The organism is Curtobacterium sp. MCBA15_009 (assembly GCF_001864895.1).
Classification (GTDB): domain Bacteria; phylum Actinomycetota; class Actinomycetes; order Actinomycetales; family Microbacteriaceae; genus Curtobacterium.
The window spans coordinates 338,802-395,729 of sequence record NZ_MJGO01000037.1 but is presented as its reverse complement, the minus strand read 5'-3'; the positions used below and the strand labels follow the sequence as shown (position 1 = coordinate 395,729).

Below are 56,928 nucleotides of genomic sequence, written 5' to 3'. Positions count from 1 at the left end.
GAGGAAGCGCACGTCCTTGGCGTTCTGCTGGATGAACTGGCGACGCGACTCGACGTCCTCGCCCATCAGCGTCGAGAAGACGCTGTCCACCGCGGCGGCGTCCTCGAGCGTGACCTGCAGGAGCGTCCGGGTGTCCGGGTTCATCGTGGTGTCCCACAGCTCCTTGTAGTCCATCTCGCCGAGGCCCTTGTAGCGCTGGATCCCGTTGTCCTTCGGGATCCGCTTGCCGGCTGCCAGGCCGGCCTGCATGAGGGCATCGCGCTCCCGGTCGCTGAAGACGTACTCGTGCGCCGAGTTCGACCACTTCAGGCGGTACAGCGGCGGCTGCGCGAGGTACACGTAGCCACGCTCGATGAGCGGCCGCATGTAGCGGAACAGCAGCGTGAGGAGCAGCGTCGTGATGTGCTGGCCGTCGACGTCGGCATCGGCCATCAGCACGATCTTGTGGTACCGGGCCTTGTCCGGGTCGAAGTCCTCGCCGATGCCGGCGCCGAACGCCGTGATCATCGACTGGATCTCCTGGTTCGCGAGGGCGCGGTCGAGCCGGGCCTTCTCGACGTTGAGGATCTTGCCGCGCAGGGGCAGGATCGCCTGGGTCATCGGGTTGCGGCCCTGCACGGCGGAACCGCCGGCGGAGTCACCCTCGACCATGAAGATCTCCGACAGGGTCGGGTCCTTCGACTGGCAGTCCTTGAGCTTGCCGGGCATGCCGCCCGACTCGAGCAGGCCCTTGCGACGGGTGGTCTCGCGCGCCTTGCGGGCAGCGAGCCGTGCCTGCGAGGCCTGGATCGCCTTGCGGACGACGTCGCGCGCCTGGGTCGGGTTGCTCTCGAACCAGTGCGTCAGCTCGCTGCCGACGACGCGCTGGACGAAGCCCTTTGCCTCGGTGTTGCCGAGCTTGGTCTTCGTCTGGCCCTCGAACTGCGGCTCGCCGAGCTTCACGGAGATGACGGCCGTCAGGCCCTCGCGGATGTCGTCACCCGTGAGGTTGTCGTCCTTCTCCTTGATGATCTTGGCTTCGCGCGCGTACTTGTTCACCAGGTACGTCAGGGCGGCACGGAAGCCCTCTTCGTGGGTCCCGCCCTCGTGCGTGTTGATCGTGTTCGCGAAGGTGTGGACGCTCTCCTGGTAGGAGGTGTTCCACTGCATCGCGACCTCGAGCGCGATCTTGCGCTCCGGGTCCTCGGCCTCGAACCCGATGACGTCGGGGTGGACGAGGTCGGCCTTCTTCTGCGAGTTGATGTACTCGACGTAGTCGGCCAGTCCGCGCTCGTAGTGGAAGGAGTCCTTGCGGGCCTCTTCCCCTTCTTCCGGGGTGCGCTCGTCCAGCAGGTTGATCCGCAGGCCCTTGTTGAGGAACGCCATCTGCTGGAACCGGGTGCGCAGGGTCTCGTAGTCGAACTCGACGGTCTCGAAGATGTCGGCGTTCGGCCAGAAGGTGATCGTGGTGCCGTGGTCGTCGGACGGTTCGTCCTGCGAGACCGGGGCGACGGGGACGCCGTCGGTGTAGCTCTGGCGCCACACGTGGCCCTGGCGGCGGACCTCGACGTCGAGTTCGCTCGACAGCGCGTTCACGACGGAGGACCCCACGCCGTGCAGACCACCGGAGACCGCGTACCCGCCGCCGCCGAACTTGCCGCCGGCGTGCAGGACGGTGAGCACGACCTGCAGCGTCGAGACGCCCTCGGCCGCGTGGACGTCCACCGGGATGCCGCGGCCGTTGTCGACGACGCGGACGCCGCCGTCCTCGCGGATGGTGACGTCGATCGTGTCGCAGTAGCCGGCGAGGGCCTCGTCGACGGAGTTGTCGACGATCTCCTGGACCAGGTGGTGCAGACCGCGCGGGCCCGTCGAGCCGATGTACATGCCGGGGCGCTTGCGCACGGCCTCGAGCCCCTCGAGCACCTGGATCTGGTCCGCGCCGTAGGATGGTTCGCTCTGCGGGGTCTCCGCGTCGAGCGGGTTCTGCGGTTCGTCTTCAGATCCTGATGCCATGTCGAGCGTGCTCCTGCCTGCGCGCGGAACGCCCGCGCACTGCACCTCCCAGTCTACCGCAGGGACCCCTCTTCCGAGGCGTCATCCGGCCCTCAGACGGGCTTTTTTGGCACCGCAGGATGATTTCGTCTGGTCACCCGTAGGTGTCGCGGGGGCCGCGCCCCTGGACCGTCCTGGGACCGCGTTTCCAGGTGGGGGCGTCCGGCCCCGAAACCCGGATCGACTCGACCCCGGCCTCCGGGTGCCGCTCGGCGATCGTCGTCGTGACCGACGCGCGCATGAGTCGGAGCTGCGTCGCCCACGCGGTCGAGTCGCAGCGGATGACGAGCGCGCCGTCGTCGATCGTCACCGGGGTGGAGTGCTTCGCGAGCTCGTCACCCACGACGCTCGGCCAGTCCACGAAGAGCTCCGAGCGGGCGAGCGGCTCCGTCCAGCCGAGCTCCTGCGCGAGCGAGCCGACGATGTCGCCGAGGCCCCTCGGCTCGCGACCCCGCCCGTACGGCACGGTGTCCGCGTCGAACTCGCGCGCCCGCCGCCGACGGGCGTCGGTGCCGCGCTTCGACGGGTCGCCGAACACGGCACGGAGGTGCCGGTAGACCCGTGCGGGCTCGGTCGGCTTCCAGGGGCGGGGCATCAGGAGCCGGTCCTCGGTGCGGCCGTGTCCGGGGTCGGGGTCGGGGTCGGGCCGGCGGTGCCGGCCGCGTCCGGCGTGCCGGCCGCATCCGCGGTCGGGGTCGGGTTTGCATCCGAGGTCGAGGTCGCGGTCGGGATCGCGTCCGCGGTGCTGGCCGCATCCGCGGTCGGGGTCGTCGCGTCGGTCGCGTCCGCCGTCGGGGTCGCGTCGTGCTCCGGACGGGAGGCTCGACCCGCGTCCGCCTCGTCGGTCACGATCGTGCCCGCCTCGATGCGCACCGTGTGCGCCGCCAACTGGCCGGGCACGTCACCGAAGACGGCGGCCGTGATGAGCACCTGCTCGTAGTCGGCGACCGCGTTCCCCAGCCGTTCCCGCCGCGACTCGTCGAGTTCGGCGAAGACGTCGTCGAGGATGATGATCGGGTCGCCCAGGCTCGACTCGGCCCGCAGGATCGAGGCACTCGCCAGCTGGATGGCGAGCGCGAACGACCACGACTCTCCGTGACTGGCGTACCCGCGGGCTGGTAACCCGTTCAACTGGAAGAGCACGTCGTCCCGGTGGGGTCCGACAAGGGTGAGCCCGCGGTCGAGTTCGTCCCGCCGCCGCCGCTCGAGCGCAGCCGCGAACGCCTCAGCCGCAGCCGGGACGGACACCGGCTCGTCGGGCGTCCCGAGCACCGGGTCGGTGGCGGCCGCCGACTCGGGGTCCCCGCCGCGGATCGACAGCACGCCCGCGATCGACGCGTCGTGGTGCTCGCCCGCGACGGTCGCGTAGGCCTCGGCCACGAAGGGCGCGAGCCGCCGTGTCAGGTGGTCGCGCGCCGCGACGATCTCGGCGCCGAGCCCGACCAAGCGGTCGTCCCACACGTCGAGCGTCGACAGTGCGTTCGCCTTAGCGCCCGTCGCCCGGGCCGACTTGAGCAGCGTGTTCCGCTGCCGCAACGTGCGGTCGTAGTCCGCGAGCACGCCCTGCATCCGCGGGGCGATCTGCCCCAGCAGCTCGTCGAGCATCCGTCGGCGACCGGCCGGTTCCCCACGCACGAGTGCGAGGTCCTCCGGGGCGAAGAGCACGCTCGTGCAGTAGCGCGGCAGCTCACGCGGCTTGATCGCCGACCGGTTCACCTGGGCACGGTTCGCGCCGGTGCGGTTGATCTGCACCTCGGCCAGGATGCTGCGCTCCTCGTGCGCGAGCCGCGCGCGGACGATCGCCGCGTCGCAGCCCTGTCGCACGAGTGCCGCGTCGGTGGGGACGCGGTGCGAACCGAGGGTGGAGAGGTACCCGATCGCCTCGACCAGGTTGGTCTTGCCCTGTCCGTTCCGCCCGACGAACAGGTTCGGCCCGCGTGCGAGGTCGACGTCCGCCTCCCGGTAGTTCCGGAAGTCGGTCAGTTGGAGGTGGTCGACGTGCACGCGGGCCGAGGCCGGGTTTCCCCGGGAAGTCCTAGGACTTCTTGACGGCGTGACCGCCGAACTGGTTGCGGAGCGCCGCGACGGCCTTCATCGTCGGGGACTGGCTGCCCTGACGCGAGACGAAGCGGGCGAACATCGCCGCGGACAGCGCCGGCATCGGGACGGCGAGCTCGATCGCCTCTTCGAGGGTCCAGCGACCCTCGCCCGAGTCGTCGACGTAGCCCTCGAGCTCGTCGAGCTTCGGGTCCTCGTTGATCGCGAGCACGAGCAGGTCGAGCAGCCAGGACCGGACGACCGTGCCGCGCTGCCACCCGGCGAAGACCGCGGGGACGTCGTGGACGATGTCCTTGGCCTCGAGGAGCTCGTAGCCCTCGCCGTACGCCTGCATGATCGCGTACTCGATGCCGTTGTGGACCATCTTCGCGTAGTGACCCGCGCCGACGCCGCCGGCGTGCGAGAAGCCCTCTTCGCGGGGACCCTCGGGACGGAGTGCGTCGAAGACCGGCATCGCGAACTCGACGTCCTCGACGGCGCCACCGACCATGAGGCCGTAGCCGTTGTCCTTGCCCCAGACGCCACCGGAGACGCCGGCGTCCATGTAGCGGATGCCCTTGGCGTCGAGCTGCTTGGCGTGCACCTCGTCGTCGAGCCACTTCGAGTTGCCGCCGTCGATGACGAGGTCGCCCTCGCTGAGGACCTCGGCGAGGTCGGAGATCACGTCGTCGGTGATCTTGCCGTGCGGGACCATGACCCACACGAGCTTCTTGCCCTCGGGCAGCGCCGCGGCGAGTGCGCCGAGGTCGGCGACGTCGGAGACGGCGGGGTTGGCGTCGTAACCGGTGACCTCGATCCCAGCGTTGCGGAGACGGGCACGCATGTTGTTGCCCATGCGACCAAGGCCGACAAGACCGATGTGCATGATTTCCTCTTCTGTTCGTCGTCGCGCTGATGCAGCGGGGAGCGCGTCAGCGCAGTGTTCGGCTGTTGCGCTTACCGCAGCAGGAGATTGGGCTGCAGCAGGTACCGGTAACCGTCGGTCGCTGCGGCCTCTTGCGAAGTCTGGCCGGTGATGAGCACCGGGCCCGGCTTGTTGGGGTTCTCCGTCTTGGTGAAGGAGATGCGGACGAACTCGGAGTGCACCGCGTTCAGTCCGTCCAGGAGGAACGCGGGCTTCAACGAGACCACCGTTTCCTCTCCGGTCAGCAACGCACTGATCGACTCTGACGCCTGCGCTTGTTCGGATCCGATCGCCTCGAGCGTGAGCCCGTCGACCGAGAAGGAGAACCGGAGGGCGGCTTCGCGCTCCAGGACGAGGGAGACCCGTCGGACGGCCTCGACCAGTTCCGCGGTGTTGATCACCGCGTGGTCGTTGACGGTCTCCGGGAAGAGCCGGCGGACCGGCGGGTAGTTGCCCTTGATGAGCAACGACGTCACGGTCTTGTCGTCGGCGTGGAACGCGATGAGCTCGCGGTCGGAGCTGCCCGAGATCGACACCGACACCGTGGACGCCGAGCCGAAGGTGCGGCCGACCTCCTGCAGGGTGCGCGCCGGGACGAGCGCGTGCAGCGGGTCGGAGCCGACGCGGCCGGAGTCCCAGGCGATGGTGCGGACCGCGACGCGGTAGCGGTCGGTGGCGATGAGCGACAGGTCGTTGTCGCCGACCTCGAGCTGCACACCGGTGATGACCGGGGTGACGTCGTCGCGGCTCGCGGCGACGGCCACCTGCGAGACGGCCTCGGAGAACGCGTCGCCCGGGATGACACCGGTCTGCGGACCGATCTCCGGCAGGGTCGGGTACTCCTCGACCGGCATGGACAGGAGCGTGAAGTGCGCGGAGCCGCAGGTGACCGAGATCTTCGAGTCCTCGGTGGTGAACGACACCGGGGCGTTCGGCAGTCGGCTCGCGATGTCGTTCAGCAGGCGACCCGAGACCAGGACCGTCCCCGGGTCGTCGATCTGCGCCGAGATCGAGGTCTGCGCCGAGACCTCGTAGTCGAACGACGAGAGCGTGAGTCGGTCGCCGTCCGCGTGGATGAGGACACCCGAGAGGATCGGGAGGGTCGTGCGCTGTGGGAGGAGCTTCACCGCGAAGGAGACGGCTTCGGAGAAGACGTCCCGGTTGACCTCGAACTTCACAGCTGGAACCCCTGTCGATCGGCTTGGACTGTCCGGCCGCCCCATTGTGGCACAGGCGGACGGAGCCCGGATTTCTTGTCATCCCGCCGTCCACAAGGTTGTCCCGCGGAGATGGATCGTTAACCAGGAGTAATGGTGTTAACGCCTGTGCACACTGTGGATAACCCTGTGCATGCCGCGCTGCCGTTGGGAACTACACGGTTGTGACTTGTTGACGGCCTGTGAGCGCTGTCTGGATGACGAAATCTCGTCTATCCACTTCCATCCCCAGTTTCCACAAGTGCCCCCTCAGCTGTGAACAACCGGGCGGCGTGTCCTCCACAGTTATCCACAGGCTTTCCACACTGTGAAGAGTCCGGCCACTGGAACCGTCTCAGATGGTGGACGGGGCCGCGACGGGGCCGATCTCAGCGGTACCGGCGGTCCTGCTTGATGCGGCTCGTGAGCTCGGTGACCTGGTTGTAGATCGACCGTCGCTCCTTCATGAGCTCGGTGATCTTCTTGTTCGCGTACATCACCGTCGTGTGGTCTCGGTTGCCGAACAGCTGTCCGATCTTCGGCAGCGACAGGCTCGTGAGCTCTCGGCAGAGGTACATTGCGATCTGTCGCGCGGTGGCGATCGCTTGCGACCGCGAGGAGCCGTAGAGGTCGTCGACGGAGAGCTTGAAGTACTCCGCGGTGTGGTTGATGATGTCCGTCGGCGCGACGACGTTGTCCTCGTCGAGGGTGATGAGGTCCTTGAGGACGGTCTGCACGAGGGCCATGTCGACGGCCGTCCGGTTCAGGCTCGCGAACGCCGTGACGCGGATGAGCGTGCCCTCGAGCTCGCGGATGTTGCTCGACACCTTCGAGGCCATGAACTCGAGGATGTCGTCGGGCACCTGCAGGTGGTCGGACTGCGCCTTCTTGCGGAGGATCGCGATGCGGGTCTCGAGCTCGGGTGCCTGCACGTCGGTGATGAGGCCCCACTCGAACCGCGAACGCATGCGGTCCTCGAAGCCGGTCAGGTGCTTCGGCGCGACGTCGGACGTGATGACGACCTGCTTGTTGTGGTCGTGCAGCGTGTTGAACGTGTGGAAGAAGGCCTCCTGCGTGGAGTCCTTCCCCTGCAGGAACTGGATGTCGTCGATGAGCAGGATGTCGATGTCGCGGTACCGCTGCTGGAACTGGTTCGAGCGGTTGTTCGCGATCGAGTTGATGAAGTCGTTCGTGAACTCCTCGCTCGACACGTACCGGACGCGGATCCCCGGGTAGAGGCTCTCGGCGTAGTGACCGATGGCGTGGAGCAGGTGGGTCTTGCCGAGACCGGAGTCGCCGTAGATGAAGAGCGGGTTGTAGGCCTTCGCCGGCGCCTCGGCCACCGCGACCGCTGCGGCGTGGGCGAACCGGTTCGACGAGCCGATGACGAAGTTGTCGAAGTTGTACTTCGGGTTGAGGCGGGACTCCGGTCGTCCGCTCGTCCCCGGGGAGTCGATCTGGCTCGGCACGAACGGCGCTTCGATGTACTGGCGCGGGGCGGCGCTCTGCTCGACGATCTCCTGCACGGGCTCGGCGTACTCCGGCACGTTCGGGTCGACGCGGGGCTCGGAGGCCATGTCCGGGTTCACCGTGATCGCGAAGTTCGCGACCGAGTCGTCGCCGATGCGGGTCACGGCCTCGGTGATCGGGATCCGGATGCGCTGCTCGAGCATGCCGCGGGTGAGGTCGTTCGGCACCTCGAGGTAGAGGGTGCCGGCGAGGACGCCCTTCGGCTCGACGAGGTTGAGGAAGCCGTGCAGCTGCGGCGTGATGCGGGGGTCCTCGGCGAGGAGTCCGAGTACGGATGACCAGAGGTCCTCGACGGGGTCGGCCGGCATCGTCATGCGCGCTCGTCTCCAGGTGTCGTGTCGTGCGGTCGCCGCCGGACGGTGGTGCGGCAGCGGGTCGGACAGGCCGAGGCACCGGGGCGGTCCGCGCCGGATCAGGGTCGACGCGGGCGGGTCGTCTGCGGCTCCGCGGGCTTCGTCGGCGCCTCGTTCCACCGTGGTTCCCAACAGGGTTGTCCACAGCGTTGTCCACGAGCGTCCCGCGTCGCGCGACAGGAGTACTTCCCTGTCGTACCGGGGCACGGAGCCGATCGATCACCCCACTGTAAAGGACCGGACCGACGTGCACCGAACGGAAGTTGTCCCCAATGTGGAGAATCGTGGTCGGCCACCCGTCCGTCGGAGGGGTCGCCGGCGGGGTTTGACCTGGTCGCCGCTGTCACGTACCGTTAACCAGTTGACTGCGGCCTCTTGGTCGCGCCCATCTGCGTCGTTCGACACCCGGACGGCTACACATACGTGACGGCTCGCCGCGAGCAGCCGTGTGGAGAACATCATGAGCAAGCGCACCTTCCAGCCGAACAACCGCCGCCGCGCCAAGAAGCACGGCTTCCGCCTCCGCATGCGGACGCGTGCCGGCCGTGCCATCCTGTCGGCGCGTCGCGCCAAGGGCCGCACCGAGCTCTCGGCCTGATCAGGCTCACCGCCTGATCCGGTCATCGGTCTGACCCCGGCGTCGCAGTGTTGGCCAGCGCCAACCGCGTCGTGCGCGGGGACGACTACCGGAACGTCGTGCGTCGTGGTCGCAAGAGCGCCACGGCGCACGTCGTCGTATCCGTCGTCCGTCAGCCCGGGGATCGATCCGCGCCGACGCGGTTCGGGTTCATCGTCGCGAAGACCGTGGGCAACGCCGTGACCCGGAACCTGGTCAGGCGACGGCTCAAGGCCATCGCGCACGACCTGCTCGTCGAGCACCCCGAGGGGTACGACGTGGTGGTCCGTGCACTGCCAGCCGCATCGCAGGCCGGATGGCCTACCCTGCTCGAAGACGTCACGCGCTCCTTCGCGCGCGGGGTGGAGAAGGCAGCATGAACCGCACTCTGTGGACCCGGCTGGCCTGGGTCGTCGCGTTGCTCCCACGCAACGCGTGCGTCGTCGTGCTCCGGGCGTACCGCGCGGCGATCTCGCCGCTCTACGGGAACGTCTGCCGCTACCACCCGTCGTGCTCGCGGTACGCCCTCGAGGCGATCCAGCAGTACGGCGTCGTCCGCGGATCGGCCATGGGCGCCTGGCGAATCGCCCGCTGCAACCCCTGGGCTGCTGGTGGCATCGACGACGTCACGGAACGTCGTCACCCGTTCGTCGTCAACCGGTTCGGGTTCGTCCTCGCGCCGATCCCGCAGCAGCCGCACCCCGCGGTCGGAACGGCCCGGCCGGTCCTGCTCCCCCAGCGCACTCGAAAGGCGTAGCCGTCCCCATGGACATCATCGGAACGATCCTCTGGCCGCTCAAATGGGTGGTCTCCGCCATCCTCGTCGGCTTCCACTGGATCTTCGAGAACCTCGGCATGGATCCCGGAGCGGGCATCACCTGGGTGCTCTCCATCATCTTCCTGACGTTCGTGGTCCGCGCCGCGCTCATCCCGATCTTCGTGAAGCAGATCAAGTCGCAGCGTCGCATGCTCGAGGTCGCGCCGCAGCTCAAGAAGATCCAGGACAAGTACAAGGGCAAGAAGGACCAGTTCTCGCGTGAGGCCATGAGCCGCGAGACCATGGCGCTGTACAAGGAGACCGGGACGAACCCGCTGAGCTCCTGCCTGCCGTTGCTGCTGCAGATGCCGATCTTCTTCTCGCTGTACTCGGTGTTGCACGAGGCGCAGATCAACAAGACCGGCATCGGCCTGCTGACGAACGACCTCGCGGCCTCCTTCGGCAACGCGGCGCTGTTCGGGGCTCCCCTGCACGAGACGTTCACGAACGCCTCCGGCTGGGAGGTCCGCGCGATCGCCGGCTTCATGATCGTCGTGATGACGGCCTCGCAGTTCGTCACCCAGCTGCAGCTCGTCGCCAAGAACATGTCCCCGGAGACCAAGGAGTCTCCGATGTACCGCCAGCAGAAGATGATGCTGTACATCCTCCCGCTGGTCTTCGTCATCTCGGGCCTGAGCTTCCCCCTCGGCGTCATGTTCTACTGGCTCGCCTCGAACATCTGGACGATGGCGCAGCAGTACTTCGTCATCCGCAGCATGCCGACGCCGGGCTCCGAGGCCGCCCTCGCCCGCGAGGCACGTCTGGCCAAGAAGGCCCAGCGTCGCGGTGTCGCCACCCCGGTGCTCGCCGAGGCCGGCGCCGGCGCCGGTGCGGCCGAGGTCGAGGCCGTGCGCGTCACCACCCAGCGTCAGCAGCCGGTCGGCAAGCAGCGCTCGAAGAAGAACGGGAAGAAGTAAGTGACCGAGCAGGACACCGCCGCAGCCGTCGACACCCCCGAGTCCGAGGACGCGCGTGACGAGGCTGACATCGCCGCGGACTACATCGAGGAACTGCTCGACATCTGCGACCTCGACGGCGACATCGAGATCGAGGAACGTGCCGGTCGGGTCTACCTGTCCGTGACGGACGACGGCGAGGCCCTGCGGGTGCTCTCGAAGCCGGACACCGTGACCGCCCTGCAGGAGCTCACGCGCATCGCGGTGCAGGCCGAGACCGGCGAGTTCAGTCGGCTCATCCTGGACGTCGGTGGCTCGCGGGACGCCCGCGCCGGCGAACTCCAGCGGCTCGTCGACACCGCGGTCGAGCGGATCGAGGCCGGCTCGTCGTCGGCGGCACTGCCCCCGATGTCCTCGTACGAGCGCAAGCTCGTGCACGACTTGGTCGCCGAGAAGGGCTTCCACTCGGAGTCCGAGGGTGAGGGTCGGGACCGCCACACGGTCGTCACCCGATGACCGATCCGGACACCACGACCGAGGACGCACTCGCGGTCGAGGCCGAGCCGGCGGCGGCGGTCACCCTCTTCGGTGCACGGATCGACCTCGCGCGGTCGTTCACTGCGGAACTCGCTCGTCGTGGCGAGGAGCTCGGGCTGATCGGCCCTCGTGAGTTGCCGCAACTGTGGACACGACACATCCTCAACTCTGCGCTCTTGGCACCCCTTCTGGAGGCCCGTGGCCGGGTCGCCGACGTCGGCTCCGGCGCTGGGCTCCCCGGCCTCGTGCTCGCCATCGCCCGGCCGGATGTCTCCTTCACGCTCATCGAGCCGATGGAGCGCCGTGTCGATTGGCTGACGAGCGAAGCTGCTCGTCTGGGCCTGGAGAACGTGACGGTGCTGCGCGCACGCGCTGAAGACGTCGCTGACGACGTGGTGGTCGACCAGGTCACCGCACGTGCCGTGAGCGCCCTGTCGAAGCTCATTCCCCTGACGGTGCCGCTCGTCCGCTCGGGTGGACAGCTCATCCTGATGAAGGGTGCGCGGGTCGACGACGAGATCGAGAAGGCCCGCAAGGTGATCCTCCGCAAGCGACTCTCCGACGTTGAGGTCCTCGAGCTCGGGGAGGGCGTGGTCGACGAGACCACCCGCGTCTTCCGGGCTACAGTTGACTGACGCTGCGGATCGGGTCGGGACCACCGACCGCCGGCGGCTCCGCGTTTCACGTGAAACACCGAACCGGGGAAGAGGCACTCGTTGAGTTCATCGACCGACTACGACGCGTCGACACCGCTCGCACGCGAGATCGCCGACCTGAACCGTCGTCGACGGGCCATCGCCACCCAGCAGTTCCCGCTGCCGGCCGAGACGCGGATCATCACCGTCTCGAACCAGAAGGGTGGCGTCGGCAAGACGACCACCACGGTCAACCTGGCGGCAGCGCTGGCACACGGTGGCGCCCGCGTCTTGGTCATCGACCTCGACCCGCAGGGCAATGCGTCGACGGCGCTCGGGGTGGACCACCAAGCCGAGGTCGCGAGCATCTACGACGTCATCGTCGATGAGGCGTCGATGGCTGACACAGTGCAGGCCTCCCCCGAGTCGGACACGTTGTGGTGCGTCCCGGCGACCATCCACCTCGCAGGCGCCGAGATCGAGCTGGTGTCCCTCGTCGCACGCGAGCAGCGGCTGCGCACTGCGCTCGACCTGTACCTGCAGTCGCTCGACGAGCCGTACCACTACGTCTTCATCGACTGCCCGCCGTCGCTCGGGTTGCTGACGATCAACGCGTTCGTCGCCGCGCAAGAGGTCCTCATCCCCATCCAGTGCGAGTACTACGCACTCGAGGGGCTCAGCCAGCTGCTGCGGAACATCGAACTGATCGAGCGGCACCTCAACCCGAAGCTCAGGGTCTCGACCATCCTGCTGACCATGTACGACGGCCGAACGAACCTGGCGAACCAGGTGGCCAACGACGTCCGTGAGCACTTCGGGAGCCAGGTGCTCACCGCCATGATCCCGCGGTCCGTCCGCGTGAGTGAAGCGCCGAGCTACGGACAGAGTGTCGTCGCGTACGACGTGAATTCGTCGGGATCGCTGTCCTACCTGGAAGCAGCAGCCGAGATCGCAGCACGAGGAGCGCAGAACTGATGGCACCGAAGCGAACCGGACTGGGCCGAGGCATCGGCGCGCTCATCCCGACGGCGAACGAGCAGCAGGACCGACCGGTCGACGTGTTCTTCCCGACCGGAGGATCGCCGTCCTCCGCACCGACCGCCGACGACCTGGTGGCCGTGCCCGGGGCTCGCCTGGCGAACCTCAACCCCCTCGACGTGATCCCGAACGCGCAGCAGCCGCGCAAGGAGTTCCGTGAGGAAGAACTCCAGGAGCTCGTCCACTCCATTCGGGAGATCGGCGTCCTGCAGCCGATCGTGGTTCGGCCGATCGCCGGCGCCTCCGGGACCGAACCCCAGTACGAGCTCATCATGGGCGAGCGTCGACTGCGAGCCACCAAGGAGCTCGGCCTCAGCACGATCCCGGCCATCGTCAAGGACACTCCCGACGACGCGATGCTCCGGGACGCGTTGCTCGAGAACCTGCACCGTGCGCAGCTCAACCCCCTCGAGGAGGCGTCCGCCTACCAGCAGCTGCTCGCCGACTTCGGCATCACCCAGGAGCAGCTGGGCCAGCGCATCGGCCGATCGCGGCCGCAGATCACGAACACGATCCGCCTGCTCCGCCTCCCCTCCCCCGTGCAGCGGCGCGTGGCGGCCGGTGTGCTCTCCGCCGGCCACGCCCGTGCCATCCTCGCGGCGCCCGACGCAGAGGCGATGGAGTACCTGGCGGAGAAGATCGTCAACGAGGACCTGTCGGTACGCGCCGCGGAGGCCATCGCCCAGCAGCTCTCGTCGAAGACGCCGCCGAAGGCCGCTCCGCAGCCGAGCAAGCGCCAGGCGCACTTCAACGACCTCGCTGACCGACTGGGCGACCGCCTCAACACCCGGGTGAAGATCGCGGTGGGCGCTCGGAAGAGCTCGGTCTCCATCGAGTTCGCGAACGGCGACGACCTCAACCGCATCCTCGGCGAGCTCGGTATCGAGGACGTCGCGGGCTGACGTCCCGCCGCAATCCGCAGCTATGGCATCTGTACGGCGCTGTGCGTCCGTCTGAGGGCCGATCGGCGGTGCGGTGTCCACGGATCCGGGTGACGGTCTGTTGCGTCCTGCGTGAGCCCGCTACGGCCCATCGAGCACCTCCGTCGTCTCGAGCCCGATACGGCGGGCCGCGTTTCACGTGGAACATCGGCCCACGGCCGGATGCGGCGGTCCTGGGCCACCATCTGCCCGATCCTGCCGATGTGCTGCCGACCGCTGCGACCTGCAGATCGAGCGAAGTCGCCTGTACCTCGGGGCATCAGGAGCGGCCTGCCCTCGACCCACATGGTCTGCTGCACGCCGCCATGATGGTGTTCGGGCAAGGTATTCGGGCCGGGGCGTGCGAATGGCTGTGGTGTAGCTCAGAATCGGCCCTGCTCCGAGTTGCCGCTCCACACCGACCCACGGGATGGAAGGAACGCGTGCGCGGCGCTGGACGATGCCCGCGGTACGAGGAGGAGCTCGTCGCCGAGGTCCTCCCGTCGAGGCAGCGCAATCGATGTTGGGGCGGCGCTTCGGTCCGTTCGGTCCTCGCTCGGCGTGGCCCGTGCGCGTTCTCCCCGGCGCTCGGGATCGGCACCTCGGCCGGCGAACTGGTGCGGCGGTTGTCCGTTGGAGAGGGAGTGCGGTGCAAGCGGACGAACCTGCCGCATCGCGGGTCAGCGTCGTACGCGGCGCCACGTGATCGATCTGGTGACGTGCGGGTTCGGGATACGGGCTGACGCGGAGGCAGCCAGCTCGCTCTGCGTCGGTGTCGCGGGTGGCGAGTGTTACGGGCAGATCGAGGCCAGGGTGGCGATGCCTCCTGTCACGCTGGTCGCGCAGGCCGGGTCGAGCGTGCTGCCCGCGGACCAATGCGACGACGTTCTCCGTGAGAGCCCACGACCGACGCCGGAGAGTCCAACGCGAACACGGCACGCAGCGAGTCGCGACCGCTGACGCCGAGGGAGGTACGCGCAGTGACGCCATGGAGTCCGTTCGAGCGAAGGTGACCCAGTCCAGCGACTCAGTCCGTGGTACCGCGTCGTGAACGTTGTCCCATGTTGAACGACTTTCGGCCCCGATCGACATCGGGTCGTCCCGCCTGAGGGAGCGCTCGATGGAGTCGCAGGAGCGCCGCCTAGGCGACCGGTCCGCGCACCGCTCCGCCGCTGCGGAGGATGGGGGCAACGTCGCCTCTGCGGACCATCGAGCAGTGCGATCGCTGTCCGAGCCCGCCACCAGCCCGCGGCGTCAATACGACGACGGCGATTGCCGAACCCGAGGACGACGACGAGTCGACACCAACCCGCCTCCGTCCACGGGAGTCGTGCAGCCGGACGATCGGCCCTCCGGTGCGCGGCTCCGCACGTGGCCAATGTCACCAAGTAGACGGCTGCCGGGGCAGCAGCACGGGATGTTCCACGTGGAACGTGTCGAAGACCCGGGTTCGGGACGCCTCAGGCGTGGTGGTCCCGGATGGCCTGCTCCGCGAGCTCGGCGTACGTCCACCCGAGGTCGAAGCCGGACGCCGACAGGGCCTGCGGCAGCAACGACGTTTCGGTGAGGCCCGGCAGCACGTTGGCCTCGAGGAACCAGGGCGTACCGGCAGCGTCGATGATGAGGTCGACGCGCGAGAGGTGACGGAGGCCGAGCGCCGCGTGGGCAGCGACAGCGGCCTCGGCAGCCGCTCCCGCGAAGGACTCGGACAGGCGCGCGGGCGTGTAAAAGGTCGTCTCCCCCGCGTTGTACCGCGCCTCGAAGCCGTAGATGCCGTTCCGGGGAACGATCTCGACGGCGGCGAGCGGAACCGGCCCGTCGCCGGTGTCGATGATGCCGACCGCGACCTCGGTGCCCCGAATGAGCTGCTCGACGACGACGTCGTCGCAGTACGTGTAGGCGGTCACCATGGCTCGCGGCAGGTCCTTGACGTCCTCGACGAGGGTGACGCCCTGGGCGCTCCCGCCCCGGGCCGGCTTCACCGCGAGGGGCACCGGGTGTTCGGCAGCGATCGCCTCGAGGACGCCGACGGCGCCGAGTTCGCGGAACACGTCGTGGGACAGCGTCACAGATCGTGGAGTGCGGACGCCCGCCCGCGCGACCAGCGCGGAGGCGGTGGGCTTGTCCCAGGCGAGGCGAGCGGACGTGGAACGTGAGCCGACGAACGGGATGTCCACGGCCTCCAGGATGCCCCGCAGGGCGCCGTCCTCACCGGAGGCGCCGTGCAGCGCCGGCCACACGACGTCCGGGCGGGACTCGGTGAGGGCCGGTAGGAGCATCGCGTCGGCGTCGCGCAGGTCGACCTGCCAGCCGTACCCGGTGAGTGAGTCCGCGACACGACGGCCGGAGCGGAGGGAGACGTCTCGCTCGTGCGAGATGCCGCCGGCGACGACGACGACGTGACGGCGGGTGAGCTCGGCCATGCTGGGTCCTCAGGTGTGGAGCGGAGTGCGCTGTAGCGCGGAAAGCGCTGGTCAGGAAATGTTCGGCGGCGGAGCACTGACCGACGACGACTCACGCGTGACGGCGTTCGGCCGGGTCGCGGGGCCGAAGGTCTCGATGAGCTCGAGCTCGTCGTTCACGACGTTGGCGAGGCGCTTCACGCCGACGCGGATCTGTTCCGGCGTCGGGTAGCAGAACGACAGGCGGATGTGTCCGCCGCCCCGACCGTCGGCGTAGAACGCGGTGCCGGGCGTGTAGGCGACGAGCTCCTTCACGGCGCGGGGCAGCATGCCCTTCGAGTCGAGCGACTCGGGCAGCGTCAGCCAGACGAAGAACCCGCCGTTCGGCTTCGTCCAGGACAGGTCCGGCAGGAACTCCCCCAGGGCGGACAACATCGCGTCGCGGCGCTCGGCGTAGAGCCCGCGGAACGTGTCCACCTGGCCCTTCCAGTCCGCGGCGTCGAGGTAGGCGTTCACGACGTACTGGCCGAACGAGTTGGGCGCGAGCACGGCGGACTCGTTGGCGAGCACGAGCTTCTCGCGGATGGCGTGTGGTGCGAGTGCCCAGCCGACACGGAAGCCCGGCGCGAGGGTCTTCGAGAAGGAACCCAGGTAGACGACGCCCTCTTCGTCGATCGACCGGATCGCCTGCGGCGCGGGCTCGTCGAACCAGAGCAGCCCGTACGGGTTGTCCTCGAGCACGAGGATGTTGTTCGACCGGCAGATGTCGAGCACCTCGATGCGGCGCTCACGGCTCATCGTGACGCCGGCCGGGTTGTGGAAGTTCGGGATCGTGTAGAGGAACTTGATCCGCTTGCCCTGCGTCCGCAGGGCCGCGATGGCCTCGCGCAGGGCCTGCGGGACGAGGCCGAGCTCGTCGGTGGCGACGTGCACGGTCTCCGCCTGGTACGACCGGAAGACCCCGATGGCGCCGACGTACGAGGGTGACTCGGCGAGCACGACGTCGCCCGGGTCGATGAAGAGCCGGGTGACGAGGTCGAGCGCGTGCTGCGACCCGGTGGTGACGACGACGTCCTCGGCGCTCGCGCGGATGCCCTCGAGGCTCATGACGTCGACGATGTGCTCGCGCAGGGATCGCAGACCCTGGCCGCCGCCGTACTGCAGCGCCATGGCGGCGTCCTCGTTCATGACACGCTCCAGGGAGCCCGTGACGAGCTCTCTGGGGAGCGCGGAGACGTACGGCATGCCCCCGGCCAGGGAGACCACTTCCGGGCGCGAGGCGACGGCGAACAGGGCTCGGACCTCGGAGGCGCTCAGCCCGGCGGTGCGCTGGGCGTAGGAGTCGTACCAGGGGTCGAGGCTGTTGCCGTTCGTCATCGAGTGCTCCGTTCAGTGGGACATTCCCGCCACACTACGACATCGACCTCCGGAAGCCGGGCTGCGGGGTGGGGCCGATCGGGAACGAGTGGCATGCACGACGCCCCCCGTCACCGTGTCGGTGGCGGGGGGCGTCGGGTGGATCGGGGTGACCTACGCGAGGAACTCGGCGAGGTCGGCCTCGAGCGCGGGCTTCGGCTTGGCGCCGATGACGGTCTTGACGACCTCGCCGCCCTTGAACACCTTCATCGCGGGGATCGAGGTGATCTGGTAGTTCATGGCCGACTGGGGGTTGTCGTCCACGTTCAGCTTGACGATCTCGATCTTGCCGGCGTGCTCTTCGGCGATCTGGTCGAGGATCGGCGAGACGGCGCGGCACGGGCCACACCACTCGGCCCAGAAGTCGACGAGGATCGTCTTGTCGGACTGCAGGACCTCGTCCGAGAAGGTGGCGTCGGTGACAGCCTTGGCGTTGGACATGGGTGTCCTTTCGTGTGGAGTCGGTACAGGGTGTGCAACCGACCGGCGGGCTCCGGCATTCCGGGTGCCCGTGCGGCCGGTGCGGGTCAGGCGGAGATGGTGACCGGCTCGACCGGGGTGACGCCCTCGGCCTGGTCGGTCAGGGTGTCCTCGAGGTCGGCGAGGTACTTCTCGGCGTCGAGCGCCGCGACGGCACCGGAACCGGCGGCCGTGATGGCCTGGCGGTAGGTGTGGTCGAGGACGTCGCCGGCGACGAAGACCCCGGGGACGCCGACGGCCTTCGAGGTGCGGCCCTCGACCGCGATGGTGCCCTCCGGCGCCAGCTCGAGCTGGCCGTGCACGAGGTGCACGCGCGGGTCGTTGCCGATGGCGATGAACAGGCCGTCGAGGGCGAGCTCGCTCTCGGTGCCGTCGACGGTGTCCTTGAGGGTCACACCCGTCACGGCGGAGTCACCCTGGATGCCGATGACCTCCTTGTTCCACGCGAACTCGATCTTCGGGTCGTTGTGGGCACGGTCCTGCATGATCTTCGACGCGCGCAGGGTGTCCTTGCGGTGGATGACCGTCACCTTGTCGGCGAAGCGCGTGAGGAAGGTCGCCTCCTCCATGGCGGAGTCGCCACCGCCGACGACGGCGATGTTCTTCTGACGGAAGAAGAAGCCGTCGCAGGTCGCGCACCACGAGACGCCGTGGCCGGACAGGCGCTCCTCGTCGGGGAGTCCGAGGTGGCGGTACGCCGAGCCGGTGGCGTAGATGACCGCGAGGGCCTCGTACGTCGTGCCGGACCCGACGGTGACCTTCTTCACGTCGCCCGTCAGGTCGACGGACACCGCGTCGTCGTACAGGACCTCGGCACCGAAGCGCTCGGCCTGCTCCTGCATCTTGATCATGAGGTCGGGGCCCTGGATGCCCTCGGGGAAGCCGGGGAAGTTCTCGACCTCGGTGGTCTTGGTGAGCTCTCCGCCCGTCTCGACGCTCGAGGCGACGATGAGCGGCTTGAGCTCGGCGCGTGCGGCGTAGATGCCGGCGGTGAACCCGGCCGGACCGGAACCGATGATGATGAGCTGGCGCATGCCTGAATGCCCTTCCGTTGCGTGCTGACCGGGTCAACACATGGTACCGGCGCGGCATTCCACGCCGTACGGGAAGCGTGCGGTCAGCGGCCGAGGCGCTTGCGCAGGAGTCCGACGGCGTTCCTGATCTCGCCGTTCTTCGCGACGACGAGGACCCCGAAGTACACGACGGCCATCACCGCACCGGTCAGGACGATGGTGATGAGCGCGCCGGTGCGGTCCGACATCGCGAACCCGCTCGGGCTGAACGCGCCGAAGAACAGTGCCACGGCGGCACCGACCGCGCCGGCGACGAGCGCTGCGACGACGAACTGCAGGTGCGACCTGGTCACGACCGGTCCCTCGATGCTGCCGAGCTTCCGACGTACGAGGACGAGCGCCACGATCGTCTGCGCGGTCCCGGCGAGGGTCGTGCAGGCTGCGACCCCGATGCCGATCGCCGCGTTCGGGAGCGTGGAGGCCGCCAGTGCGCCGACCACGAACAGGACCGACTGGATGCACTGCATGAGGAACGGCGTGCGGTGGTCGTGCATCGCCCAGAACACGCGCTGGAGGATGAACAACATGCTGAACAGCACGAGCCCGGGCATGTAGGCGACGAGGACCGCACCGACCTGCAACGCGCTCTCGAAGGTCCCCTCGTAGAGCCGGCCGAAGGGGACGGCGACGACGACGAGCGCGACCGACGAGAAGACGGTGAACAGCCCGACGATGCGGAGCGACAGCGACAGGTTGCGGCGGACGGCGTCGAGGTCGCCACGTGCGGCGTCGTGGCTCATCCGGGTGAAGTACGCCGTCGCGATCGAGACCGCGATGATCGAGTGCGGCAGCATGAAGATGAGCCACGCGTTGCCGAGCACCGCGTTGCCGGGGCCGTCGTCCTGGCCCTTCCACGCGACGCTCGACTGCACGATCCCGGCGATCTGCGTCACCAGGATCATCGCGAACAGCCAGCCGGCGGCCGTTCCGGTCGACTTGAGACCGACGCCGCGCCACCGGAAGTCGGGGCGGAAGGACAGCCCGGCACGCTTCCAGAAGAGCGGCAGGAAGGCCGCCTGGGCGAAGACGCCGAGCGAGGCGCTGCCGGCAAGCAGGGCGATCTTCGCCGGCGTCCAGTCGTCCACTGCGGCGCCGCTGTTGCCGTACAGGGCGATGAAGACGACCAGGCCGGCGATGGCGATGACGTTGTTGAGCAGCGGCGCCCACGTGAACGGGCCGAAGACCTGCTTCGCGTTGAGGACCTCGCCGAGCAGCGAGTACATCGCGTAGAAGAGGATCTGCGGCAGGCACCAGAACGCGAACGCGATCGCCAGGTCGGTGGCGGCCGGCCCCCGGGAGTCCGAGGAGGTCGTGTAGAGGCGCACGAGCAGCGGCGCCAGGGCGGTCGCCGCGATCGTGATGACGATGAACGCGGAGCCGCCCAGCGTGACGATCTTGTTGACGTAGGACTGCCCGCCGTCGGCCGAGTCGCGCATCGAGCGAACGATCTGCGGGATGAGCACCGCGGACAGCAGGCCGCCCGCGATGAGCGCGTAGATGTTGTTCGGCAGCTGGTTCGCCACGGCGAAGGCGTTCGCCGAGGGGCTCGCGTTCTGCCCGATCGCGTACGCCAGCACGAAGGTCTTCGCGAACCCGAGGATGCGACTGACCATCGTGCCCGCCGCGAGCAGGGCGCTCGCCCGACCGAGACTGCGCTCGGCCACCGGCTCGGCGTCGACGTCTGGCTGGATCTGGGGGGTGCTCACGGTCGGCTCCTCGGGGTCGCGCGGCGGCGCGACGGTGCTCGTCGGGGCAGCGGCGGCCGGGAGGCCAGGCGCACCTCCGGCGCGGTCGGTCACGTCCCGCAGGTGGTCGCTCCCGGACCCCGGGGTCGGCCCGGCAGCGGTCGCAGGGGCGGTCGCATGCGCGCCCGCCACGGTGGGCTGCACCGCGAGCGGCCGGTTCGGGTCGTCGTCATCGTCGTCCGGCTCGCCGTTCCGGCGACGTGCGCGCTTGCGGATGCTGCGGAAGATGCCGAACCCGAAGATCAGGACGAGGGCCGCCGCGGCCGCCGCGGTGATGAACGTCTCCCACTGGGCCTGCACGTTGAGCTGCACGACGGCGGGGTCGGCGACGGCGACGCCGCTCGGGCTCGACAGCGACATCGTGAGCTCGACCGTGCCGTTGGCCACGGACTGCACCGGGACGGTCGCACGCGTCGACGACTTCGGCTGGACCTCGACCTCGATGTCGTTGCGGACGACGCGCAGGGCGGAGTTCGACGGCTGCACGAACAGGTGCACCGTCACCGGGTAGTCGGAGCGGTTCCGGATCGACACCGGGAGCGACGAGCGGTCGCCGAGCAGGGTGAGGCTGCTCGAGTCGACGATGCCGACCTTCTTCGTGGTCGCCGCCCAGGCTGCGGTACGCGCGTCGATCGCGGCGCCGAGTGCGTCGTCGTCGCCGCGCCAGGCGTTGGAGGCCAGGGCGAGCAGTCGGAGGCGCGCCGGTGCGGTGACCTGCTGCGGCGTCTCGAGGATGGTCGAGAACGCGGTCAGGCCCTGCTCGCCGCGGACGAGGCGTCGGAGCTGGTCGATGCGGTCGTCCCCGGTCGAGGACCCGTCGAGGGTGAGCGACCCGGCGACGGAGCCGACGGCCGTCGACAGGTCCGACGGGGCGACCCAGGCGGTGTTCTCGAGGGCGTCGAGTGCCTGGCTGAGCCGCTCGGAGTCGGAGGGCCAGTCGCGGCCGAGGGTCAGCAGGACCGGGCTGGTCGCGGTGCCGGCGCTGGCCGCGGTGGCGAGCGTGGCGGTCAGCTCGGACATCGCCGTGGCCCAGGTCTGCCGGTCCGAGGCGTTCGCGGCGGTGCGGAGCAGCCGGGACATCGTCTGGTCGGCGACGAGCACGTGGTCGTCGCCGATCTTCTCGGACGCGGCGATGGTGGTGTCCGCGCCCGCCGAGGTGTTGCCGCTGGCGACGATGGTCGTCTTCGTGCCGGCCCGGCGGAGGGCCGGCAGGTCCTTCGTCGAGACGGTGCCCTCGTCCGGCCAGGCGATGGACTGCAGCGAGTACGGGAAGTCGAGCAGGGACGCGGTGGTGGGGAGCGTGGTCGTGGCGTCGGTGGTGCCGGCGCCGGGCGTGGCGTCGTCGCCGGGGGCGGCGGTGGCGGTCGGGCTCGTGGTCGCACCCGGGGTGCCCGTCGGGGTCGGCGGCGCGGTCTCGGCGCCGGGGAAGTTCTCGTCCTTCACGGACTGGTCGAGGGAGATCGGTCCGAGGACGCCGTCCGAGCCGGCCTGCCGCAGCCCGGTGACGTCGGCGTCGGCGTACGGCAGCGCGAACGTCTCGTTGCGCAGGGACTCGAGGCGCTGCAGCCAGGTGGACGCGCTCGACGGGGCGTTCTCGCCGAGGATCCGGATCGAGGCGATGATGCGGGGGTCGACGGCGACGGCGACGTTGTGGTCCTCGGCGGCGTCGAGCTGCTGCGTCAGGGTGCCGTCGACGGAGGTCGCCGCGGCCAGGACCGCGGGGGTCAGGATGCCGTCGGTGGACTGCGGGACGGTGACGGGCATCGCGACCGAGACGCTGATCGGGGCCTGCTCGAAGTCCGGGTACCAGGTGATGGCGGAGCGGTCGACGGCGACGGTCTCCCCCGCGGTGTACTCGGCGGCGATGCGTCGTGCGCCGAACCCGGGGTACCCGCCGAGGGCGACGTTGCCGGACACGATCGACACCGAGTCGATCGTCACCGAGCGGTGCGCGGGGACGGCCGGGATGTCCACGGAGTCCATGTGCGCGCCGAGGTAACCGGCCGTGGTGGTGTCCTGCAGCCATGCGGCAAGCGCGTCCCGCGTGCTCGCGGAGCGGAAGATGTCGAACTCGGCGGTCCCTGCCGGCAGTGCCGCGTCGGTGTCGTTCGTGACCGTGACGGACAGGGTGAGGTCCTGGTCGCGCTGCACGACGCCGCGGTTCGCCGGGGCGATCGAGATGGTCGCCTTGCCCGCGTCGGCGGCGGCCGGGTCGGCGACGTGCGACTTCGGGGCCGAGACCTCGGCCGCCGAGGCGTGGTCGGCACTGACGGGCGCGACGACCAGGCCGAGCGCGACGAGGGTCGACGCGGCTGCGGCGAGCGTGGTGCGGAGGATCTGCATACGAGGAAGCGGGCCACGGGGTCGGTGCGGGCCGAGCACGAGTGTACGAGGGGCGACGATGAACACAGCCCGTGCGCGCGGGACCGGTGGAGAACTCCTGGCCTCGATCTGGGAGGATGAGGACCGTCATGCAGTCCGTTGCCCAGGCCGTCGAACGACTCGACGCACTCGCCGCCACCGAGCCCGTCGCCCTCCTCGCTCGGGTGTTCGCCGACGCCGGGCACGAGCTGGCGCTCGTCGGCGGCCCCGTGCGCGACGCGTTCCTCGGTCGCCCGGTGACCGACCTCGACTTCACGACCGACGCCCGTCCCGACGAGATCCTGGCGGTCGTCGAACCGATCGCGACCACCACGTGGGACGTCGGGCGGCAGTTCGGCACCATCGCCGCCCTCGTGCGGGGCGAGCAGGTCGAGATCACGACGTACCGCAGCGACGTCTACGACGGCGAGACCCGCAAGCCCGAGGTCGCGTTCGGCGACACCATCCAGGACGACCTGCTGCGCCGCGACTTCACCGTGAACGCCATGGCGCTGCGCCTGCCGGCCCGCGAGCTCGTCGACGTGCACGGCGGCGTCGAGGACCTGCTGGCCGCGCGCCTGCGCACCCCCCAGGCGGCCGTGGTGTCGTTCCGCGACGACCCGCTCCGGATGATGCGGGCAGCGCGGTTCACGGCGCAGCTCGGGTTCACCGTCGACGACGACGTCCGCGCCGCGATGCAGGACCTCGTCGACTCCATCGACATCGTGTCCGCCGAGCGGGTGCGCGACGAACTCGTCAAGCTCCTGAACACGAGCGACCCGGTGCCCGGCATCCGGCTGCTCGTGGACACCGGCCTCGCCGAGCGGTTCCTGCCCGAGCTGCCGGAGATGCGGCTCGAGATCGACGAGCACCACCACCACAAGGACGTCTACGAGCACTCGCTCACCGTGCTCGAGCAGGCCATCGGGTACGAGGCCGAGCGGCACGCCGGCGACCCCCCGGACACCGTCCTGCGGCTCGCGGCGCTGCTGCACGACATCGGCAAGCCCGCCACCCGCAAGCTCGAACCCGGCGGCGCCGTGAGCTTCCACCACCACGACCTCGTCGGCTCCAAGCTCGCGAAGAAGCGGCTGCGGGCACTCCGCTTCGACAACGACACGATCGCCGCGGTGTCCCGGTTGATCGAGCTGCACCTGCGCTTCTTCGGGTACACCGAGGGCGCCTGGACCGACTCCGCCGTGCGCCGGTACGTCCGCGACGCCGGGCCGCAGCTCGAACGGCTGCACGAGCTCACCCGCTCCGACGTCACCACCCGCAACCGCCGCAAGGCCGACCGCCTGGCCTTCGCCTACGACGACCTCGAGGCACGGATCGCAGTGCTCGCCGAACAGGAGGAGCTCGACGCGATGCGTCCAGACCTGACCGGCGACGACATCATGCGGATCCTCGACATCCCGCCGGGCCGTGCCGTCGGCGACGCGTACCGGTTCCTGCTCGAGGCCCGGATGGACGACGGCCCGCTCGGTGCGGACGAGGCCGAGGCCCGCCTCCGCGAGTGGTGGGCGGCCCGCGACACCGGCTGACGGGCTCGCCCGCAGTCTCCGGAACCAGGTTCCGGACTCCGAACCGCGCGATTTCACGGTGTGGTGTCCGGAACCTGGTTCCGCGAGCCGACCCACGGGCCGGTGGCGCGCCTCCAGGCAGTCCGCTAAGCTTGCGGGGTTGTGCCCGCGCTCCTGCGCACCGGTACACATGCATCAACCCTCCTGTCCCGGGAACTGCCCGGGGCCGCTGAGACCAGAGGAGGTGGGTTCCGCATGCACCAGTACGAACTGATGGCGATCCTCGACCCCGAGATCGACGAGCGCACCGTCGCTCCGAGCCTGGACAAGTTCCTGGCCGTGATCCGCAACGACGGTGGCACCGTCGACAACGTGGACGTCTGGGGCCGTCGCCGGCTCGCCTACGAGATCGCCAAGAAGTCCGAGGGCATCTACGCCGTCGTCGACTTCACGTCGACCCCCGAGGCCGCCAAGGAGCTGGACCGTCAGCTCGGTCTCTCCGAGGCCGTGCTCCGCACGAAGGTCCTCCGCGCCGAAGAGGGCATCGCGCAGGTCGCCGCCCAGAAGCAGCGTGACGAGGCGCGTGCGGCCCGCAAGGCCGCCAACGCCTCCCAGGCCGCGACCGCGAGCGCCGAGTAGCCCGTGGCCGGCGAAACCGTCATCACGGTGGTGGGCAACCTCACCGCGGACCCCGAGCTGCGCTACACGCAGAACGGGCTCGCCGTGGCGAACTTCACCATCGCGTCGACCCCTCGCACGTTCGACCGTCAGGCGAACGAGTGGAAGGACGGCGACGCGCTGTTCCTCCGTGCGAGTGTGTGGCGCGAGTTCGCCGAGCACGTGGCGGGGTCGCTGACGAAGGGCTCGCGCGTCATCGCGCAGGGCCGTCTGCGTCAGCGTTCCTACCAGGACCGTGAGGGTCAGCAGCGCACGAGCATCGAGCTCGAGGTCGACGAGATCGGCCCGTCGCTCCGGTACGCGACCGCCCAGATCACCCGCGCAGCGGGTGGCAGCGGCGGCGGCGGTGGCCGTGGTCAGGTCGGCGGGGGCAACTCCGGCGGCGGCAACGGTGGCTGGAACGGCGGCGGCAACACCGGCGGCGGTCAGTCGGACGCGCCCTGGTCCCCCCAGGGCGGCCAGCAGGGTGGCGGGAACGCACAGTCGAACGACGTGTGGTCCACCCCCGGCGGCAACTTCGACGACGAGACCCCGTTCTGATCCTCAGCGATCCAACGGACACAACTTCTTCTTCTTAAGGACACACAATGGCTGGAAAGAGCACCGGCGATCGCCGGAAGCCTCGCGGTAAGGGCGGCAAGAACGCCGCTCCCGCGAAGTCGATCAAGGTCGGCGTCATCGACTACAAGGACGTCGCGACCCTTCGCAAGTTCATCTCGGAGCGTGGCAAGATCCGCGCCCGTCGCATCACCGGCGTCTCCGTCCAGGAGCAGCGCCTCATCGCCCGTGCCGTGAAGAACGCCCGTGAGATGGCGCTCCTCCCCTACGCCGGCTCCGGCCGCTGATCGGAGGTCGACACATGTCGAAGCTCATCCTCACCCACGAGGTCTCCGGCCTCGGTTCCGCCGGTGACGTCGTCGACGTCAAGAACGGCTACGCCCGCAACTACCTCATCCCCCAGGGCTTCGCTGTCGCGTGGTCCAAGGGCGGCGAGAAGCAGGTCGAGTCGATCCGTGCCGCGCGTACCGCGCGCGAGCTCGCCACCATCGAAGAGGCACAGGACCTCAAGATGAAGCTCGAGAACGCCACCATCCAGCTGTCGGTCAAGGCCGGCAAGGACGGCCGTCTGTTCGGCTCCGTCCGTCCGGGCGACGTCGCTGACGCCGTCCAGGCGCAGGGCGTCGGCTCGCTCGACAAGCGCAAGGTCGAGGTCCCCGCGACCATCAAGACCGTCGGTGACCACGAGGCCACCGTGCGTCTGCGCGAGGACATCACTGCCGTGATCTCGCTCAAGGTCGTCGCCGCCAAGTAGCGCGACCTCGTTCCGTCGGAAGGCGGGTCTCCCCTCTCGGGAGGCCCGCCTTCCGTCGTTCCCGGGCGTCACGTCGTCGACACGGCTGGTTCTCCTGCTCGACGCACGTTCTTCTCGTGCGCGCACCGCTGGTGGAAGTTGCGGTGAACACCACGCGAACACCCCCGTTCGGGGGTCGACGAGCCGATAGCGTCATCGCGGCCTCCGAACCCGGGGGTGTCGAACACCGTGAACAGGAGCTGGCCATGCCCAACTTGAATGTGACCTACGGCGAGATGCAGGACGCCGCGACCCGCCTCGTCAACGGCGAGCAGGACATCACCTCGAAGCTGCGTGAGCTGAAGTCGCTGGTCGACTCGCTCATCTCCGGCGGCTACGTGACGGACCAGTCGTCCGTCGCTTTCGGCAACTCGTACCAGGAGTTCAACGACGGCGCGACGAAGACCATCGAGGGTCTCGAGGGCATGTCGATGTACCTGAACAAGGCGTCCGAGGCGCTGCAGCAGACCGACCAGGAGCTCGCGAACGCGATCAAGTAGTCGGTCCGCCCGGGGTCGCGCACGCGCTGCGACCCCGGGCGCCACTCGCGTCCAGCACACCGACCGGGAGCACCCATGGCAGACCTCATCATCACCCGCGCCGTCCTCGAGGACTCGGCGACCAAGCTGCAGCACATCTCCGACGAGCTCGAGCACCAGAAGTCGGACGACCGTGCCCTGACCGAGATCTACGGCCAGCACGACGTGCAGAAGGCGATGCACGACTTCTCCGGTGACTGGAAGATCCACCGGAACAAGATGAAGGGCGCCGTGAAGGACCTGCACGAGAAGATGCAGAAGTCCACCGAGCACTGGACCGGGCTCGAGCAGGACCTGACCGACAAGCTCGACACCGAAGCGCACCCGACCGACGGGCAGGCGGCCTGATGCCCGCCCGCGGCGGGGACTGGGGACTGCTGCACGAGGGGTCCGACCCGATCGTGGCGGACGTGCCGACCGTGCACGAACTCGTGAACTACTACACGACGATGGCCCAGGAGATCACCTCCGAGGCGGACGTCCTCCGGAAGATCGGCGAGGGGGACGACAGCCAGTTCAAGGGCGAGTCCGCCGACGCGGTCCGGAAGAAGAGCAAGGAGGTCGCCGAGTCCCTGCAGCGGATGTCCGGCCGGTACGACGCGATCCGCGACGCCCTGACCGGCTACCTGCCCGAGCTCGAGACGGCCTTGACCGAGTCGGCCGCAGCGCTGCGCGACGCCGAGGACGCCTCGGCGGCGGGAGCCCGGGCCGGCGCGATGCCCGACCCCGGTCAGGGCCGTGCGCAGGACGCGCCGCCGCTGACCGACGACGAGCAGGGTGCGATCGACGCCAAGGCGCGCGCCACGAGCAGTGCGAAGGACGGCGCCGACGCCGCGGTCGCCCGGCTGCGGCGCGCAGTGGACGGGGTGAACGCGGCCGGCAAGGCGGCGGCGTCGACGATCCGGGCCGCGTGGGACGACGGGTTGCACGACACCCTCGGCGACAAGATCAAGGCGTTCTTCTCGAAGCTGCTGAAGATCCTCGTCAAGATCTTCACCTACATCGGCATCGCCCTCGCAGCGCTGGCGATCCTCATCCCCGGCGTCGGCATGCTCACGTTCATGGCGGCGGTCGCCGCGGCGGTCACGCTCGTGCTCAACATCACGCTGGCGGGGATGGGTGAGGGGTCGTGGCTCGACGTCATCACGTCGGCGGTCGGGCTGGTCCTGGTCGGGGTCGGGGCCGGGCTCACCAAGGTCGCGTCCCTGGCGAAGACGGCCGGCCTCGGCAAGGGGATGCAGGGCTTCGCGAAGACCAACCTCGACAAGATCAAGAAGCTGCAGGACGTCCGGGCCGTCGCGATCAAGGACACCCTGCGGGACCCCGGCGCGCTGCGGACGGTCACCACGATCAACCGGCACATCAACCGGTTGACGGACGCCCGCATCGCGACGATGGGGAAGAACACGCTCGGCGGCTTCAAGGAGAAGCCGAACTGGTGGCGGCCGAACCGCGCGCTCTGGAACGACGACAAGGCCAAGATCCGCGACGTCCTGTCGAAGGACGGCAAGGGCTGGCAGTGGCAGCGCCTGATGAGCGTGGACCGGCAGATCGAGATGGACGCCATGAAGGTCGCGATGAAGCGGGACTACGGCGTCGACATCGCCGCCCTGCCGAACTGGCACAAGTACGCCGCCGGCGGCCGGGTGGTGGCGAGCTGGATGAACACGTTCTCGTACGGCCAGGGCATCAAGCCGACCGGGTGGGGCTCCGACCAGGAGCGGGTCCCGGGCTACAAGGACGCCTCGGGGCAGCTCGTCCACGGGTTCTGACGGACGTCGGGTGTCCCCCATCGGGGGGACTCCCGCCGTCCGCGGACCCCGCGACACGCCGATGACCAGGATTTTCGTGCATCGGTGACATGTGAATACCGACGGGGATCGACCGCGCGGTGCTGCCGGAATACTGGAATGTGCACATCGGTGTGCACGGCTCCGGCACCCCCTGCTGCGAAAACGTACCCCGCGAAGTGGTTCCGGCCTGAAATAACCTCGGTCCTGTCCCTCGACCGGGGGGTGCAGACGAACAACAGGAGCAGGCCATGCCCAACTTGAACGTGACCTACGGCGAGATGCAGGACGCCGCGACCCGCCTCGTCAACGGCGAGCAGGACATCACCTCGAAGCTGCGTGAGCTGAAGTCGCTGGTCGACTCGCTCATCTCCGGCGGCTACGTGACGGACCAGTCCTCCGTCGCCTTCGGCAACTCGTACCAGGAGTTCAACGACGGCGCGACGAAGACCATCGAGGGTCTCGAGGGCATGTCGATGTACCTCAACAAGGCGTCCGAGGCGCTGCAGCAGACCGACCAGGAGCTCGCGAACGCGATCAAGTAGGTCCCACGGCACCGGTCCCGGCCCCCGTCGACAACGACGGGGCCGGGGCCGATCCGGTTCCGATCCCGTTCACCGACCAGGAGCACCCATGGCAGACCTCATCATCACGAAGGCCGTCCTCGAGGACTCGGCCGCGAAACTGCAGCACATCTCCGACGAGCTGGAGCACCAGAAGTCCGACGAGCGCGAGCTCCAGGACGTCTACGGCCAGCACGACGTGCAGAAGGCGATGCACGACTTCTCCGGTGACTGGAAGATCCACCGGAACAAGATGAAGGGCGCCGTGAAGGACCTGCACGAGAAGATGCAGAAGGCGTCGGAGAACTGGGCCTCGCTCGAGCAGGACCTGCACGACAAGCTGTCCACCGAGGAGCACCCGGCAGACGGGCAGGCCGCCTGATGCCGGCACGCGGAGGGGACTGGGCGCTGCTCGGGGAGTCCACGGACCCGGTCATCGCCGACGTGCCCGTGGTGAACGACCTCGTGCACTACTACACGACCATCGCCGACGAGATCACGAGCGAGGCCGCCGTGCTGAAGAGCATCGGCGAGGGCGACGAGTCGCAGTTCAAGGGCGAGACCGCGAACGCCGTCCGCAAGAAGAGCAAGGAGGTCGCGGAGTCCCTGCAGAAGATGGCCGGGCGCTACGAGGCCATCCGCGACGCCCTGACCGGGTACGTGCCGAGCCTCGAGCAGGCCCTCGACGAGTCAGCGGCCGCGTTGCGCGACGCCGAGGACGCCTCGGCCGCCGGCGCGCGTGCGAGCGGCATGGCCGACCCCTCGCAGGGCCGCGCCTCGGATGCTCCCCCGCTGACCGACGACGAGCAGGGACAGATCGACGCGAAGCACCGTGCGGAGTCCTCGGCGAGCGACAGTGCCGACGCGGCGAAGGCCCGCCTCCGGCGCGCGGTCGACGCCCTGAACGCCGCGGGGAAGGCCGCCTCGGCGACCATCCGCGGCGCGTGGCACGACGGGTTGCACGACACCCTCGGCGACAAGATCAAGGCGTTCTTCTCGAAGCTGCTGAAGATCCTCGTCAAGATCTTCACCTACATCGGCATCGCCCTCGCAGCGCTGGCGATCCTCATCCCCGGCGTCGGGGTCCTGGCGATCATGGGTGCGGTCGCGGCCGGGGTGAGCCTGGTCGCGCAGATCGGGCTGACGGCGCTCGGCGAGGGCAACGTCTTCGACCTGGTGATGGCGGTCGTCGGCGTCGTGACCCTCGGCGTCGGCGTCGGGATCACCAAGGCGACCTCGATCGCGATGAAGCAGGGCATCGCGAAGGGCACGGCGGGCTTCCAGAAGGTCGTCAACGCCAAGCTCGAAAAGCTCTCGACGCAGCGGTTCGCGTTGCTCGACAAGCTCGGCAAGCCGGGCACGTTCAAGAAGCTGACGGCGATCAACAAGCAGAGCGAGCAGGTCATCGGCAAGTTCGACGGCTTCGTCGACACCTTCAAGAACAACCCGAACTGGTGGAACCTGTCGAAGTTCTCGACGGTCGCGAAGAACGATTGGAAGACGATCTCGACACAGTTCGGTTCCGATCTGTTCACCCGCAAGGGCTTCACTAGCTGGGCCGAGCGGATCGGCGGCGTCGACTTCCAGGTGCACCGGAACTTCCTCAACAAGTGGGGTTCCGCCACCGGCATCGAGACCGTCTCGCAGGCGCCGAAGTGGCACACCTACGTGAACGGCGGCATGAGCGTCTGGGGCCGGAACTACTCGATCGCCGGCCTCGTCCTCAACCCGATCGGTGACGGCGCCGACACGAAGCGCCCGTGGACCGACGACTGGAACGAGACGAAGCACCCGATCTCCGTCTGAGCCGGGGACCCGCCCGGCCCGACGTCACCCGAGACAAGCAGTGGAGCACATGAGCCCGACACCCGTCCTCACCTCGCGCATCGACGTCGAGATCCCGCAGTGGCTCGTCGTCCCGGACACCGAGGGCGCGACACCCGCGTGGCGCGCCGAGGTGCTCGAGCTCTTCGCCGCCATCGTCCGCGTGGACGACGCGGCGGAGGGCGAGGACCGCGTGTTCGACGACGGCCGGCAGGTCGACCCGGTCGCGGCGCTCGACACCCTGCTCGAGTTCCGGGCGGCGCTCGGCGCCGAGGGTCGCCTCGTCGCGGGGCTCGGTGTCCCGAACCGGTGGCCGCTGCCGGTGGTGGTGTCGGTGGGCGTGGCGGAGCCGGGCGGCGAGAGCCTGCTCGAGCTCGCGGGCGCGGAGGGCGGGCTGCCGGTCGAGCGGCCGGCCGTCGACGAACTGCCGGACGACGTCGGCGGCGAGGGGCCGATCGTCACCCGCTACGACCTCGACGACAGCGGCGCGATCTGGGCCACCGTCTGCGCCGTCCGTCGCGAGACGCTCGTCGGGGCCGACGGGCCGGTGGACGTCGACACCCGCGTCATGTGGCGCACGAGCGACCTCGACGTCGTCCCCGTCTTCGGCGGGGAGCTCGTCGGCCTGATCGGAGCCATCCGGAACGAGGTGCACGCATGACCGACCTGACCGCGTCCTTCTTCATGGTCGTCCCGCCGGGGTGGGCGCGCCTGCCCGCCCGCGAGGAGGACCGCCAGGAGCTCGGCGCGATGGTCCGCGAGGTCATCGCCCGCGCGCTCCCCGACGACCTGCCCCGCGACCGGGCCGAGCCCCTGCGCCAGCAGATGCGCAAGCGGCTCGTCGCCACGGTGGCCGAGGCCGGCGACAACGGTGCGACGGCGGTCTACCTGCCCGTGCAACCCGTCGACGGGTACACGCCGCCGGTGTCGATCATCGAGACCGAGGCAGAGGACGAGTCCGAGGAGGTCCCGGAGCAGGTGATCGCCCAGATCCTGGCGGACGCGCTGCCCGACCGGCGCGACGACGAGGACCCGGGGATCCGCGAGGTCGACGGCGGGATCGCCGCGCGGACCGAGACCGTGATCCGTCGCGCCGACCCGGCTGCGGAGCTCGCGGAACTCGGCGCCGAGCTGCCGGTCGTGGACGACCGGCAGGTCGTGTACACGATCCCGGTGCCGCACCGTCCGGGGCGGTGGGTCGTCCTGTCGTTCTCGGCGATCAGCCTGCCCGACGCCGACGACCGACTCACTGACGCCCTGGTCGCACTGTTCGACGCGATCGTGACGACCTTCCGCTGGACCGACGTGCCCGGGGTGGAGCCGACCGCGCTGGAACGTCGGCTCGCCGAACTCGGGGGCGCCGCGTGAACTGGTCGTTCGTCGAGCCGCAGTCGCACCTGCTGCTGACGATGGCGGTCGTGCTGTTCCTCGGCGCGCTCGCCTTCGTCATCCCCACGATCGTCGCCGTCCGTCGGCGGACCGCGACCGACGCGCTCGCGTGGGCCGACCAGGTGCGTCGCGACCCAGCAGCGCCGTGGGCCGTCGACCGGGTGCTCCGCTCCGTCGACGCGTCCTGCGCGAACGCCGGGGTCGTCTTCCCCGGAGCGGTCCGGATGACGGTCGGCACGACGGTGCGGCTCGACCTCGCCTCGCCGACGATCGCGCCGCCGCAGCCGTGGACGGCCACGCCCGACGGACGGTCCTGGACCGCGCCGATGTGGGCGCTGCAGGCCGTACCGCTCGTGGCGGCGGCGCCGACGGAGTTCGCCACCGTCGTCTCGCTCGGCACCGACGGGGACGAGACCGTCCTGGTCGACCTGCGCCGGGTGCGCGGGGTCGTCGCGCTCCGCGGGGAGCGCCCGGCACGCGACGCGCTGCTCCAGCGGGTCGTCGACCAGGTCCGGACCGATCCGTGGGCGACGGGGACGGCCGTGCTCAACGTGGGCGGCGCGTCGGACGCGGGCACGGCGGTGTCGGTGCGCGACGCGATCGCGGCCGTCACGGCGGACGCGACCCCGGGCCTCCTGGTCGTCGCCCGCGTGCCCGCCGGTGCGGACGGCCGTGAACTCGTCCGGCTGCTCGAGCGGCCCGGCGGTCGCTGGGCGTGCGTCGCGGCCGAGCCGCACACGCTCGCGCGCTGGACGCTCGAGGTCCGTCGCGACGGGACGCACGTCTCGGACGTGCTCGGCACGGTCCAGTGGACCGGGCTGGGGCTGTCCGTGCCGCTGGCGGCATCCGTCACCGCCGACGCCGTGACCGAGCGCGACGGCGCCGAGGCGGACGCCTGATGCGCGTCGTCGTCACCGTCGTCGACGACGTCACCGGGGAGTCCTCGGACGTCCTGGTCGACGCGTCCGGACAAACCCCCATGCGGGGTGTCGTGGATGCGCTCGCCCGCCGGACGGGCGGTGCGCCGATGCCGGCGGACGCGCCGGACGGCGACGTGCCGTTCGCACGGAGCGGCCTGGTCGACGGCGCGGTGCTGCACGTCGGCGGCGCGGACCGACCCGAGTCCGAGCGCGGCATCGTCCACCTGCTCACCGTCGGCGGTGCGGACGCGGGACGAGCGCGCCGGCTGTCGCCGGGCACGTACCGGATCGCGGTCGCCGACGACGGCGCCCCGGTGGTCGGTGCGGACGCCGACGAGATCGCCGGTCTGGAGGCACGGATCGCCTTCGACGGCACCGTGACCGTCCGGCAGGCAGAAGGCTCCCGAATCGTAACCGGTTCGGCAGGTTCGGTCACGCCGACCCTGGAGCAGGAGCCGGTCGGAGCGGAGTGGGTGCCCTGGAACCCCGACGCCCTCGTCCGGATCGGGGACACGGCCCTGACGATCCGCCCGGTCGCCGTCGTCGACCGCATGCTGCTCCGACCGCCGGACTCGGGCCAGCTCGACTTCAACCGGCCACCACGACTGCTCCCGCCGTTCCTGACGACGAACTTCCGGATCCCGAAGCCGCCGGTCCCCCCGCAGCGCTCGGCCATCCCGTGGATCATGGTCTTCGTGCCGGCGATGTTCGGCATCGTCATGGCGACGGTGTTCCACTCGCCGTTCTACCTGCTGTTCGCGGCGATGACGCCGATCATGGTGGTCGGCCAGACCGTCACCAGCCGGCGCACCGGCAAGAAGAGCCACCGCAAGCAGGTCGCCGAGCACAAGCAGCGCGTCGCCGCGCTCGAGGCCGCGATCGACGCCGCCGTGCTCGCGGAACGCGACCAGCGGAGGACCTCGGCGCTCGACGCCGGGTCGCTCCGGGTCGTGGCGAGCACGCCCGGCCGGCGCCTGTGGGAGCGGCGACCGTCCGACACCGACCACCTGCACGTCCGGGTGGGCATCGGCGACCTGCCGTCCACGGTGACCGTGGTCGACGACCGCGACCTCGACGGTCTTGCCGACGTGCCGCGCACGACCCTCGGCGTCCCGGTCACGGTGCCGCTGGCCGAGGTCGGCGTGCTCGGGATCGCCGGCGCCGGGGACGCCCCCCGTGACCTCGGCCGGTGGGTGCTCGGACAGCTCGCCGTGACGCAGAGCCCGCGCGAGGTGCAGTTCGTCGTGCTCACCGCACAGCAACACATGCCGGCGTGGGCATGGACGACCTGGCTGCCGCACGTGCGGCCGACGGCGGGCCAGGAAGCCCTCGCGCTCATCGGCGCTGACGGTGAGACGATCGGCCGGCGGCTGGCCGAGCTCACCCAGGTGCTGGCCGAACGCCGGGCGGAACGCGCGAAGAACGGGATGAACCGCTCCCGGTTCTCCCCCGAGATCGTCGTCGTGCTCGACGGCGCCCGCCGGCTGCGCGCCATGCCCGGCGTCGTCGGCCTGCTGCGCGACGGCCCCGCGTGCGGCATCCGCCTGGTCTGCATCGACGACGAGGAGTGGCAGCTCCCCGAGGAGTGCGTCGCCACCGTGACGCACCGCACCCCGACCGAGCTCGTGCTGCGCCGCCAGCTCGCCGCCCCCGTCGAGCTCGTCCTCGCCGACCGGGTCCGCGACGACTGGTACGACGACGTCGCGCGGGCGGTGTCCCCGCTGCGCGACACGAGCGGCTCCGACGGCGACGGGCTCGTCCCCGACGCAGCGCGGCTGCTCGACGTCGTCGACCTGCCGCAGCCCGACGGGCGCCTCGTCGCCGACCGCTGGTCGGAGGGCGGCACGAGCACCTCGGCCGTCGTCGGCGTCGGCATCGACGGGGCCTTCGAGCTCGACCTGGTGAAGGACGGCCCGCACGGCCTGGTCGCCGGCACGACCGGTTCCGGCAAGTCCGAGTTCCTGCAGACGCTCGTCGCGTCGCTCGCCCTGCGCAACCGTCCGGACCGGATGACCTTCGTGCTCGTGGACTACAAGGGCGGTGCGGCGTTCAGCGTCGCCTCCGACCTGCCGCACACCGTCGGCCTCGTCACCGACCTCGACCAGCACCTGGTGGAACGTGCGCTCCGGTCCCTGCGTGCCGAGCTCACCCGCCGCGAGCACATCCTGGCGGCGTCCGGCGCGAAGGACATCGAGGACCACGAGGCGCACCTCGAGCGCGGTGGCGCCGGCGAGGCGATGCCCCGGCTCGTGCTCGTGATCGACGAGTTCGCGGCGATGGTCACCGAGCTGCCCGACTTCGTCACGGGCCTCATCGGCATCGCCCAGCGCGGGCGCTCGCTCGGTGTGCACCTCATCCTGGCGACCCAGCGGCCCGGCGGGGTCGTCGGCCCGGACATCCGCGCGAACACGAACCTGCGCGTCGCCCTGCGGATGACGGACTCCGGGGAGAGCAGCGACGTCATCGACGTCGCGGACGCCGCACGGATCCCGAAGAGCGTGCCGGGGCGCGCGTACGCACGCCTCGGGCACTCGTCGGTGGTGCCGTTCCAATCGGCTCGCGTCGGCGGTCGGTGGGCCGGTGAGGAGGACCCGGCCACGGGCCTCCCGTTCGTCCGCGTGCTCGACTGGCGTGACTTCGCGACCGCACCGCCCGCCCGACCGGTCCGGAGCGACCGCGCGACGGCCGCGACGGACCTGTCCGTCCTGGTGCAGGCGATGGTCGACGCCCGGGACCGGCTCGGGATCGGCAGCGTGCACAGCCCCTGGCTGCCGCCGCTCCCAGAGCTCCTGCCGCTCACCGAGGTGGCGTCGGCGGCGGTCGGCGACCGTCGTCGGGCGACCGCCGCGACCGAGAGCCTGCGGTTCCCGTTCGGGCTCGAGGACCTGCCGGACACCCAGGAGCAGCGCGCCGCCGAGATCGACCTGGCGAAGTTCACCCACCAGTTCGTCGTCGGTGCGCCCGGGTCCGGCCGGTCGTCGGCGCTGCGCGGGATCGCGGCGTCGGCCGCGCGCTCGATCGCCTCGTCGGACCTGCACCTCTACGCCATCGACTGCGGCAACGGCGCGCTCGCCTCGCTGCAGCAGCTGCCGCACTGCGGAGCCGTCGTGCAGCGCACGCAGGTCGAGCGCGCGACCCGGCTCGTCGACCGACTGACGCGCGAGATGGCTCGCCGGCACGACCTCATCGCGGCGGCGTCGGCGGCGGACATCACCGAGCAGCGACTGCTCGCCGCGGCCGGGGAGCAGCTGCCGCACGTGCTCGTGCTCATCGACCGGTGGGAGAACTTCACCACCTCGCTCGGCGAGGTCGACGGCGGGGCCCTCACCGACTCGATCCAGTCGATGCTCCGCGACGGTGCCGCGGCCGGCATCCACGTCGTCGTCTCCGGCGACCGGACGCTGCTGTCGTCGCGCATGTCGACGCTCACCGACGACAAGATCGTGATGCGCCTGACCGACCGGCTCGACTACTCGCTCGGCGGGATCAACCACCGGAAGCTGCCCGCGTCGATCCCGGCCGGACGCGGCTTCCGCGCCGACTCCGGGATCGAGGTGCAGTTCGCCACCCTCGGCACCGACGTCTCCGGGCAGGGCCAGACCACCGCCGTGCGGGACCTGGCGAACGAGCTGCGCGCGGCCGCACCCGTGCCGCCGTCGCCGCGGCCCTTCCGGGTGGACGCCCTGCCGAAGGACCTGGACCTCGACGGCGCACTCGAACTGTCGTCGGCGCCGGAGCCCGCACCGATGGTCGCCGTCACCGGCATCGGGGGCGACGACATGGAGCTGCAGACCGTCGACCTGTCCACCGGGGGCGGCACCTTCCTGGTCGCCGGACCGTCGCGGTCGGGCCGGTCCACCATGCTCGCCGCGATGGCGCGCTCGCTGCTCGTCGGCGGGACGACCCTCGTGGTGCTCGCCCCGCGACAGGGAGCGGTCCGGGACCTCGCCGGTCTGCCCGGCGTCCGCGCGGTGTTCACCGGCGACGACGTCACGCAGGAACAGCTCGAACCCGTGCTGACGCCGGACGGCACGCCCGTCGTGCTCGTCGTCGACGACGGGGAGCTCCTCATCGACTGCTCCGCCGCGCGGTGGCTGCGCGACTGGGGCCGGGCCGCCGTCGACAACCGGCAGGGCATGCTGCTCGGCGGGAACACGACCGGGCTCGCCGCCGGCTTCGGCGGGTGGCAGGTCGACGCGAAGAAGAACCGACGCGGGGCGCTGCTCTCGCCGCAGGACACCCTGGCCGGCGACCTGATCGGCGTGCGGATCGCCCGGTCGTCGATCTCGACGCGGATCGTGCCCGGCTCGGCGCTCGTCCACCTCGGGACGGGCCTGGCGTCGACGCTGCAGGTGCCGATGGTGTCGGCGACGACGCGGGCGGGCTCTGCGGTGGCCGCGGTGACGCGGTCGGAGTCGACGGCGTCGTCGTCGCTGGCGGGGTGATCGGCCGCGTCGGCGGCGGCTCCCACCGCGCCGTCGGCGTCGCGGCGGCTTCGACCGCGGGTCCTGCGACCGATGCCTGCGCGGGCTGAGGTCGGTGCTGGGCGGTTACGAGCAGCGGGGGTACGCGCTCGCCTGGGAGCCAGCCGGGAAGGTTCTCCCCACGAAGCGGTTTGTCAAGTCGTTTTACACAGTGGAAACGTCAAATCGAAACCTTCAACTGCACGTTGAACTCCAGTTGTCCACACACAGTGTGGAAACGAAAACCCCAGTTCAACCGGTCGAAAGTATGTTCGCTCGACCGACTTTCCACACCTCTTTCCACAGTTGTGCACACACTGTCCCGGCGTGTTCGGCGCGTCCTCCACAGAGTTATCCACAGGGGCGTTTTGTGGGGATAACTCTGCCCCCCTACGTTGGCCCAGCGACCCGGACCCAGGGGTGTGGTGTCGGACGTGGGCGGTAGAACGTCGTGTGGAGCTGGACGGTCGTGGGCCGGACGGCGTGGACCGAACAGTAGGGAGAACGTGTGTCGATCGCGCATCTGGACCCGGCGCCGCAGGACTACGCCGAGCGCGGTGGGATGGAACGCACTCCCCCGCACGACCTGCTCGCCGAACAGTCGACCATCGGCGGCATGCTCCTGTCGAAGGACGCCGTCGCCGACGTCATCGAGACCGCCCGCGGCGTCGACTTCTACGTGCCCAAGCACGAGGTCATCTTCGACGCGATCCTGTCGCTCTACTCGCACGGCGAGCCCACCGACGTCATCGCCGTCACCGACGAGCTGACCAAGACCGGCCTGCTGTCCCGCGCGGGCGGCGCCGAGTACCTGCACAGCGTCACCAGCATGGTGCCGACCGCCGCGAACGCCGGCTACTACGCCGGCATCGTCGCCGAGAAGGCCGTGCTCCGCCGCCTCGTCGACGCCGGCACCCGCATCGTGCAGATGGGCTACGCCAGCGAGGGCGAGGTCACCGACCTGGTCAACAGCGCCCAGGCCGAGGTCTACAACGTCGCCGGCGGGGTGCAGACCGAGGACTACGTCCCCCTCACCGACGCCATCTCCGCCGCCCTCGACGAGATCGAGGCCGCGAAGGGCCGCGACGGCCAGATGACCGGCGTGCCCACCGGCTTCGCGCAGCTCGACGGCCTGACCAACGGGTTCCACCCCGGCCAGCTCATCATCATCGCCGCGCGCCCCGCCCTCGGGAAGTCGACCCTCGCGCTCGACCTCTGCCGCGCGGCCGCCGTCAAGCACAACGAGACCGCCGCGTTCTTCTCGCTCGAGATGGGGCGCGCCGAGATCGCCATGCGCCTGCTCTCCGCCGAGTCGAGCGTCCCGCTGCAGAACATGCGCAAGGGCACCGTCGACTCCCGCGACTGGACCACCATCGCGCAGACCCGCGGCCGCATCAACGACGCCCCGTTCTTCATCGACGACTCCCCCAACATGACCCTCGTCGAGATCCGTGCCAAGTGCCGCCGCCTCAAGCAGCAGCACAACCTGCGCATGGTCGTCATCGACTACCTGCAGCTGATGACCTCGGGCAAGAAGGTCGAGAGCCGCCAGCAGGAGGTCTCCGAGTTCTCGCGTGCGCTGAAGCTCATGGCGAAGGAGCTCCAGGTCCCCGTCGTCGCACTGTCCCAGCTGAACCGAGGCCCCGAGCAGCGAGCCGACAAGAAGCCGCAGATCTCCGACCTGCGTGAGTCCGGCTCGATCGAGCAGGACGCCGACATGGTCATCCTGCTCCACCGTGAGTCGGCGTACGAGAAGGACAACCCGCGCCAGGGCGAGGCGGACCTCATCGTCGCCAAGCACCGCAACGGGCCGACGGACACCATCACGGTGGCGTTCCACGGCATGTTCTCGCGGTTCGTGGACATGCCGCAGTAGCGGCCTGTCGCTGTCGGTGTCCCAACTAGATGGTCTCCCCGCCTAGGAGATGGTCGGGCCCAGCGCGACAGACCACCCCACGGCGGACGATGAGGCGACGATCGGATCGACATCATGAGGGTTCCGTCCTACCTACCCGCGCCGGCGTCTGTGCCGTTCACTGGAGCACCCAGGAGCTTCGCCCTCGGCCCTGAGCCTCGACGTCGACGCACCCCGGACCCTTGGGCGGATTTCAAGGTGTGGTGTGCACGGCGCGCGATCAGCTCGTTGCCCGCTTCGGGCCCCGTTGTCGCAAGTTATCTACTCGATCGATCCCGGGAAGTAGACGACTCAGGAGCACTCGCTCATTCGGCTTGACGGCTCAAGACTTGGGTCGATGTCATCGACGCAATCCACGTGTAAGCAGACCTTCCCCGGATCAGATCCGCTCCACCGGTGCCCACCGTTCTCTCTGGCCTCATCCGATACCAAGATCGCACGAAGCGTCAGTCCTTCCCGGCGGTGAACGCGCTTGAGGGTGTGCTGGAGTGCTCCGCGCCGACGATCGTACCGATGGCGCCCCGCTGGATCGCGGTCAGCTGGGAGACGAGAATCTCTTCCGCGTTCCTCTTGCCGTGCAGGTTGGCGAGAAGGATGTTGTCCTCTGCTTCGCTGAAGGCCCTCGCCGTTGAGCTTGGGCGGCCGGAGCGACAAGGGCGGTGGGCCATCGCCGCTTTCCCACCTTCGCCGTGCTCGACACGATCTACCGCTACGCAACCGGGATCGACGTCCGCGATTGGAAGCGCTTCCGAACCGTGTTCACCGACGACGCCCACGTCGACTTCGGATTCATGCAGCGGGAAACCGGCGACGACTTCACCGACTTCATGCAGGAAGCCCACGACCCCGCTGGGCGGACACTGCACCGGATGAGCAACACCACCATCACCCGACTGGGCGCGGACGAGCTGGAAGCTCGTACCTACGGGGATGCTGTCGTGCTGCAGGCAGACAACACCTCCGGAACGATCGCGAACGCCTGGTACGACGACACCCTGGTTCGGACACGTGACGGCTTCCAGATCAGCCGTCGCGTCGTGCACATGATCTCCATGCGCAATGTCGGACCGAACCTGGTCGCCGAGATGTAGCGCACGAGACTCGGGACCCCGACCGGGAGGCTGGTCGGAGTCCTGGAGTCGACCATCGTCCACCGGTCACCCACTGCCGATGACCGCCTGCGCTGCCGTCCCCCACGGAGACCAGTCAGTGCGGAGCCTGCCCGCACGAGCGCCCGATCAGCTCACGGCCCCCCACGCCGCAGCGTCGCCGACGGCAGCTCGCCGAAGCGCTCCGCGTAGGCGCCGGCGAACCGGCTGACGTGCAGGAAGCCCCACCGGGCGGCGACCTCGGACACGGTGACGGCGCCCGGGGCCGCGGTGAGCAGGTCCTCGCGGGCCCGTTCCAACCGGAGTCGTCGCAGGTAGCCCGTGGGCGTGGTGTCGAGGGTCCGCCGGAAGCTCTCCTGCAGGCTGCGGACGCTCGTCGAGACGGCGGCAGCGAGCTCCCCGACGGTCCACGGTCGTGCCGGGTCCTGGCGGAGGAGCTCGACGGCCTGCGCGACCGACCGGGCACCGGCAGCCCCTCTCGGCACGGCGAGTGCCGCCGAGTGGTTGTGCGGCTGCCCGAGCAGCAGGCTGTGCAGGAACACCTGCTCGAGGCTGCGCACCGCGAGTGGATGTGCGAGGAGGCCCGTCGTCCCGCGGGAGCCTTCGTCGACGAGCCGCACGGCCTGTGACACGGCCCGTCCGCCGCCGGTGGTGAGGTCGAACTCCGCGTCGAACTCGAGCGGTGTCGGGGCCGGTGCGTCCAGCAGGAGCTCCAGCTCGGTCTGCAGGTCGCGGTGCGGGATCATGACGGCGACCTGGGCGAACCAGTCGCTGCAGTCGAGCTCCACCGACCGGCCCGGCATGAACACGCCGGCGGTCTGCTCGGTCCCCCGGAAGCGCGTCCCTCGGTCGGCCCGCATGGTCGACTGCGACCGGACCGGGATGTCGAGGTGGTAGTTGACGGGCTCCGCGGTGCACAACCGGACGGCCTCGCGGAAGCACATCCAGCCGAAGGTGATCCGACCGACCGTGAGGGCGTTCAGTTGCATGCGCAGGCTCGACGAGCCCTCGGTCGGCGAGACCTGCACCGGCAGGAACACCTCGCCCAGCACGGCGGCGGCCTCGTCGACGGTCGTGCTGGCGGCCACCCGGTGCGAGCCGAACAGCTCGGTCGTGGCCCCGGTCATGGCGTGACTCTACCGGCCACGCCCACGCCCGCCGGACACGGATCCGCGCGCAGCGACGGTGACTCCGCGCGCAGCGGATGGCGCCCGGACCGGCGCCTGCCTACGGTCGTCTCCAACCGGTGCGCGACGGTGACCCACCCGGACTGCTCCCGGGGACCAGCGAAGTCCAGGAGGCGACGATGACCATGACGGAAGCCCCACGACTGCCCGACCGTTCGCTGCCGCCGCGCGTCGTGACGGCGTCGGCGAGCGGCCCGGACCCGGACCGGGTCCTGGTGTTCGGTGACGCGGTCCTCACGCCCGACGAGTCGCTCCACGGCGCCGCACGCACGATGGCCCAGGCGCTGGCCGGGCGGTCCGGGCGCGGTGCCGACGTCACGGCGGTGCCGTGGTCGAGCTGGTCCGGCCAGACGTTGGTCTCCGCCGGGAGCGGGACCCACGTCGCCAACTACGACGTCGTGGTGGTGTGCCTGTCCGGCAGCGTCGTCCACAGCCGCACCACGAACACCGCGGTCGCCGCCGCGGCCGAGGAAGCGCTCGTGCTGGTCGACCAGCTCCGACCACAGCTGGCGCCGACCGCGGAGGTCGTGCTCGTGCTTGCGCACAAGGAGGACCAGCTCGCGCTCGTGACGGCGCTGCAGCAGGCGCGACGGGACCTGGTCGTGCTGGGCCTCGACACCGACACCGACACCGACACGGTCACGTGCACGCCGCCGCTGTTCCTCGAGGTCGTGCACCTGTTGCTCGAGCAGCAGCGGGCCCGCGCCGGGAGTCCCCAGTGGCTCCGCTCGACGCCGCAACCGTTCGAGCACCGGTACGAGGCCATCCGTCGCCTGGGCGTCGTCGACGCTCCGGCCGACGCCGCCCTGGACCGGATGGTGCAGCACATGACCGAGCTCTTCCGGACGCGGGGCGCTGCGATCACCTTCCTGCCGGCGGGACGGCAGTGGTCCGCCGCGAGTCTCTGGCTGCCGCGTGGGACGGGAGCACTGCAGGACTCCTTCTGCCGCACGACCGTGCTGGGCTCCGGCCCGACGGTCATCGGGGACGCGTGGGACAGCAGCCGTCCGCAGGTCGCCCGACGCGGACGGATCCGCTTCTACGCGGGGCACCCATTGGAGGACCTGGACGGGACCCGCGTCGGCGCGGTCTGCGTGTTCGATCCTGCGCCGCGCAGGGAGGACGCCGTGGAGCGCGACCTCCTGCGCGACTTCGCCGTCCTGGCCAGGGACACGCTGTACCGCCGTTGAGACTCCACCGGTTTCGGGTCCGGTGGAGCGCCCCGCGCCGGAAGGCGCGGTGCGCGAGGTGGACGGGAGGCGCGGGGCCGGGTCCCCACGCGCCTCCCGTCCGCAACGGCCGTACCGGACGGCGGCCGCACCAGCGGTCGCGGTGGGCCGAGCAGAACCTCGCCGCGACGCCCTCCCGGCCTACGCCAAGCTGGTGACGGTCGGGTAGGTCTGCGGCCCCGTCGAGACGGACAGGAGGCGCGGTGCCAGCTGGCACCGCGCCTCCTGTCCGTCCATCCGTCCCGTCCACGACGAGACGCAGGAGCGAGCGTCTGCTGCGCTCGTCACCCGTCGGCGAGCCGCTCGAGCACCCGGCGCGACGCGGCCGACATCTCCGGACGCACGCCGAGGCGCTCGAGGTACTCCGAGACGGACTGCATCTCGTGCGCCCGTCGCACGGCGTGCTTCCGGCTGCCCGACTCGTACCGCTCGATCTTCGCGTCCGCGTCGCCGGACAGCTGTGCCGCGATCTGCGCGTGCACCCAGTCCTCGCAGCCCGCGGCGCGGCCGGCCTCGAGTGCCTCGACGACGACGGTCGCCAGGCTCTTCATGAGCACGCTCCGGAGCAGCTTCCGCGAGGTCGCGGTACCGGCCGGGCCGTCGACGTGCTCGACGTCGGACCCGAGCGAGGTGAGCAGCTCCCCGACGACGTCCGCTGCCCCGCCGGACACGATCGTCTCCGTCGCGGCGCCCTTGAGCGGCACCGGCCCGAGGATCGCGACGTCCGCGAACCGGCCACCGGCCGCGACGATGCCCTGCTCCGCGGTGACCATGTCCTCGGGGGAGGCGGTCGTGAAGTCCGCGTAGACCGCGCCGGGGGTGATCGCCCGCGCGGCGTCCTCCGCGATCGAGCGGCTGAGGGCGGCTCCGGTCAGGACGATCGTCAGCTCGCTGGCGGCGACGACCTCGCCGACGGAGCCGAGCCGCTCGACGCCGTCCGGTGCCGGCGCGGGGGCGGGGTCGAAGCCCCGGACCTCGTGACCGGCGGCGACGACGGCCGCCGCGTAGATGGACCCGGCCTCGCCGAGACCGATGAACCCGACTCGCATGGTGTTCCTCTCCTGCGAGCCGTGGCTCGCTTCCTACCGACCGACCGCCTGCGCGGCCCGACGGACCTCCGGGACCAGTGCCTCCAGTCCCGCTCTGTCGTTGTGTTCTGCCGGACCGGACGCCGAGACGGACCCGATCACGGCTCCGCGCTGGTCGAAGACCGGCGCGCTGACCGCGGCGACGGCGACGTCACGCTCGGCGATCGAGACGTGGAAGCCGTTCCGGTGGATCTCGTCGAGCGACGAGCGCAGCTCGTCCAGGGGTACCGTGCGGCCGCTCGCATCCGTCGTGTCGCCGTGGCGCGCGAGGACGTCGTCGCGTTCCTCCGGCGTCGTGAAGGCGAGGATCGTCTTGCCGGCGCCGACCACCAGGGGGAGCCGCCGACCGACCGGCAACTGGTAGCGCAAGGGGTCCCGGCCGTCGACGCGCGCGGTGAGGATGCGCTCCTCGCCGGTGCGCACGTAGAGCGACGTCGTGAGGTGCGTCGAGTCGGCGAGCTGCTGGAGCACCCCACGTGCGCGGGTCGTGAGCGGGTCGCCGACGAGGTAGCCGTGCGCCAGACCGAGCGCTCCCGCTCCCAGTCGGTACTCGCCGCCGTCGTGCTGCACCAGGCCGCGGCGTTGCAGCACACCGACGATGCGCAGCGCCGTGGCGGCGTGCAGGCCCGTGCCCCGGCTCAGGTCGACCAGCCGCAGCGGGCGGGCACTCCGCTCGAGGAGTTCGAGCACGTCGAGCGCACGTTCGACGCTGCGGACCGTCGGCTGGGAGGTCTGCCCGTCGGTTGCCATGACGCCATTGTGACGGACCGCCTCGCCGCACCGTCACTCGGACCTCGACGCGGCGACGATCTCGTCGCGGATCCGGGTCTCGTCGGCGTGCTTCGCCTCTGCTCGGGTGAGCACCTCGGTGGCCTCGGCTGCGGGCACCACCGCGACGCCGTCCCCGTCGGCGACGACGACGTCGCCGGGGTGGACGACGACACCGCCGATCGCAACCGGCCGTCCGACGCGGAAGGGTCCGTTGCGGTAGGGGCCGGCGGGGGTGACGGCGCGGGCGAACACCGGGAAGCCGATCTCCTCGAGGTCGCCGACGTCGCGGACGGCGCCGTCGACGACGAGTCCGACGCACCCGCGTGCGCGAAGGCGCTCCGCGATGAGCTCGCCGACCAGGGCGCGGTCACGGACGGCGTGGCCGTTCACGACGAGGACGTCGCCCGGCCGCAGGGTGTCGAGCGCCTCGTGGACGCCGGCGTTGTCGCCGCCCGCGACCTCGACGGTGCGCGCGGTCCCGGCGGTGCGCGCACCGCGCCAGACGGGCCCGATCTCCGCGTCCACGACGCCGAGGCGCTGCATGGCGTCGCCGATGTTCGCGACCGGCAGGGCGCCGAGCCGGTCGACGACGTCCTGGGTGACGGTGTGCCCGGTGTGCTGGGTGTGCTGGGTGTGCTCGGTGTGCTCGGTGTGCTGGGTGTGCTCGGTCATTCGTTCGACTTCCATCCGTGTGCGTAGGCGAGGAGCAGGGTCCAGATGCCGAGGGCGCCGCCGACCCCGAACGTCCACGGGGCGAGGGCGGCTGCGGCCGCGGAGACGAGCGCTGCGTCGAGGACCAGGACGCCGACGAGCTGCAGCAGCACCATGACGGTGCCGAGCGCGAGCATCGAGACGAGCAGGACGACGAACACGGCCGTCATGCCGGTGGCGATGCGCTTCCGGGTCGGACCCGTCGTGGGTCCCGTGGGGTCTGCCATGGTGCAGTCCTTCCGATCGGTGGGGACGGGCTCAGTGGGGGACGGGCAGCCAGCCCGGCCCGATGAGCGCGGCGATGAGCAGGATGGGGACGACGTACAGGACCACGAGCGGGACGAACGTCTTCACCGGGTTCACCCCCGCGATCCCGGTCGCGATGTAGATGGCCGACGCTCCGGGCGGCGAGGCTCCCTCGGTCGAGGCCGCCACCAGGACGACGCAGGCGGCCAGCACGGGGTCGACCCCGGCGACGACGAGGACGCTGAACCCGATGCCGCCGATCGTGGCGATGGTCGCGGTGGAGCTGAGCGGGCCGGCGACCAGCACGACCATCACGGCGACGATCACGCTCATCACGACGGGGGAGGCGTCCAGTCCGTTGAGCACGGCCGCGAGCTGGTCGGCGAGCCCGAGCTCGGTCAGCACGGCACCGCCGGCGAACGCGAAGACGAGGGTCGCACCGATGTCGCGGTAGCGCGGCGCGGTCTTCGCGACGAAGTCGTACCACCCTCGGGTGCCCTTCGGCAGCTTCTTCCGGCCGAGGAGCAGTGCCAGCAGGCCGAGGAGCACGGGGATCCAGACGACGATGCTGATGGTGTCGGCCGCGTCCTCCCCGAGCGCGTCCGTGACGAACGCACCACTCGGGCCGAGCGTCACGAACACCGGGACGAGGATGCCGAGGAACACGAGCAGCGACGTCCACCCGTGTCGGAAGGACTGGCGGAAGGGGCTGATGTCCTCTGCCGGGACGCGCTGGATGCGGTGCCGACGGACGAAGTAGGCGATGACGATCAAGCGCCACAGCACGCACCACCCGGCGGCGACGAACATCGCGGGCAGGAGCTCGCCGATCGTGACGAGCGGTGCGACCGTCGCGGTGCCGATGAGGATGAAGAACGAGGCGCTGGGCGGGATCACCGTGCCGTTGCCGGCGTTCCCCGCGACGACGGTGGCAGCCACCGGGGCGGGCCACTGCGACCGCTTCATCCACGGGATGGTGACGGTGCCGAGCGTCGCGGCGTTCGCGGACCCGGAGTGCGCGACCGAACCGAACAGTGCCGAGCCCACGGTCGCGACGTAGCCGGCCCCGCCGGGCAGCCGGCCGAGCAACGAGTTGAGGATCTCGACCTGCCGGTCGATGACCCCGGTCGACGCCAACAGGAACCCGACGAACGTGAAGGCGAGCGCGGCGAACACGATCTCCTCGTTGAAGGCGTCCTGCAACCCGAACACCAGCAGCTCGAGGAACCGGGTGCCGCCGAACGCGCAGACGACGAGGAACCCGACGACCATCCCCTCGCCGATACCGCGGCGGAGCGCCACGCTCCAGACCACGATCGTGCCGATGTAGGCGATCAGCGCCCAGACGGCCAACCCCATGTGCGACTCACTCTCCGTTGAGGGTCATTTCACCTGATGCAACTTTCTTGCATCTGTTGATAGAGCAAAGCAGCAGCGACGGCACACGTCAAGGTCTGGACCCGCTGCTGAACGTCGGGCGTGGGCGCCGTCGGACTGCGTGCAGCTCGCGCTCGACGTGGCCGGGTCGCGGTCGCGGTCGCGGTCGCGGTTGCGGTCGTCGTCGGTCCGGCGGGCTCGCCGCGGTCGCCGTCAGACCCGGTGGGACCCCGCACCGCGCAGCCGGTCGAGCTTCGCCGCCGCGTCCGATCCCGGCGCCGCGTGGAACACCACGAGTCGCACGTCCGCCGCCCCGTCGACGGCCAGCCGTTCGCGTTCCAGCCTGAGCGGCCCGACCTCCGGGTGGTGCAGCAGGACGGTCCCGCCGGTCTGCCCCTGCACGTCGTGCCGGTCCCAGAGCTGCCGGAACCGGTCACTGACCATGCGGAGCTCCTCGGCGAGGTCCGCGGACCGTCCCGCGCCGCCGCCCGCGGTCTGCCGGAGGTTCCCGACCAGGCACTGCGCCACGGCGTCGTGGTCGGGGAACAGTGCCCGGTCCTCCGGCACCGTGAGCAGGTCGCGCAACTGGTTCCGCCCGGGGGTCAGCCGCGGTGAGAGCCGCTGCGCGAGGGGGTTCGCGGCCAGGACGTCGAACGCCGTGGTCTCGATGACGGCCGGCTGCACGAGCTGGTCGAGCAGGCGGCGGGCGCCGTCGGGCACGACGGGTGTCGACGTCCCCGCACGGTCGGCGCGGAGCGGTCCGGCCACGATCGCGTGCATGTGCGCCAGGTGCTCGTCGTCCAGTCGCAGCACCCGTCCGAGCGCCTCGAGCACCTGGGTGGACGGGTTCCGGTCGCGGCCCCGCTCCAGCCGCAGGTAGTAGTCGGCGCTGATGCCGGCGAGCATCGCGACCTCCTCACGACGGAGACCGGCGACCCGGCGCTGGCCCCGGACCGCCAGCCCGGCCTGCGTCGGCGTCACCTGCGCCCGTCGCGCGCGCAGGTACGTCCCGAGCGGGTTGCGTCGACCCGGAGCGGAGGCCCGGCTCGCGTCCGTCATCGGGGGTCCTGTCAGGACCTGGTCACGAGAGGGCTCTGGGGCGGCGACGAGATCCTGCATACCTTCTGGAACGGGGCGCCCGCCCCGTCTGATTCCCGTCCGGAGGACCCATGACCGTCACGCTCATCACCGGTGCCAACAAGGGCATCGGGTTCGAGACCGCACGCCAGCTCGTCGACCTCGGGCACGAGGTCTGGGTCGGCGCACGCGACGCCGACCGCGGCGCCGCGGCCGCCGCGGCGATCGGTGCCCGCGCCGTGCAGCTCGACGTCACCGACGACGCCTCGGTCCGCGCGGCACTCGCGACGGTCGAGGCCTCGGGCACCGGACTCGACGTCCTCGTGCACAACGCCGGCGTCCTCACGACGGAGCACGACGGACCCGCGGCACTGCGTTCCTTCGACACGAACGCGGTCGGCATCGTCCGGGTCACCGAGGCGGCGCTGCCACTGTTGCGTCGGTCGTCGGCACCGTCCGTCGTCACGGTGTCGAGCAGCGCGGGGTCGTTCTGGGCCGTGACGAACCCGGAGCGTCCGGAGCACGGGCTGCCCGTCGCGCTCTACTCCGCGTCGAAGGCGGCCGCCACGATGCTCACCGTGCAGTACGCGAAGGCGAACCCCGGCATCCGCTTCAACGCCGTCGAGCCGGGTGCGACGGCGACCGACATGACGGCGGCGTTCGGGATCGGGCGCTCCGTCGCGGAGAGCGCCCGCGTCGTCGTGGCGCTCGCGACGACGGGACCGGACGGCCCGACCGGCACGTTCACCGACGAGTCGGGCACCCTGCCGTGGTGACGGGCGTGCACGGCGGGACGCCGTACCTCGGTCGCGACCTGGTCCGACGTGCACGACGCGCCCGTGTCGCAGCCCGCGGAGGGCATCCGCCGCTGGTCCGTCCGGGCCGGCATTAGCCTCGTGCGCGTGGGCATCCCGGACTTCGACGTCGAACCCGCGGTCGGGCCGCGGTCGTGGGCGGTGGTGCTCGGTGTGGTGAGCGTGCTCGCGGGTGTCCTCGCCGTCATCGGCTGGCCGTTGCCCGTCGTGTCCGGCCGGTACACCCAGGACCCGCTCGCGTGGGAGCTGACCGTCGGGGCCGTCGAGGACTGGCTCGCGCACGACGGCTGGCGGATGTCCGGTACGTCCTGGGTCCACGGGGCTGTGGCCGTCGCCGCGCTCGCGGGCGCGGTCGTGCTCCTCCGGCCTGCCTGGAGCGGCGTGCGGAAGGCGGTCGTGGTCGTCGTCCCCGCCGGCCTGCTGCTCGTCCTCGGCCCGGCGGTGCAGTGGGCGCTCGGGCTGCCTTGGTCGAACTACGAGGACCGATCCACCGGTGCGATGGCCCTCGGCATCCTCGTCGCGGTCACCGTCGGCGTGGGTGCGGCCGTGATCGCTGCTGCGGTCCGGCGTGGCCGCCCCGACGACGTGGACGCACCGTTCGGCGGCCGTCGGCGACCCTGATGCGGGACCGTCGTGGCACAGGAGCGACCGCGTCGTCCCCGGCCGGGCTACCGGTCGTCCCTCCGCTGCCGGCCGCGGAGCGCACGACGCCAGAGCCGCACCCCGACGACGAGCAACAGGACGCCGAGGGCGGCGTTGAGCACGACGAGGAGCACGTCGACGTCCGGACGCCAGAGTCGCACGACCGACGTCACGACGAACACGAGGCCGAGGACGATCGCGCCGGTGCCGAGGACCTTCGCGCTCACGGTGTCCACGCGGTCAGCGGGAGCGTCTGCGTCGGACGAGGACCACGACGAAGGCGGCCTCGGCGATCAGCACGGCGATGAGCGGCCACAGCGCCCACGACTCGCCCAGGAGCACGGCGACCAGCGCTGCGAGCGCCACGAGCGGCGCGAGGACGACGCCGGTACCGACGAAGCCGCGTCGCATCTGTTCGAGCTCGTGCTCGGTCACCATCAGCGCACCTCCACGTCGCAGTGTGCCAGGGCTGCCGGCACGGCGTCAGCGGTCGTGCGCGCTGGGTCGGCAGGAGCGTCGTCCGTGTGGGCATCGGACTGCAGGGACCGGCTTCTCCGGCTCGCTGACGGTCGCGGTTGGCCGAACCCGGAACTCGTGAACCGGAACCGTCGCTGTGCAGGAGCAACTGCGTCGTCCCCGGCCGACCTGGCGGGGTGCGGAAGGCGGGCGTGGTCGTCGACCCAGCCAGCGTGTTGCTCGTCCTCGGTCCGGCGGTGCAGTGCGCGATCCGGCTGCCCTGGTCGAACCACGAGGACGGGTCCACCGGCGCGACGGCCCTCGGTGTCTGCGTCGGGGCTCGGGCCGCCGCGGTCGTCGACGCAGTCCGGCGCGGCCGCCCCGACGACGCGGACCCACCGTCCGGCGGCCGACGGCGACCCTGATCCCGTGCTGGCTGCGGCGAAGATGGAACTCTTCCCCCAGGATCGGGCAACACCAACTGTGACCACCGAGAACCCCCCACCAGGAGCCGCGGAGCTCGGTCGACTGTTCGACGAGCACGGTCGACGCATCCTGCTCTACCTCGCGCGTCGGACCGACCTGCAGAGCGCCGAGGACATCCTCGGCGAGACGTTCGTGACGGCGCTCGTCCGGTGGGGGTCGTTCGACCCGGACCGGCAGGAGCCGCTGCCGTGGCTGTTCGGCATCGCGTCGAACCTGCTGCACCGGCACTGGCGCTCGCAGCGGCGGGCGGACCGGGCGATGTCCCGGGTCGCCGTGCCCGAGCGCCTCGAGGACGCCACCGGCGACCTGCTCGACGCACAGCGCGCCGTGCAGACCGTCGTGCGCGAGCTCGACCGGATGCGGCCGGCGGTGCGGGAGACCGTGCTGCTCCACGCCTGGGCCGAGCTCACCTACGACCAGATCGCGGAGGCGACCGGCGTGCCCGTCGGCACGGTCCGCTCCCGACTCAACCGCGCCCGGACGGCCCTGCGCGCCGTGCCCGGCACCACCGACTTCCTGAACGGACCCCTCCATGTCTGACGACGACCTCAGCGCACTCCGGCTGCTGCGCCGCGACCACGACCTGCCGCCCGAGGTGGTCGACGCGTCGCTCGAGCGGGCACGCCTGCGGTTCGACGCGGCCGCGACGGCGACCGAGGCCCCCGCCGCGGCCACCCGCCCCCGCACCCCCCGTGCGCTCCTGCGACGACCGGTCCTGCTCGCGGGTGCCGCGGTCGTGGTGGCCGGCGGACTGGTCGCGTCCGGCGTCGGCCTGACCCACTGGTCCGCACCGGAGCCGGCGGCGGCCGCCACCCTGCACGAGGCCGCCCGGGCCGCGGCCGCCGACCGGACCCCGACCGGCGCGTTCACCCGCGTCGTCGAGAAGGAGGTGGCGATGGCGTACACCACCTCGGACGGTGAGCACTACGACGAGGGCTACCTCGTCCCGACGACGACGACCACGTGGGTGCCGGCGGACGTGTCCGGGACCTGGGTGCGGAAGACCGTGACGGGGGAGCCGACGACCTTCTTCGGCGGCGAGTCGGCGCGCGAGGCGGCCGAGCAGGAACGCGCTGCCGACGGCGGCAGCAGCGGTCCGGTGTGGGAGCGCGGCGCGGGCGGCGACTTCACGGTCGGCGAGCTCGGCGGCGAGCAGCCGGGCTGGATCACGCCGGCCGACATCGGGGACCTGCCCCGCGACCCGGGTGCGCTCGTCCGGCGCATCGAGGCGTCGACTCGCCCGGTGGACACAACCGACGCCGAGCACGTCTTCGACACCGTCCGGCAGCTCCTGCGCACCGGGTTGGTGCCGGCGGACCTCCGCGCGACGATGTTCGAGGCGCTCGCGACGCTGCCGGGCATCGTCGTCACCGAGGAGCAGGCGTCCCTCGACGGGCGGACGGGCACCGCGATCGGGCTGCCGTCGCGGAACGGCGCGGAACGCGACGAGATCATCGTCGACCGGTCGAGCGGCGCCTACCTGGGCGAGCGCAGCCTGCAGACGGAACGGCTGGGCAGCATCCCGGCCGGCACGGTGGTCGCGTCCGTCGCCCTGCGTGTCACCCCGGTGGACGACCGTCCCTGAGCGACGACCGGGTCGCGACCGCGACCACCCGTCCGTGGTCCCGTCGACCGCTCCGTGGCTCAGGCGGCGTCCTCGCCGCGGGCGGCTCGGGCCGGGACGATCCGCCGCTCGGCGATCCGCCAGCCGGCGGGCTCGCGGCGCACGACGTCGTGGTTCACGACGGCGGTCACCGATCCGTCGGGCATGAGCATGAGCCCCTTCGAGTCGACGGTCGCCTCGTCGCCGCTCCGGCCGGCGACGACCACGTTCGTGACGAGGTGCGCGACCGGGCCGTGCTCGGCCATCGCCCCGGCCGCGGCCCGCGCGCCGTCGATCCCGGTGATGACGGGCATGCCGAGTGCGCTCATGTCGTACACGACGTCCGCGGTGAAGACGGACCCGATCTCGTCGAGCCTGCCGTCGTCGAAGACGTGGCCCACCAGGGCCAGGACCTCGCCGATCGCCACGTGGTCGTTGGTGTCCATGAGCCTGTCGTCGTCCGTGTGCACGGCCATGTCGTTCGTCCTTCCGTCCCGACGGCCCCGGTGACCGTCACGGGTTATGGTACTCAGTACCAGACGGAACGCAATACCCTTGCGCTTCGTGTGGGCGGTACCCTGTGCACGTGCCTCAGACGCCCCCGCTCATCGAGCGCAAGCAGCGTGCCGCCCGGGACCGCATCGTGCGTGCCGCTGGCGAGCTGTTCGCCGAGCGCGGCTTCGCGGACGTCTCGGTGTCCGACATCGCCGAGCGGGCCGAGGTCGGGCGGACCACGTTCTTCCGCCACTTCGGCGACAAGCAGGAGGTCGTGTTCGCCCGCGAGCAGTCGCTGCTCGAGGCCCTCACCGCGGAGCACCTGGGCGAAGTGGACCCCGGTGACCGGTCGGCGCGGAGCGCGGTCGCAGCGCTGCAGCCCCTGGTGCTGCGTCTCTGCGCGCACGTCACCGAGGACCCCGAGGACTTCGCCCGGCACGAACGGCTCGTCGCGGCGAGCACCGAGCTCCGGGGACGCAGCGCCGCGAAGGCACAGCTCGTCGCCGAGCGGTTGAGCGCCCTCCTGGTGGACGGCGGCTGGGACGAGCCGACGGCGCGCTTCGCCGGGCAGATCGCCCTGGCCTGCTCCGCCACCGCCCGGGCCTCGTCGGGCCGCCCCGAACGCCTGGTGGACGACACGCGTGCGGCGTTCGAGCGGGCGCTCACCCTGGGTGCCGATCCGACCTGACGTCCGCTGCCCGGTGGTCGGTCTGCGCGCTTTCCGGCCGCTCAGCGGTCGATGCTGCGGTGGTCCGGCCGGAAGCCGTGTTCGGATCCCCACAGGACCGCGTCGACCCGGTTCACGGCGCCGATCTTGCTGTAGAGCGTGCGGATGTGGGTCTTCACCGTGTTCGGGCTGAGGTGGACCAGTTCGGCGATCTCGGCGTTGCGCTTGCCCTGCGTGATGAGGGCGAGGATCTCGGACTGCCGGTCCGAGATGCCGTGCTCCCGACCGGGCCAGTCGACGCCGGGGCCGCTCGGCACGCGTCGCCTCGGCGACCCGATCACCGACTCGCCGGCGGCCACGCGCAGCAGGCCGTCGGCGAGCTCCGCGCCCGAGATGCTCTTTGCGAAGTACCCGGTCGCCCCGCGTCGCGTTGCCGCGCTGATCAGGGATTCGTCCATCTTCCAGGTGAACACGGCGACCGCGCGGATCCTCGGGTTCGCCACGAGTCGGGACACGTCCTCGTCGTCCGGCTCCGGCTGCGCGAACGTGTCGTAGAGCGCGACGCCGACGTCCACCGAGACCCGCTCGCGGGCGTCGAGCTGCACGATCTCGAGCCGGTCGGAGAACGGCGCGAGCATGTCGGCGAGACCGCGGAGGACGAGCTCGTAGTCGTTGACGAGCGCGACGCGGATGCGTTCCGGCACGGTGGATCCTCCCTGTTTCACCCCTGGGGGTGAGACGACTCGTCGAGCGCGGGCGTTCGCTCGGTGCTGTCAGGCTACGGCCGCGCTCGTACCCCGTTCGCAGCCGTACCTGGAGATCGGTCGATCCGGGCGGGAGCACGTTCTCCTCGGCGGACAGCTCGATCGCCGCCCGCCCACACCTCGAAGGACCCCCACATGCCCGATGCACTCGCTCCGTGGAACGCGACCCTGTCGCTCGCCGAGCACTCGATCATCGTCTACGCACTCTCCGTCGCCGGCCTCGCCCTCTTCGCGTTCTTCGTGAAGTCGTGGGTGTCGGCGAACGAGATCACCGGCCGGTTCCGGTCCGGCGTCTACGCCGGCATGTGCATCACCGGCATCGCCTTCCTGTCCTACGTGCTGCTGGTCGTCGAGTTCGCACTCGGTTACGAGCGCAAGGGCGACTCGTGGGTCCCGAACGCGAACGCGATCCTGTCGTGGGCCCCCCGGTACTTCGACTGGACCGTCACCGTCCCGCTGCTCGTCATCGAGCTCCTCGCCGTCGCGACCCTCGTCGGCGCCGCGGCCCGCCGCCTGCGCGCCGCCGGCATCGCCGCCGCGTTCCTGATGATCAGCACCGGCTTCATCGGCGGTGTCGTCATCGACTCGGGCACGAACACCGGTGCCCTGTGGCTCTGGGGCATCATCTCCGGCATCTTCATGGTCGTCCTGTACGTGCTCGTGGTCTACGTCGTCGTCAAGGGCAGGCGGGACCTCAAGGGCACCGCCGCCGCTGCCACGCTCCGCAACGCCGGCATCCTGCTCATCGTCACGTGGCTGGCCTACCCGATCGTCTTCGGCCTGCAGGGCTGGGGCCACGGCGGCGCCGTCATCACCTGGATGCAGGTCATCCTGTCGGCCGCGGACATCGTCGCGAAGGTCGGCTTCGGCTCGATGATCCACAAGATCGCCGAGCTCCGCTCCGCCGAGGACGTCCGCGCCGGGGCCGACACCCTGCCCGAGGCGCTCTGGATCTCGTCCGAGAAGCTCTCGGACGGCACCATCCCGAACACCGCCACGGTCCACCACACGCAGCACTCCGCCAGCGCTGCCGGTGAGCACCTTCACCGCCACTGACCGACAGGGAGCTGACGGACCGCCCCTCGGCGGTCGACCTGCACCACGGCCGGCTGGCCGCGCCGTTCCTGCGGTTCATGCGACAGGCGTGGCCGATCACCGCGATCGCCGTCGCGATGCTCGTCGTGCTCGCGGTCGTGCTGCGGCGCGCCGACCTCGGCGTGTACCTCGCCCTCATCGCGGCGCTCAGGACACCGCACGCGGTCGTCGTCACCTGGATGGACCGGGTGCAGCACACGTGGCGTGGACGCGTCCTGCGACGCCGGCCCGCCGCGCCGGTCCAGCTGGCAGACTGGGCGCGACACGGAGGGGAACGGTGGTCGACATGGTCTGGATCGCTGCGGTCATCGCGGGGCTCGTCGCCGTCGCGTTGCTGGCTCGGACGCGGCGCTGACGCCGTCTCCGCCGCACCACCCGCCGGGCGGCAGGCGCGCTGCCGACCCGCACCGCGCCTCCCGTCCGACGGACCGGTGCGTCGACGGACGCGACCCGACCTGGTGACGTCGGGGCCGGCCCGGCACGCCCGGCGCCGCGGGACCGGCGCGCGGTCTGACAGCATGGCCCCGTGGACGACGCTCTCGACGTGACCCCCGTGCGGGCCCCCGACCGGACCGCGGCGGCGGCGATGTGGGCGGAGTACGTCAGCTCGCGACCGCTCGGCCAGGTGGACGACGAGCACACGGTGGAGCACTTCGGCGACACGGCGCGGCTCGCCGACGAGCTGCTGCAGATCGTCCTGGACGGCGGCAAGCGCGCCACCGCCGAGCTCGTCGCCGAGTTCGCCCACCGCGGGGACCCGCTGCCGCGCATCGGCTCGCACTGGATCGCCTGCGACAGCACCGGCGCACCGCGCATCGTCATCCGGAGCACCGCCCTGCGCATCGGACCGTTCGACAGCGCGGACGCCGCCTTCGCCCACGCCGAGGGCGAGGACGACCGGTCGCTGCCGAGCTGGCAGCGCGAGCACCGTCGCTACTGGGAGCGGACCTGCCGGGCGCGCGGCGCGGTGTGGTCGGAGCACGAGGACATCGTCTTCGAGTACTTCTCCGTCGTCTGGCCACCGGCCCACGCCGACTGACGGTCCGCGCACCGCGGCGGACGGTACCCGGGTTCTCCGGTACCGGGTCGGGGGCTGGCCGGGTGTCACCGGTGCGCTGCCGTCGCGAAGCTGATCAGGCCCCGC

At 70.6% G+C, this 56,928-nt stretch carries 55 protein-coding genes and 1 pseudogene (1 of these 56 cut by a window edge); 34 read left to right on the top strand and 22 right to left on the bottom strand.

What is annotated here, in order from left to right:
• The 6 genes and pseudogenes from gyrB to dnaA form a co-directional block, all read right to left on the bottom strand.
• Positions 1-1,995, bottom strand: partial view of a DNA topoisomerase (ATP-hydrolyzing) subunit B gene (gene gyrB / locus BIU97_RS10225; RefSeq protein WP_071258612.1) — the 5' portion only. Its footprint begins 9 nt before the window's first position; only the first 1,995 of its 2,004 coding nucleotides appear in the window; the start codon lies at positions 1,993-1,995; its stop codon lies beyond the left edge, outside the window.
• Between the two features lie 133 nt (positions 1,996-2,128).
• Positions 2,129-2,629, bottom strand: a complete 501-nt coding sequence (locus tag BIU97_RS10220) for a DUF721 domain-containing protein (RefSeq protein ID WP_071258631.1) — start codon at positions 2,627-2,629, stop codon at positions 2,129-2,131.
• Between the two features lie 245 nt (positions 2,630-2,874).
• A pseudogene (gene recF, locus BIU97_RS10215) lies at positions 2,875-4,038 on the bottom strand (DNA replication/repair protein RecF); the annotation flags it as partial.
• A 31-nt stretch (positions 4,039-4,069) separates the two neighbouring features.
• Complete coding sequence (gene gnd / locus BIU97_RS10210; protein WP_083404738.1) at positions 4,070-4,957, bottom strand: phosphogluconate dehydrogenase (NAD(+)-dependent, decarboxylating); 888 nt, start codon at positions 4,955-4,957, stop codon at positions 4,070-4,072.
• Positions 4,958-5,028: 71 nt separating this feature from the next.
• A complete protein-coding gene (gene dnaN, locus BIU97_RS10205; RefSeq protein WP_071258641.1) occupies positions 5,029-6,174 on the bottom strand; it encodes a DNA polymerase III subunit beta in 1,146 nt (381 codons plus the stop codon).
• 407 nt (positions 6,175-6,581) lie between these two features.
• A complete protein-coding gene (gene dnaA / locus BIU97_RS10200) occupies positions 6,582-8,036 on the bottom strand; it encodes a chromosomal replication initiator protein DnaA (RefSeq protein WP_071260312.1) in 1,455 nt (484 codons plus the stop codon).
• A gap of 499 nt (positions 8,037-8,535) precedes the next feature.
• Between dnaA and rpmH the strand changes: the two genes are divergently transcribed.
• The 8 genes from rpmH (at position 8,536) to BIU97_RS10160 (ending at position 13,516) form a co-directional block, all read left to right on the top strand.
• On the top strand, positions 8,536-8,673 hold the full coding sequence (gene rpmH, locus BIU97_RS10195) for a 50S ribosomal protein L34 (protein WP_022889115.1): 138 nt from the start codon (positions 8,536-8,538) through the stop codon (positions 8,671-8,673).
• Between the two features lie 47 nt (positions 8,674-8,720).
• Positions 8,721-9,071: a ribonuclease P protein component gene (rnpA, locus tag BIU97_RS10190; protein ID WP_071258653.1), complete on the top strand. Its 351-nt coding sequence runs from the start codon at positions 8,721-8,723 to the stop codon at positions 9,069-9,071.
• A complete protein-coding gene (gene yidD / locus BIU97_RS10185; RefSeq protein WP_071258658.1) occupies positions 9,068-9,448 on the top strand; it encodes a membrane protein insertion efficiency factor YidD in 381 nt (126 codons plus the stop codon). The genes rnpA and yidD overlap by 4 nt, the downstream gene beginning before the upstream one ends.
• An 8-nt stretch (positions 9,449-9,456) precedes the next feature.
• Positions 9,457-10,425, top strand: a complete 969-nt coding sequence (gene yidC, locus BIU97_RS10180; RefSeq protein WP_071258661.1) for a membrane protein insertase YidC — start codon at positions 9,457-9,459, stop codon at positions 10,423-10,425.
• A complete protein-coding gene (locus tag BIU97_RS10175; RefSeq protein WP_071297565.1) occupies positions 10,426-10,920 on the top strand; it encodes a Jag family protein in 495 nt (164 codons plus the stop codon).
• Positions 10,917-11,576, top strand: a complete 660-nt coding sequence (gene rsmG, locus BIU97_RS10170; protein WP_071297564.1) for a 16S rRNA (guanine(527)-N(7))-methyltransferase RsmG — start codon at positions 10,917-10,919, stop codon at positions 11,574-11,576. Before BIU97_RS10175 ends, rsmG begins: the two co-directional genes overlap by 4 nt.
• A gap of 81 nt (positions 11,577-11,657) precedes the next feature.
• Entirely contained in the window at positions 11,658-12,551 is an 894-nt protein-coding gene (locus tag BIU97_RS10165) for a ParA family protein (RefSeq protein ID WP_071258677.1), read from the top strand.
• A complete protein-coding gene (locus BIU97_RS10160) occupies positions 12,551-13,516 on the top strand; it encodes a ParB/RepB/Spo0J family partition protein (RefSeq protein ID WP_071297563.1) in 966 nt (321 codons plus the stop codon). Before BIU97_RS10165 ends, BIU97_RS10160 begins: the two co-directional genes overlap by 1 nt.
• Before the next feature lie 1,478 nt (positions 13,517-14,994).
• Here BIU97_RS10160 and BIU97_RS10155 read toward each other — a convergent pair.
• The 5 genes from BIU97_RS10155 to BIU97_RS17710 all read right to left on the bottom strand — a co-directional run bounded on the left by BIU97_RS10155 (position 14,995) and on the right by BIU97_RS17710 (position 22,993).
• Entirely contained in the window at positions 14,995-15,957 is a 963-nt protein-coding gene (locus tag BIU97_RS10155; RefSeq protein ID WP_071297562.1) for a D-alanine--D-alanine ligase family protein, read from the bottom strand.
• A 51-nt stretch (positions 15,958-16,008) separates the two neighbouring features.
• The gene (locus tag BIU97_RS10150; RefSeq protein WP_071297561.1) at positions 16,009-17,313 is read right to left on the bottom strand and encodes an aminotransferase-like domain-containing protein; all 1,305 of its coding nucleotides are present in this window, start codon (positions 17,311-17,313) and stop codon (positions 16,009-16,011) included.
• Between the two features lie 153 nt (positions 17,314-17,466).
• Positions 17,467-17,793 carry a thioredoxin gene (trxA, locus tag BIU97_RS10145; RefSeq protein ID WP_071258698.1) on the bottom strand — a complete coding sequence of 109 codons (327 nt, stop codon included), beginning with the start codon at positions 17,791-17,793 and terminating at the stop codon, positions 17,467-17,469.
• Positions 17,794-17,879: 86 nt separating this feature from the next.
• Complete coding sequence (gene trxB / locus BIU97_RS10140; protein WP_071258704.1) at positions 17,880-18,866, bottom strand: thioredoxin-disulfide reductase; 987 nt, start codon at positions 18,864-18,866, stop codon at positions 17,880-17,882.
• Between the two features lie 83 nt (positions 18,867-18,949).
• Positions 18,950-22,993 carry a DUF6049 family protein gene (locus BIU97_RS17710; protein WP_139195989.1) on the bottom strand — a complete coding sequence of 1,348 codons (4,044 nt, stop codon included), beginning with the start codon at positions 22,991-22,993 and terminating at the stop codon, positions 18,950-18,952.
• Between the two features lie 128 nt (positions 22,994-23,121).
• Here BIU97_RS17710 and BIU97_RS10130 point away from each other — a divergent pair, with 128 nt between their 5' ends.
• The 17 genes from BIU97_RS10130 (at position 23,122) to BIU97_RS10045 (ending at position 41,057) form a co-directional block, all read left to right on the top strand.
• Positions 23,122-24,555: a CCA tRNA nucleotidyltransferase gene (locus BIU97_RS10130; protein WP_071258713.1), complete on the top strand. Its 1,434-nt coding sequence runs from the start codon at positions 23,122-23,124 to the stop codon at positions 24,553-24,555.
• 234 nt (positions 24,556-24,789) lie between these two features.
• Positions 24,790-25,173: a 30S ribosomal protein S6 gene (gene rpsF / locus BIU97_RS10125; protein ID WP_071258718.1), complete on the top strand. Its 384-nt coding sequence runs from the start codon at positions 24,790-24,792 to the stop codon at positions 25,171-25,173.
• A gap of 3 nt (positions 25,174-25,176) precedes the next feature.
• Positions 25,177-25,752, top strand: coding sequence for a single-stranded DNA-binding protein (locus tag BIU97_RS10120; protein ID WP_071258722.1), 576 nt, complete (start codon positions 25,177-25,179; stop codon positions 25,750-25,752).
• Between the two features lie 47 nt (positions 25,753-25,799).
• Positions 25,800-26,057 (top strand): 30S ribosomal protein S18, encoded by a 258-nt coding sequence (gene rpsR, locus BIU97_RS10115; RefSeq protein WP_017887834.1) that lies wholly within the window; start codon positions 25,800-25,802, stop codon positions 26,055-26,057.
• A 14-nt stretch (positions 26,058-26,071) separates the two neighbouring features.
• Positions 26,072-26,524 carry a 50S ribosomal protein L9 gene (rplI, locus tag BIU97_RS10110; RefSeq protein WP_071258725.1) on the top strand — a complete coding sequence of 151 codons (453 nt, stop codon included), beginning with the start codon at positions 26,072-26,074 and terminating at the stop codon, positions 26,522-26,524.
• Between the two features lie 245 nt (positions 26,525-26,769).
• Positions 26,770-27,063: a WXG100 family type VII secretion target gene (locus BIU97_RS10105; RefSeq protein ID WP_071258728.1), complete on the top strand. Its 294-nt coding sequence runs from the start codon at positions 26,770-26,772 to the stop codon at positions 27,061-27,063.
• A 75-nt stretch (positions 27,064-27,138) separates the two neighbouring features.
• Positions 27,139-27,450 (top strand): hypothetical protein, encoded by a 312-nt coding sequence (locus BIU97_RS10100; RefSeq protein WP_071258733.1) that lies wholly within the window; start codon positions 27,139-27,141, stop codon positions 27,448-27,450.
• Positions 27,450-28,874 carry a hypothetical protein gene (locus BIU97_RS10095; protein WP_071297560.1) on the top strand — a complete coding sequence of 475 codons (1,425 nt, stop codon included), beginning with the start codon at positions 27,450-27,452 and terminating at the stop codon, positions 28,872-28,874. The genes BIU97_RS10100 and BIU97_RS10095 overlap by 1 nt, the downstream gene beginning before the upstream one ends.
• A 269-nt stretch (positions 28,875-29,143) precedes the next feature.
• Positions 29,144-29,437: a WXG100 family type VII secretion target gene (locus BIU97_RS10090; RefSeq protein WP_071258728.1), complete on the top strand. Its 294-nt coding sequence runs from the start codon at positions 29,144-29,146 to the stop codon at positions 29,435-29,437.
• Between the two features lie 88 nt (positions 29,438-29,525).
• Positions 29,526-29,837, top strand: coding sequence for a hypothetical protein (locus tag BIU97_RS10085; protein ID WP_071258742.1), 312 nt, complete (start codon positions 29,526-29,528; stop codon positions 29,835-29,837).
• Complete coding sequence (locus tag BIU97_RS10080) at positions 29,837-31,261, top strand: hypothetical protein (protein WP_071258748.1); 1,425 nt, start codon at positions 29,837-29,839, stop codon at positions 31,259-31,261. Before BIU97_RS10085 ends, BIU97_RS10080 begins: the two co-directional genes overlap by 1 nt.
• 49 nt (positions 31,262-31,310) lie before the next feature.
• Positions 31,311-31,940 (top strand): hypothetical protein, encoded by a 630-nt coding sequence (locus BIU97_RS10075; protein ID WP_139195988.1) that lies wholly within the window; start codon positions 31,311-31,313, stop codon positions 31,938-31,940.
• Positions 31,937-32,647, top strand: a complete 711-nt coding sequence (locus BIU97_RS10070; protein WP_071297559.1) for a hypothetical protein — start codon at positions 31,937-31,939, stop codon at positions 32,645-32,647. Before BIU97_RS10075 ends, BIU97_RS10070 begins: the two co-directional genes overlap by 4 nt.
• Positions 32,644-33,567: a hypothetical protein gene (locus BIU97_RS17705; RefSeq protein WP_071297558.1), complete on the top strand. Its 924-nt coding sequence runs from the start codon at positions 32,644-32,646 to the stop codon at positions 33,565-33,567. The genes BIU97_RS10070 and BIU97_RS17705 overlap by 4 nt, the downstream gene beginning before the upstream one ends.
• Positions 33,567-38,033: an FtsK/SpoIIIE domain-containing protein gene (locus BIU97_RS10060; RefSeq protein WP_071297557.1), complete on the top strand. Its 4,467-nt coding sequence runs from the start codon at positions 33,567-33,569 to the stop codon at positions 38,031-38,033. Before BIU97_RS17705 ends, BIU97_RS10060 begins: the two co-directional genes overlap by 1 nt.
• Positions 38,034-38,559: 526 nt before the next feature.
• Complete coding sequence (gene dnaB / locus BIU97_RS10055; RefSeq protein WP_071258770.1) at positions 38,560-39,927, top strand: replicative DNA helicase; 1,368 nt, start codon at positions 38,560-38,562, stop codon at positions 39,925-39,927.
• 728 nt (positions 39,928-40,655) lie between these two features.
• Positions 40,656-41,057: a nuclear transport factor 2 family protein gene (locus BIU97_RS10045; protein WP_071297555.1), complete on the top strand. Its 402-nt coding sequence runs from the start codon at positions 40,656-40,658 to the stop codon at positions 41,055-41,057.
• A 152-nt stretch (positions 41,058-41,209) separates the two neighbouring features.
• Here BIU97_RS10045 and BIU97_RS10040 read toward each other — a convergent pair whose 3' ends face one another.
• Complete coding sequence (locus tag BIU97_RS10040; protein WP_071297554.1) at positions 41,210-42,202, bottom strand: AraC family transcriptional regulator; 993 nt, start codon at positions 42,200-42,202, stop codon at positions 41,210-41,212.
• Between the two features lie 179 nt (positions 42,203-42,381).
• On the opposite strand from BIU97_RS10040, the gene BIU97_RS10035 reads away from it, so the two are divergent.
• The gene (locus BIU97_RS10035) at positions 42,382-43,452 is read left to right on the top strand and encodes a GAF domain-containing protein (protein WP_071297553.1); all 1,071 of its coding nucleotides are present in this window, start codon (positions 42,382-42,384) and stop codon (positions 43,450-43,452) included.
• Between the two features lie 323 nt (positions 43,453-43,775).
• On the opposite strand, the gene BIU97_RS10030 is transcribed toward BIU97_RS10035, so the two are convergent.
• The 6 genes from BIU97_RS10030 to BIU97_RS10005 form a co-directional block, all read right to left on the bottom strand.
• Entirely contained in the window at positions 43,776-44,540 is a 765-nt protein-coding gene (locus tag BIU97_RS10030) for a DUF1932 domain-containing protein (protein ID WP_071297552.1), read from the bottom strand.
• Between the two features lie 33 nt (positions 44,541-44,573).
• A complete protein-coding gene (locus tag BIU97_RS10025) occupies positions 44,574-45,329 on the bottom strand; it encodes an IclR family transcriptional regulator (RefSeq protein WP_071297551.1) in 756 nt (251 codons plus the stop codon).
• A 33-nt stretch (positions 45,330-45,362) separates the two neighbouring features.
• Positions 45,363-46,022: an RraA family protein gene (locus BIU97_RS10020; protein ID WP_071297550.1), complete on the bottom strand. Its 660-nt coding sequence runs from the start codon at positions 46,020-46,022 to the stop codon at positions 45,363-45,365.
• A complete protein-coding gene (locus BIU97_RS10015) occupies positions 46,019-46,288 on the bottom strand; it encodes a hypothetical protein (protein ID WP_071258812.1) in 270 nt (89 codons plus the stop codon). Before BIU97_RS10015 ends, BIU97_RS10020 begins: the two co-directional genes overlap by 4 nt.
• Before the next feature lie 31 nt (positions 46,289-46,319).
• Complete coding sequence (locus BIU97_RS10010; protein WP_071297549.1) at positions 46,320-47,666, bottom strand: TRAP transporter large permease subunit; 1,347 nt, start codon at positions 47,664-47,666, stop codon at positions 46,320-46,322.
• Between the two features lie 231 nt (positions 47,667-47,897).
• Positions 47,898-48,743 carry a helix-turn-helix domain-containing protein gene (locus BIU97_RS10005; protein WP_071297548.1) on the bottom strand — a complete coding sequence of 282 codons (846 nt, stop codon included), beginning with the start codon at positions 48,741-48,743 and terminating at the stop codon, positions 47,898-47,900.
• 110 nt (positions 48,744-48,853) lie between these two features.
• Here BIU97_RS10005 and BIU97_RS10000 point away from each other — a divergent pair, with 110 nt between their 5' ends.
• Both BIU97_RS10000 and BIU97_RS09995 read left to right on the top strand, forming a co-directional pair.
• Positions 48,854-49,537 carry an SDR family NAD(P)-dependent oxidoreductase gene (locus BIU97_RS10000; RefSeq protein ID WP_071297547.1) on the top strand — a complete coding sequence of 228 codons (684 nt, stop codon included), beginning with the start codon at positions 48,854-48,856 and terminating at the stop codon, positions 49,535-49,537.
• Between the two features lie 63 nt (positions 49,538-49,600).
• Entirely contained in the window at positions 49,601-50,197 is a 597-nt protein-coding gene (locus BIU97_RS09995; protein ID WP_071297546.1) for a hypothetical protein, read from the top strand.
• Positions 50,198-50,244: 47 nt separating this feature from the next.
• Here the strand turns inward: BIU97_RS09995 and BIU97_RS09990 are convergent, their stop codons facing one another.
• Entirely contained in the window at positions 50,245-50,454 is a 210-nt protein-coding gene (locus BIU97_RS09990; protein ID WP_071297545.1) for a hypothetical protein, read from the bottom strand.
• A gap of 4 nt (positions 50,455-50,458) precedes the next feature.
• On the bottom strand, positions 50,459-50,656 hold the full coding sequence (locus tag BIU97_RS09985) for a hypothetical protein (RefSeq protein WP_071297544.1): 198 nt from the start codon (positions 50,654-50,656) through the stop codon (positions 50,459-50,461).
• 501 nt (positions 50,657-51,157) lie between these two features.
• Here BIU97_RS09985 and BIU97_RS09975 point away from each other — a divergent pair.
• Both BIU97_RS09975 and BIU97_RS09970 read left to right on the top strand, forming a co-directional pair.
• Complete coding sequence (locus tag BIU97_RS09975; protein WP_071258856.1) at positions 51,158-51,700, top strand: RNA polymerase sigma factor; 543 nt, start codon at positions 51,158-51,160, stop codon at positions 51,698-51,700.
• The gene (locus BIU97_RS09970; protein ID WP_071258859.1) at positions 51,693-52,745 is read left to right on the top strand and encodes a CU044_5270 family protein; all 1,053 of its coding nucleotides are present in this window, start codon (positions 51,693-51,695) and stop codon (positions 52,743-52,745) included. The genes BIU97_RS09975 and BIU97_RS09970 overlap by 8 nt, the downstream gene beginning before the upstream one ends.
• 59 nt (positions 52,746-52,804) lie before the next feature.
• Here BIU97_RS09970 and BIU97_RS09965 read toward each other — a convergent pair whose 3' ends face one another.
• Positions 52,805-53,239 (bottom strand): nuclear transport factor 2 family protein, encoded by a 435-nt coding sequence (locus BIU97_RS09965; RefSeq protein ID WP_083404740.1) that lies wholly within the window; start codon positions 53,237-53,239, stop codon positions 52,805-52,807.
• A gap of 110 nt (positions 53,240-53,349) precedes the next feature.
• Between BIU97_RS09965 and BIU97_RS09960 the strand changes: the two genes are divergently transcribed.
• The gene (locus tag BIU97_RS09960; RefSeq protein WP_071260321.1) at positions 53,350-53,946 is read left to right on the top strand and encodes a TetR/AcrR family transcriptional regulator; all 597 of its coding nucleotides are present in this window, start codon (positions 53,350-53,352) and stop codon (positions 53,944-53,946) included.
• A gap of 41 nt (positions 53,947-53,987) precedes the next feature.
• On the opposite strand, the gene BIU97_RS09955 is transcribed toward BIU97_RS09960, so the two are convergent.
• Positions 53,988-54,629, bottom strand: coding sequence for a response regulator transcription factor (locus tag BIU97_RS09955; protein WP_071258862.1), 642 nt, complete (start codon positions 54,627-54,629; stop codon positions 53,988-53,990).
• 195 nt (positions 54,630-54,824) lie between these two features.
• Between BIU97_RS09955 and BIU97_RS09950 the strand changes: the two genes are divergently transcribed.
• Genes BIU97_RS09950 through BIU97_RS09940 form a run of 3 tightly spaced genes read left to right on the top strand, consistent with a single transcriptional unit; the run spans position 54,825 to position 56,823 of the window.
• A complete protein-coding gene (locus BIU97_RS09950) occupies positions 54,825-55,745 on the top strand; it encodes a bacteriorhodopsin (protein WP_071258885.1) in 921 nt (306 codons plus the stop codon).
• Positions 55,742-56,332 carry a Brp/Blh family beta-carotene 15,15'-dioxygenase gene (locus BIU97_RS18545; RefSeq protein ID WP_368073091.1) on the top strand — a complete coding sequence of 197 codons (591 nt, stop codon included), beginning with the start codon at positions 55,742-55,744 and terminating at the stop codon, positions 56,330-56,332. The genes BIU97_RS09950 and BIU97_RS18545 overlap by 4 nt, the downstream gene beginning before the upstream one ends.
• 38 nt (positions 56,333-56,370) lie before the next feature.
• Entirely contained in the window at positions 56,371-56,823 is a 453-nt protein-coding gene (locus BIU97_RS09940; protein WP_071297722.1) for an ASCH domain-containing protein, read from the top strand.
• The last annotated feature ends 105 nt before the right edge of the window (positions 56,824-56,928 follow it).

Coding starts and splice junctions, on each gene's coding strand:
- BIU97_RS10220 (WP_071258631.1), bottom strand. CDS start 2,629: ATGCCCCGCCCCTGGAAGCCGACCGAGCCCGCACGGGTCTACCGGCAC.
- gnd (WP_083404738.1), bottom strand. CDS start 4,957: ATGCACATCGGTCTTGTCGGCCTTGGTCGCATGGGCAACAACATGCGT.
- dnaA (WP_071260312.1), bottom strand. CDS start 8,036: ATGACGATGCCGGCCGACCCCGTCGAGGACCTCTGGTCATCCGTACTC.
- rpmH (WP_022889115.1), top strand. CDS start 8,536: ATGAGCAAGCGCACCTTCCAGCCGAACAACCGCCGCCGCGCCAAGAAG.
- yidD (WP_071258658.1), top strand. CDS start 9,068: ATGAACCGCACTCTGTGGACCCGGCTGGCCTGGGTCGTCGCGTTGCTC.
- yidC (WP_071258661.1), top strand. CDS start 9,457: ATGGACATCATCGGAACGATCCTCTGGCCGCTCAAATGGGTGGTCTCC.
- rsmG (WP_071297564.1), top strand. CDS start 10,917: ATGACCGATCCGGACACCACGACCGAGGACGCACTCGCGGTCGAGGCC.
- BIU97_RS10160 (WP_071297563.1), top strand. CDS start 12,551: ATGGCACCGAAGCGAACCGGACTGGGCCGAGGCATCGGCGCGCTCATC.
- BIU97_RS10155 (WP_071297562.1), bottom strand. CDS start 15,957: ATGGCCGAGCTCACCCGCCGTCACGTCGTCGTCGTCGCCGGCGGCATC.
- BIU97_RS10150 (WP_071297561.1), bottom strand. CDS start 17,313: ATGACGAACGGCAACAGCCTCGACCCCTGGTACGACTCCTACGCCCAG.
- trxA (WP_071258698.1), bottom strand. CDS start 17,793: ATGTCCAACGCCAAGGCTGTCACCGACGCCACCTTCTCGGACGAGGTC.
- trxB (WP_071258704.1), bottom strand. CDS start 18,866: ATGCGCCAGCTCATCATCATCGGTTCCGGTCCGGCCGGGTTCACCGCC.
- BIU97_RS17710 (WP_139195989.1), bottom strand. CDS start 22,993: ATGCAGATCCTCCGCACCACGCTCGCCGCAGCCGCGTCGACCCTCGTC.
- BIU97_RS10130 (WP_071258713.1), top strand. CDS start 23,122: ATGCAGTCCGTTGCCCAGGCCGTCGAACGACTCGACGCACTCGCCGCC.
- rpsF (WP_071258718.1), top strand. CDS start 24,790: ATGCACCAGTACGAACTGATGGCGATCCTCGACCCCGAGATCGACGAG.
- rpsR (WP_017887834.1), top strand. CDS start 25,800: ATGGCTGGAAAGAGCACCGGCGATCGCCGGAAGCCTCGCGGTAAGGGC.
- rplI (WP_071258725.1), top strand. CDS start 26,072: ATGTCGAAGCTCATCCTCACCCACGAGGTCTCCGGCCTCGGTTCCGCC.
- BIU97_RS10105 (WP_071258728.1), top strand. CDS start 26,770: ATGCCCAACTTGAATGTGACCTACGGCGAGATGCAGGACGCCGCGACC.
- BIU97_RS10100 (WP_071258733.1), top strand. CDS start 27,139: ATGGCAGACCTCATCATCACCCGCGCCGTCCTCGAGGACTCGGCGACC.
- BIU97_RS10095 (WP_071297560.1), top strand. CDS start 27,450: ATGCCCGCCCGCGGCGGGGACTGGGGACTGCTGCACGAGGGGTCCGAC.
- BIU97_RS10090 (WP_071258728.1), top strand. CDS start 29,144: ATGCCCAACTTGAACGTGACCTACGGCGAGATGCAGGACGCCGCGACC.
- BIU97_RS10085 (WP_071258742.1), top strand. CDS start 29,526: ATGGCAGACCTCATCATCACGAAGGCCGTCCTCGAGGACTCGGCCGCG.
- BIU97_RS10080 (WP_071258748.1), top strand. CDS start 29,837: ATGCCGGCACGCGGAGGGGACTGGGCGCTGCTCGGGGAGTCCACGGAC.
- BIU97_RS10075 (WP_139195988.1), top strand. CDS start 31,311: ATGAGCCCGACACCCGTCCTCACCTCGCGCATCGACGTCGAGATCCCG.
- BIU97_RS10070 (WP_071297559.1), top strand. CDS start 31,937: ATGACCGACCTGACCGCGTCCTTCTTCATGGTCGTCCCGCCGGGGTGG.
- BIU97_RS10060 (WP_071297557.1), top strand. CDS start 33,567: ATGCGCGTCGTCGTCACCGTCGTCGACGACGTCACCGGGGAGTCCTCG.
- BIU97_RS10040 (WP_071297554.1), bottom strand. CDS start 42,202: ATGACCGGGGCCACGACCGAGCTGTTCGGCTCGCACCGGGTGGCCGCC.
- BIU97_RS10035 (WP_071297553.1), top strand. CDS start 42,382: ATGACCATGACGGAAGCCCCACGACTGCCCGACCGTTCGCTGCCGCCG.
- BIU97_RS10030 (WP_071297552.1), bottom strand. CDS start 44,540: ATGCGAGTCGGGTTCATCGGTCTCGGCGAGGCCGGGTCCATCTACGCG.
- BIU97_RS10025 (WP_071297551.1), bottom strand. CDS start 45,329: ATGGCAACCGACGGGCAGACCTCCCAGCCGACGGTCCGCAGCGTCGAA.
- BIU97_RS10020 (WP_071297550.1), bottom strand. CDS start 46,022: ATGACCGAGCACACCCAGCACACCGAGCACACCGAGCACACCCAGCAC.
- BIU97_RS10015 (WP_071258812.1), bottom strand. CDS start 46,288: ATGGCAGACCCCACGGGACCCACGACGGGTCCGACCCGGAAGCGCATC.
- BIU97_RS10010 (WP_071297549.1), bottom strand. CDS start 47,666: ATGGGGTTGGCCGTCTGGGCGCTGATCGCCTACATCGGCACGATCGTG.
- BIU97_RS10005 (WP_071297548.1), bottom strand. CDS start 48,743: ATGACGGACGCGAGCCGGGCCTCCGCTCCGGGTCGACGCAACCCGCTC.
- BIU97_RS10000 (WP_071297547.1), top strand. CDS start 48,854: ATGACCGTCACGCTCATCACCGGTGCCAACAAGGGCATCGGGTTCGAG.
- BIU97_RS09985 (WP_071297544.1), bottom strand. CDS start 50,656: ATGGTGACCGAGCACGAGCTCGAACAGATGCGACGCGGCTTCGTCGGT.
- BIU97_RS09970 (WP_071258859.1), top strand. CDS start 51,693: ATGTCTGACGACGACCTCAGCGCACTCCGGCTGCTGCGCCGCGACCAC.
- BIU97_RS09965 (WP_083404740.1), bottom strand. CDS start 53,239: ATGGCCGTGCACACGGACGACGACAGGCTCATGGACACCAACGACCAC.
- BIU97_RS09950 (WP_071258885.1), top strand. CDS start 54,825: ATGCCCGATGCACTCGCTCCGTGGAACGCGACCCTGTCGCTCGCCGAG.
- BIU97_RS09940 (WP_071297722.1), top strand. CDS start 56,371: ATGTGGGCGGAGTACGTCAGCTCGCGACCGCTCGGCCAGGTGGACGAC.